Genomic DNA, 57671 nt, shown 5'->3' on the forward strand with positions numbered 1-57671 from the left:
GGCATTATGTTTGGCATTTGATTGTTTTCCATCATCGGCATTATGTTTGGCATTTGATTGTTTTCCATCATTGGCATTATGTTTGGTATTTGATTGTTTTCCATCATTGGCATTATGTTTGGTATTTGGCTGTTTTCCATGATTGGCATCACGTTTGGCATGTGGCTATTTTCCATGATTGGTACCGTAATGTTAGGTGGGAGTACTTGCGGGATTTCTTTTGTGCTTTCGGGCATAACTATATTACTTACGTTTTCTTTCTTCACTTCTGGTGCAACGATATTACTTACGTTCTCTTTCTTCACTTCTGGCGCAACGACATTGCTTACATTTTCTTTCTTCACTTCTGGCGCAACGACATTACTTACATTTTCTTTCTTTACTTCTGGTGCAACGATATTACTTACGTTTTCTTTCTTCACTTCTGGCGCAACGACATTGCTTCCTTTCATCTTATTCACTTGCGGAGCAATTAAATTACTCCCCTTTTTTATGATATCTGCAATTTTATATTCCTTCGCTGGTTTGACTGGTGGTTGCGGCGGCTGTGGTAAAATGTTTACGGAAAATTTCGTACTCTCTTTTTGTTTTTCCACTTTGCTAACAGTCGGTTGCTTTTCGACAATTGGTTTCTTTTCAATAATAGGTTGTTTTTCCACCGGCTTCTCTTTTTGTATCGGTTGCTCCTTTTGCACTTCTTTTTGTATAGGCTGCTCTTTTTGCACTTCCTTTTGCGGTTTTACTTGCATTTCCTTCTGGGGCATTTGCGCTGCTGGCTGTTCTGTAATTGGCCCAGCTTGCTGAGCCATTTCTTCCTCTTCTTCTATACCAAGAGGTTTCGGCGCTACTGGAAATTCCTTTTGCTGCACTTCTTTTACATATTCTTTTGGAGGGACTGAACCAGCACCTGGATTTTTTTTAATTGGAATACTGTTAGTTGGTACTTTAATTTTCATGCCAGGCATAATTAAGTCTGGATTACTGAGCTGTGTATTCACTTTTTTTAACGCTTCAAAATCTACCTCGTACTTTTTTGCAATTTTCCAAAGGGTATCCCCTTTTTGTACGATATGAATTTTCAATTTTTCCCCCTCCTGTATAACTTATCTATAATAAAGTGAAACTTCCATCAGTGGAGGTTTTCTTCCCCCACCTGTCTTATTCGCTTTTCTCGGAATCTTTAGGTGTGGTCTTACTGTCCATGACTAGCGGGATAAAAACGAATATAAACACAATGATTTCTTCACCACAATGTATGCTCATAAAAGTAAAATTATGTACAAAAGAAAAAGCAACGGAAATCCGTTGCTTTTATACGCGCTCTAACATTCTGTTTAATGCAAGTATCGCGAATTCCGTTACCTTTTTATCTACCTCAATTACATTTACACGTTCTCCGTTTAAGATTGTTTCTAGTGCCCATAATAAATGTGGTAAATCGATACGATTCATCGTTAAGCATGGACACATAAATGGATTGAGTGAAATAATTTCTTTATCTGGGTGCTGCTGAATAATCCGATTAACTAAGTTCATTTCTGTACCGATTGCCCACTTGCTTCCAGACGGAGCCTTTTCAATCATATCAATAATATATTTTGTTGAGCCTGCATAGTCAGAAGCAGCAACAACTTCATAGCAACATTCCGGATGAACAATAATATTCATATCCGGATGATTTCTCCTTACACTTTCAATATTTTTCACAGTAAAATTTTGATGGACCGAACAATGTCCTTTCCATAAAATAACTTGCACATCTTCCATATTCCCGTCATATTCTAATGAATCTGTGTGCGGATCCCAAATTGCCATGTTTTCTAATGGTATACCAAGATCATATGCTGTATTACGCCCTAAATGCTGATCTGGTAAAAATAAAATCCGCTCTTTTTGTGTAAATGCCCATTTTACCATCTCTTTCGCATTAGAAGATGTAACTGTCGCGCCGTCATTTCGGCCGCAAAATGCTTTAATTGCAGCTGTTGAATTTACATAAGTTAATGGAAGTATTGTATCTCCAAATAGTTGCTGCAATTCTTTCCAAGCTCGCTCTGTTTGTTCAATATCGGCCATATCAGCCATCGAACAACCAGCTCGCATATCAGGAAGAATAACAATTTGTTCATCTGTTGTTAGCATATCAGCTGTTTCTGCCATAAAATGAACACCGCAAAATACAATATACTTTGCCTCTTTATTACGCGCTGCCACTTGTGCAAGCTGCAAAGAATCTCCTGCCCAGTCTGAAAATTGAACGACCTCATCTTTTTGGTAATGATGCCCTGGAATGAAAAGCTTTCCCCCTAACTTTTTTTTAATTTCACGCACACGCTCTTCCATCTCTTCGATTGACATTGTTCCATAACGCTCTGGTAGCATCGTTTCAATCGGCTTTACTGTTTCTAAAATATTCATCAATGAAGTCCCCCTCTTCTCCCAATCACACTTCAATATTGAAACTAATATCCAACGCTTTTACAGAATGCGTTAACAATCCTAACGAAATGTAATCCACACCCGTTTGGCCATAATCCGCTACATTTTCCATCGTAATTCCGCCCGAAGCCTCTGTAACAATTGCACTTGGAACGAGCTTACAATATTCACGTACTTCTTCTGGTGTACGGTTATCAAACATAATAATGTCTGCTTTGGCAGAAACTGCTTCTAATACTTGTTCTTCCGTCTCTGTTTCTACTTCTACTTTCACCATATGTCCTAGCTGCTCTTTCACCGCTGTTACCGCCTTTGTAATCGACCCAGCAAATGCAATATGATTATCTTTAATCATGACACCGTCGTATAATCCAAAACGATGATTATAACCGTCGCCGCATACAACGGCATATTTATCAAACATACGAAGCCCTGGCATCGTTTTTCTCGTATCACAAATGCGTGTATGACTGCTCCCTAGTGCAGTAACTGCTTTTCTTGTCATCGTCGCTACGCCGCTCATACGCTGAATAACATTTAACACAACACGCTCAGCTGTTAATAAAGAAGCTATCGGCCCTTGTACAGTAGCAAGGATATCTCCGTTTGTTACCATGTCCCCGTCTTTTTTATGAAGTGTTACTTCAATTCGATGATCTAATAACAAAAAACCTTCCTTAATTACATCAGCTCCTGCAAACACACCTGTATCTTTAACAAGCAATGTTCCCTTTGCTTGCAGATCGTTTGGAAAAATAAGCTGCGACGTTACGTCTCGCTCCCCAATATCTTCTAGAAAAAATTGTTTCAATGCCTCTTTTACTTTTAACGCATTCATAGTACCCCTCTTTTCTTATGCGAATTGCAATATATTCTTTCTCATCACAATTTCATGCATCTTATTACTACGATTTGGGAAATCACTGCGATAATGACCGCCGATACTCTCTTTTCTTTGCCGTGCAGCTTTTGTTAGTAACTGACAAACTGTTAACATATTGATAATTGTTATATCTTCATTTGTGAGATTTCCATATGGAAACAGTTTGTTATATGTCCCATACCGCTCTAACCATTGCTTCGCATACAATAAGCCTTCTTCTGTGCGGACAATTCCAACGTATTTCATCATCATCTCTTGTATTTCTTCTTTGTTTGGTAATTGTATTTGTTGTAAATTACCCTTCACTATTTCATTAGTACCCACGATTCGCGGTCTACTATTTTCTAAAATGTGTTCTCCGACACGTTCCCCAAAAACAAGACCTTCTAATAATGAATTACTCGCAAGGCGATTCGCACCATGTACACCATTACATGCAACTTCGCCAACTGCATATAAACGTTTAATTGACGTTTCCCCATCACAATTTGTTTTTACACCGCCCATATGAAAATGAGCGCCTGGTACAACTGGAATATATTGATCCTGAATAGCTACGCCATGTTTTTCACATAAAGAAGCGACCGTTGGAAATCGCTTTTCAAAATTTGCAATAGATGATATATCTAAATGCACCGTTTCACCTGCTAACATTTGTTCATGAATGGCACGCGCCACCACATCACGAGGTGCAAGGTCTTGTTGTTCATGAACATTTGTCATAAAGCGCTCTCCTTTTCCATTCCGAAGAATCGCTCCTTCTCCGCGCACCGCTTCTGAGACAAGGCCGCAGCCAGCACCATTTACGTACAACATTGTTGGATGGAACTGTACAAATTCTAAATCGACAAGCTCTCCCCCGGCTCGGTACACCATCGCTAAACCATCGCCTGTAACAGTACAATCATTAGAAGTAAATGCATACAGTCCTCCAATACCACCTGTTGCCAATACGACACTCTGCGCGTAATACTTTTGTATATTCCCTTCACTATCACGTGCTACAGCGCCGTGACAAGTTTGATTTTCTATTATCAAATCCAGGACCATTTCTTGTTCAACAACCGTCACGTATGGAAGTACTTGCTCTGCAAGATGCGCTAATAAGTTTTTTCCAGTTGCATCCCCGCCCGTATGTAAAATACGTCTTTTTCGATGCGCCCCTTCTTTTCCAAGGTGAAGCCCTCGTTCATCGCCGTCAAAGTACATCCCATTATCTAATAATGTTTGCATTTCTCGCGGTCCATGCTCTACTAAATAGCGAACCGCTTCCGTATTGTTATAATGGCAGCCCGCTGCAAGTGTATCTTCATAGTGGTTATCTGGATGATCAGATGAAGATACTGCTGCTGCAATCCCGCCTTGTGCTAAATTTGTATTGTTGTTTCGCCTTGTTTTCTTTGTGATAATTATCACATTCTTTTCGTGGCAAATGGTTTGTGCAACGCGCAGCGCCGCAACCCCGCTCCCGATAATTAAGACATCTGCATTTGGCATTTTCATTGCCCCCTACTTTACACTTTTCAACTGTCTTGACACCTATATTTACATATAATTAAAATAATAACAAGAACTTTTTAGAAAACGATATGAAAATCTTATACAGAAAGGGCTATGCTCTATGATATACATGGACTATGCTGCAACAACACCTATGAGTAAAGAAGCGCTAGAGACATACACAAAAGCCGCTGAACGTTATTTTGGAAATGAGCAAAGCTTACATGATATTGGCGGGTCCTCCGCCTCTTTGTTACAATCTTGCCGCCAAACATTGGCTGCGATGATCGGCGGGAAAGAACGAGGCATTTTTTTTACAAGCGGCGGATCTGAATCGAACTATCTTGCCATTCAATCATTATTAAATACCCAGAGCGGCAAGCATATTATTACAACACCTATGGAACATGCATCAATCCGAAATTATTTTCGTCTACTTCAAAAGCAAGGCTATGAAATTACTGAAATTCCAGTGGATTGCTTTGGCATGATTCAACTTGACGAACTCGAGCGTGCGATTACGGAGCAAACCGTTCTTGCAAGCATTCAACACGGAAACTCTGAAGTCGGCACACTGCAACCAATTGCTGAAATTGGAGCCATTCTCAAAAAACATAACGTCTTATTTCATACCGATTGCGTACAAACATTTGGAAAAATACCGATTCATGTAGAAGAAATGAATATTGATAGCCTCTCTGTTTCAGCGCATAAAATTTACGGGCCAAAAGGAGTCGGCGCATGCTATATTAACCCGCAAGTACGCTTTGGAGAAGTATTTCCAGGAACCACTCATGAAAGAGGATTTCGCCCTGGCACCGTAAATGTCCCAGGCATTGCTTCGTTTATTACGGCAGCGCAGCACATGCTACAGAACCAACAAGAGGAAATAGGACGTTTACAAAAATTACGAACATACTTCATGAAGCAATTGCAAGCTCTTTCACCTGAAATACAAATTGAAGGTCATTCTACTTCTTGTTTACCGCACATCATTGGGGTTACAATAAAAGGAATAGAAGGTCAGTATACGATGCTAGAATGCAATCGCCATGGCATTGCGATTTCAACAGGAAGTGCTTGTCAAATCGGAAAACAAGAGCCTTCTAAAACAATGCTTGCGATTGGCAAAGAACATGATGAAGCGAAACAATATGTCCGTTTTTCATTCGGACAGCAAACAAAAGCAGAACACATCGATGCAGCTGTTCATGCAATTGCAGAAGTTAGAAATCAATTCAATAGAGGTGTTAATAGAAAATGAATCAAAATGACCAAAAAAAAATTTTAGGTGAGGAAAGAAGACAGCTCATTTTAGAATGGCTCCTCGCTGCAAATAAACCATTATCCGGCAGTGAATTAGCAAAGAAAACAAACGTAAGTCGTCAAGTTATCGTACAAGATATTTCTTTATTAAAAGCACGAAACGAACCGATTATTGCAACGGCACAAGGATATTTATATTTAAAAAGGGCAGAAAAACAACATACTACATTCGAGCGTATTATCGTTTCCAATCATCAGCCATCACAAGTACGCCAAGAACTTACAATACTTGTTGACCATGGAGTTACCATTAAAGATGTAAAAGTAGAACATCCAGTGTACGGAGATTTAACTGCTTTAATTCTAGTAAGTAACCGATTTGAACTTGAACAGTATTTAAAAAAGATTGAAGAAACAAAAGCGGCTTATTTATCTCAGCTTACAGATGGGATTCATTTACATACAATCGAAGCAGATTCGCTTGAAAAGTTAAATGCTGCCTGCGCGGCATTGGACCGAGCTGGGTTTCTTGTTCATTAAAAAACGCACAGAGAATTTTACTTTCTCTGTGCGTTTTTTATTTTTATCATGCTACAATGGAGAAAATGATGGGAAAGGAGATAATATATGGGGATTGAACTCATTCACTTTAGCATTGGGAAACCAAAAACAATGCAATATGCAGAGAATAAAGAAATGACAAGCGGCATATGTAAACAGCTTGTGGAAGATGCTTTTTTATCAACAGATGGATTTCGAGGAGACGGTGTTGCTGACTTACGCTTTCACGGCGGGCCTGATCGTGCCGTTTGTGTTTATCCTTATGAACATTATGATTTGTGGGAAAACGAGTTTCATATATCACTTCCTTCATCTGCATTCGGAGAGAATGTAACAGTTACACATATGCTAGAACAAGATGTTTGTATTGGCGACATTTATCAGCTCGGCGATGCAATTGTTCAAGTGACGCAAGGAAGAATACCGTGCAGTACAATTTCGAAACGACTCGGTATTTCTGGCATTTTACCTCGTATTGTTGAAACTGGCTTTACAGGATATTTATGCCGCGTTCTACAAGAAGGGATGGTTCGTAAAGACTCACAAATTACGTTACTCGAACGTCATCCGCACCAAGTTTCCATTCTATTTGCGAACGAGATCTATTTCCGAGGTCAAAAAGATGTAGAGGGCATGGAAAAGATTATTGCCGTTCCTGAACTCGCCGAAGAGTGGCGAAAATCATTAATGACACGAATTGAAAAATTAACATAAAGAATCCCAATGCATACGCTACTTGGGATTCTTTTTTATACCCAATAAGAAGAATAACTCCCGAGTAATGTAACCGAAAAACCAAGTGCTTCTAATTCCATTTTCACTCCCGGAAGCAGAACATCATCATACTCTTTTTCGACATCAATTAAGAAAAAATAATTACCAAGCCCTGTTTTCATTGGACGAGACTCAATTTTAGAAAGGTTTAATTTCCTCCATGCAAATGCGGATAACACTTGATATAATGCCCCTGCATAGTCTGAAGGTAACGTTATCATAAGCGTTGTTTTCGCCTTGTGCTTCTCTCCATTTTTCGGTAATTCCACACGATCGCTCTTATGTAACACGAGAAAACGTGTATGATTATTTTTATGCGTATGAATATCACGCTGAACAATCGATAATCCATACTTTTCTGCCGCAGCCTCATTAGCAATTGCCGCAATTTTTTCTTTTGGGTGTTCCATCACAAACTGTGCAGCGGCACTCGTTGATGTCATATCCCGAACGGTCACACCTTTTAATTCCTGGTTTAAAAATTTATGGCACTGCGCAATCGCATGTGGATGAGAATGCACCGCATATACATCTTGCCAATTTTGTGCGTGCTGCGGATGAACGAGCAAATGTTGCTGGACAGGTACTGTAATTTCACCAACAATCGGCAGCATTTGCTCATGTACAAGATAATCAATCGTAATATTTACCGAGCCTTCAATCGCATTTTCAAGCGGGACAACTGCAAAATCGACAACACCATTTGCTGCTGCATCTATACAATCTGGAATGGTTCGGTACGGTACATGTTCAGCCTCAGGAAAGAAGCGACTCACCGCCATATTTGTAAATGTTGCTTCTGGTCCTAAATAGCCAACTCGAATCGTCATATCGTCCCCTCTTTTTCGTTTTCTTACTGTTATATCATAAACACTTCTATTCTTCTACTTGTTTTTCGAAAATTACAACAAAAAAGACTAGCAAAAGCTAGCCGATCTGTTTCATGTATTCTTTTTGTGCAAAGAAGAAATAGAGCGCACATGCGATAAGATAAATAGCAATTACTTCTAAAACGCCCCAAGGTGCTTTCATAGAAAAGGCCTTTTGGCACGTATGTAAAGCAACTGCACTATGTACACTTCCTAATAGAACCGGAAAAAAGAATAGAATCCCTAATTGCCAACGTGAAATCTTATTTATTTCTTGCTTTGTCATTCCGAGTTTCAAAAGAGTTTGATATTGCAAGCGGTCATATTCAATATTATGAAACCACTTAAAATAAACTGTACTACAAGACGCTAGAAAAAAGAGGACACTAATGAACGAACCGACAAATAATACTAGATTCCCTCCGTCTTTCATCATCTTATAATTGTACACATTATTACGAGTTACTGACTCTTTCCCTTTTAAAATGCGAGATTGTAATTCCTCACCTAATCTTCCTGTATTGTCCCAATCTCTTACTTCATACCCATTGTATACATATTTTTCATGATTCGGAACTTGACGAGAAAGCTTCTGAAAATCTTGATTGTGCATAACGAAGAATCTTCCGCTCCGCTGACTTGTATCGCTATTAAATGCATTCCCTTCATATGCTCCGTTATATGTAAAGCGATATGTTTCTTCGAGTACTTTAAAATTTATATACTTCTTAGGATCTTTAGGGAGAAGATCATACTCACTATAATAAATAAATGTCACTGTCCCCTCTTTCGGATGAATCTGCTGCTTCGACTGTCTTTTCGCTTCTCTATTATATTCATCTTCTCCAATCACAGTTGCATAAGATTCTTTACCAGAATCTAATTGAAATATTGCTGGGAGACCGACAAATGTTGCATAACGAAAATCATTGACACCGTGCTTACGCAATATCTTTTCAACCGTTTCTTTCTCCATTATTTCCCTAGAGTCAATCCCTTTTTCAACATAGGAAAAAGCATGCGGCTGTTCATACCGAAATAGTTCTCTCATGTTTGAAAAAAACAAATAAACAGAGCCTGTCGCCGTTACTACTATCGTTGTTAGCATAGATAAAATAAAGAAAAAGCGCCGATTATCTTTCACTGTATGTAACAACTGATTAATAACGAATAAATGCGGATAACGATACATGAAACCCTTTCTATTTTTAATTCCTTGTAATACTTGAATTAGGCCATGTGTACATACAAAATACGTACCAACTGTCGTTAAAATAGAAACAGGTATAAAATAAAGAGCAATGTTCATCATCGTCACTTTTGTTGTTAACCCATAACCGATACTTATACAGATGAAACCGAGCCAACAAAGCCACTTCTTACTTCTTGTTTCTTTTTTTCCTTCTTGCATTTCTTTTAATAGATGAATAACTTCTATTTTCCATATGCGCAGCGCACTAAAAATGGCTAAAAGAATAAATACAGCACCATATGTCATAATCGTTATCACAATAACCTTCGAGCTGAGCACAAACGGCAATGCAGTCTGCATATTAAGCAATAAACTAAAAATCATAAAAAATAGCTTTAAAAATAACGTCCCAATCCCAATTCCGAAAAAGCTCGCAAGGAGCCCCACTACCATTTGCTCCATGATCATCATCCAAATGAGATTTACTTTCGTAGCTCCCATTAATATGAATAGCCCCAATTCTTTTTTTCGAGACTGTATAAAGATCGAACTAGAATACAGAATAAATAAAATCGAAAACGCAATTACAATTACATCACACGTAATTAGGCCCCCTTGTAAACCTTTATACAGCTCACTCACTTTCAACTGAGGATGCAAAATAATAGATGTATACATAAAAAAAGCAAAAACTGAGAAACAGCTACTTAAGAAAAATATTTTGTAGTTGTGCCAATTCCCTCTAACATTTTGAAAAGTAAGTTGATAAAACTTCACCTTTCTCCCCCCTAAAACCCGTTACATATGTAAAAAGCTAGGAAGTCCTAGCTTTTTACGTGCTTTAAATATCCTCTTTGTGCAATCGCAAAATATAATGCGGATGCTAATACGTATGCTGTAATAATAACCGCTCCTGATTTCCATAAGTCTAGATACAACATGTTTCCTAGTGTATATAATGCAAATCCACTATGCAAAACACCTATCAAAATCGGAATAAAGAAAATAGCTCCCATTTGCCGAACTGCAATTTTACGAATCTCTTGATCGGTCATACCAATTCGTTTTAAAGAATGAAATTGAATACGGTCTTGTTCTTTATCATTAAACCACTTAAAGTATGTCATGCTGCAAGCGAAGAAGAAGAACAATATTGTTATGAAGAAACCAATAAACATCGTAATCGCACCATTTTCTTTCACATTTTGATAAACAAGAATTGCATTATCAAAATTTTCTTTTTTATCATCGGCGATGTGACCTTTTAATTCCTTCACGAGAGCCTCCGTATCTTTCCAGTTCTGAATATAATAGCCGTAATACATCATCTTTTCTGCATCTGGGACGGCAGCTGCATACTTGGCGTAGTCTTGTTCATTTACAACAAATAAATTACCAGTATTAAATAACGCTTTTGTATACGGCTTATTTAACTTCAGCTCATACGATTGATTTTGTACTTTAAATGTAAAAGGCTTCGCTGCATCAAATTTCATGAGTTCATTCATCATATCCAACACAACCATTGTGCCAGTTCCCGGTTTATTATGAATCTCCTGTTCCTGTTGCTTTCGTGCTTCTGCATTAAATTCTTGCTCAGAGATAATTCTTATATCAAACTCTCGGTCTTCATTCATCCATTTTATATGAAACGTTCCTGGTATTTCTTTTAAGGTTACTTTTCGTGCCTGTTCAAAATTATGTTTTTTAAGTAGTGATTGCAATGTTTCTTCTTTCACCACTTCATGAGAGTTTACCCCTTTTTCTTGAATGGAAATAGCATGCGGAGTATGATCCACTACTTTCCCACTCATATCCTCAAAGAAGACGTATAACGTCCCCATTGCCGATGCAACAATTGCTGTGATGATCGAAACAACAAATAGAAAACGTGCGTTATCTTTCATCTTATAAACGAGATTACTAATAACGAACAAATTCGGTTGCTTATAAAAAAGCGACTTTCTCTTTTGTAATGCTTTTAATAAGACAACACTTCCTTGCGTGAATAAAAAATAGGTTCCGATAATCGTTAAACCAACGATTGGAAGGAAGTACACCGTAAGGTTCATAAACGTTACTCGGAAGCAAAGAACGTAAGCAACGATAATACTTAGTAATCCGACTAAAAATAACCATGTAAACGAAAACGGCTCGACTCTTTGTTTTCTTGCATCGCGAAGTAAATCAATAATTTGCAGCCGCCATATCGTCCATAATCCAAATAATGATAAGACGAAAAAGAGAATCAAATATACACCGGCAGTAATTGCGATTGCTTTTCCATTCCATACAAATGGCAATGCTTTTTCAATTCCTAATACAGCACTGACTGCTTTAAAAAAGAGTGGTAAACCAAGCATACCGAAAGCAATTCCAATGACAATTGAAATACAGCCAAGAATCATTTGCTCTAGCATGATCATTCTTCCTAACTGTCCTTTTGTCGCACCAATTAAAGTGAATAGTCCTAGTTCTTTTTTACGAGCCCGTAAAAAGATGGAGTTCGAATATAAAATAAATAACGCAGAAAATAAAACGACAATATAATTACATGTCTCTAACCCTTTTTCAACGCGCATTTTCTGACTAATGTTACCACCAACGACATCTGGATGATAAATAAACGAAGCATACATAAAGAACACAAAAATCGATAAACAGCTACTAATTAAAAACGCTTTATAATTACGCCAATTTCCTTTGACATTATTAAACGCGAGCTGGCGAAAGTTCATGGTACTCTCCCCCTAACATCGCAAGTACGTCTAATATTTCTTGGAAGAAGGCTTGCTTTGTTTCTCCTTTATGAATCTCTGAAAAAATTTCCCCATCACGAATAAATAAAATACGTTCACAATAGCTTGCCGCAACAGGATCATGCGTTACCATAGCAATCGTCACTTTCTTCTTTTCATGAAGTTCCTGCAGAGCACCCATTAATGATTTTGCTGATTTAGAGTCTAAGTTTCCTGTCGGTTCATCAGCTAAAATTAAAGTCGGCTGATGAATAATCGCCCGCGCTGCTGCTGCACGCTGCTGCTGACCACCCGATACTTCGTACACTTTTTTATGTAAAATTTCTTCTATGTTTAGAAACTTTGCAATTTCTAATACTTTCGCATCAATTTCTTTCACAGGACGATTTGCCATTACTAGTGGCAATATGATATTTTCCTTAATGGATAACGTATCAAGCAAGTTGAAATCTTGGAAAATAAATCCTAAATGTGTACGACGAAACGCCGCAAGTTTAGCAGCACGCATTTGACTAATCTCTTCACCGTTCATATAAACGTGACCTGATGTCGGCTTATCAATGGTTGCTAATAAATTGAGAAGCGTTGTTTTTCCGCTTCCTGATGGCCCCATAATGCCGACAAATTCACCCTCTTCAATTTTAAAGTTAATATTATTCAACGCTGTCGTTGTTACCGATCCTTTTGATTGATACACCTTTGTCAAACCTTTTACTTCAAGAACGCTCATTTCGAATCCCCCTATATGTTTTCTTCTTACTCTTACTATAGAAAAAACGAGGGAAAGTAACGAGTGATTTCCCTTACAAAACGGTTTGTTATCTTACAATTTTGTCATTTTCCGCATCATTTGATGATATCCTTTATCTTTTGAAAATTGGAACGTAAATGTTGTTCCTTCCGTCTCTATTGATTGTACAGAAATCCCATGGCTAAGATGATCACAAATTTGCTTTGTAATGTATAACCCCATCCCTGTTGCTTCTCTCGTTTTCCGTCCATTGACACCTGTAAAAAACGGTTCAAAAATTCGCTTTATATCTTGCTTCGGAATCCCTATTCCATTATCACGAATATGTAATGTAATAACATTCTCTGTTTCTTCTATTTGAAATATAATTTCTTTTTTCTCTTTCTCTGTAATCCTTGTATACTTCAAGGCATTCATCACAATTTGATTCATTGCAATACTAAGCCATTTTTGATCCGAAGCTACCATGTACTGTTCTTTCTCAAATAGAACCTTCGGATATACAGCATACTGAATGAATGTTTTTTTATGTTGATTAATACTGTCACGAACAATATCTACCACATTGACTTCTTCTATTTTATAATCTTTTCCGAACTGTTCGAGTCGTGCCATATGAAGCGCTAAATCTAATCCCTGTAATATACGATTATTTTCTTCACGAATACTTTCAATCGTATCTCTTGCTTCGCGGTGCGTTTGTCCAAGTTTTTGCAGCAATAGTTCAATGACAGATACAGGCGTTTTCATTTGGTGAATCCATTGGTTCATAAAGATCGTTTGTTGTTCTCCTTTCGCCTGTTGTTCATGCATTTCATTCATATATTGTTGCCTTAAGAGCGAAAAAGCTTCCACAATTACTTCTTGTTCGTATGAATAGGACGAACTGACAGATAAAGAATGATGTAACTCCTGTCCCTCTGCAATATAATGTTCTACCTTTTGTAAAAAAGCTCGTCGTTTCTGGTAATCATGCATCAGAAAAATAGCAAACACGACGACTGATAATAAAAATCCATATAGCCATGTACTCCAATTTATAGATTGTTTCTGTAAAAAAGCTTGCAGCTGTAAGACAAGACCGAATAGGATCATACTCATTATGTAAGAAATAAGTAAGGCGATGCGGTCCATCACATATTTTTTAAGATTCATGTTCGTTCACCCAATTCGTTAAGAGCGCATATCCATAGCTCCGCTTCGTAACAATGGCATCTTTAATTCCTATATCTTCTAACTTTTTACGGACACGCTTTACATTTACAGTTAATGTATTATCATCAACAAAAGCAATCTCATCCCATAATGCTTCTAACAACTCTTCTCTCGTTACATATTGATCCGCTTGCTTCATTAAGCATTCTAATAAATAGTATTCATTTTTTGTAAGCTCCACCTGCTTCCCTCGCCATTCTGCCATATGCTGCGCTGGAAATAAAAGCAACCCATTCACACCAAAGTAGTCACTTTCTGCCGCTGATGCATATTCACCATACACGCGGCGCAATGCACTTTTCACTTTTGCCATAACAATATCTAAATGAAACGGCTTTGTAATGTAATCATCACCACCATTTTCAATCGCCATTACTTGATCCATCTCTCCTGTACGTGCAGATACAAAAATAATCGGCGCATTGGAAACAGTACGAATTTGACGGCACCAATAGAACCCATCAAAATATGGTAGATTAATATCAAGTAAAACTAAATGCGGGCTCACTTTTGCAAATTCATCTTTTATATGCTGAAAATCTTGTACACGAAATGATTGATAACCGTATTTGTCAAGGTGCCCTTCTAAAATATCACCAATTTTCAAGTCGTCTTCTACAATCATTATTTTATACATATCATTCTCACTCCCTTTTAAAAAGTGCATGTAAATGCCGTTTCTATCTGTCCTACATCTACCCTTTTCCATTATAATGGCAAATTCCAATTTGAGGAGATTTTTTTATTTACGTACAAAAAAAGACTGCCGAAATTCGGCAGTCCTTAATCGATAAATTCAAATTCATATTCAAGAATTTTTACAATATCGCCGTCTTTTGCACCGCGCGCACGTAGTGCTTCATCAATGCCCATACCGCGCATTTGACGAGCGAATCTGCGAACAGACTCATCACGACTGAAGTCCGTCATCTTGAATGTTTTCTCAATATCATAACCAGTAATGGCAAATGTACCATCGCTTTCACGTGTAATTTCAAATTTAGAGCCTTCACCCTCAAATTTGTACATTACACTTGCTTCAGATTCATCTACAACTTCGTGTATTGGGAATTCTGGTGTTGTTTCGATAAGATTTGCTACTTCAAATAGTAAATCACGAACACCTTGACGCGTTACTGCAGAAATTGGGAAGATTTTCACTTCATCGCCCACTTTTTCTTTGAACGCTTGTAAATTTTCTTCTGCGTCTGGCATATCCATTTTGTTTGCAACAACAACTTGTGGACGCTCTGTTAAACGCAGATTATATTCTGTTAATTCATTATTGATTGTTACATAATCCTCATATGGATCGCGTCCTTCTAAACCAGACATATCAATCACATGAATGATAACGCGTGTACGCTCAATATGGCGTAAAAATTGATGTCCAAGCCCAACACCTGCATGTGCCCCTTCAATCAATCCTGGAAGGTCTGCCATAACAAAGCTGCGACCATCACCTGTTTCAACTACTCCAAGGTTTGGAACAATTGTTGTGAAGTGATATTCAGCAATTTTTGGACGTGCTGATGATACAACAGATAATAATGTTGATTTACCGACACTTGGGAATCCAACAAGACCTACATCAGCTAACACTTTCAATTCTAGTACAACTTCACGTTCTTGACCTGGTTCACCGTTCTCAGCAATTTCTGGAGCTGGATTCGTTGGCGTCGCAAAACGTGAGTTACCACGACCACCACGGCCACCTTTTGCGATAACTGCTGATTGCTCATGCGTTACTAAATCCGCAAGAATTTGACCAGTAGCTACATCTTTTACAACTGTTCCCGGTGGAACCTTTACAATTAAATCATCCGCTTTACGGCCATGTTGGTTTTTACTCATTCCATGTTGACCGCGATCCGCTTTAAAATGACGCTGATAGCGGAAATCCATTAATGTACGTAATCCTTCGTCTACTACGAAAACAACATCGGCACCTTTACCACCGTCACCGCCTGCTGGGCCACCTTTTGGAACATATTTCTCACGACGATACGCAACCATTCCGTTACCGCCATCGCCGCCTTTTACATATATCTTGACCTGATCTACAAACATTATCTCACCACACTTTTTTCTAGTAGTTGTAATATAACCGAGATTTCTTCATCTCGCACTGTATAAGAAATGGAAAACCATTTATTGTGTTGATAAGCAAGCCACTCTTGTATCTCTTGTACATTTGTTAGCTTGCCACGAAAATCAAAAAAGAAACGAGCATCTTCACATTCAACTGTGATACAAACATAATTTTCAACATAAACGTCTAAACTATGCTCAAGCATTTGGAAAAATTGAGCCGTCCATACAGATACTCTTTCATCTAGATGCGATAAGTTATGTACTTCTCCTAATACTTCATACTCCAATAAGCACGGATGCTGTTTCCAATTATATGTTAAAATCCATTCTGAAAACTTAGGCATAGAAAGCCCAATCAGATTTGATTCTTGTCTCGCTTCTTGGACAAAACGATCGATGAGTCCATGAATCTCTTCCACTCTTCCAAGTGAAAGATTTCCTTTAATCATTTGCATACGATTAAGCCAATCATGTCTTGAATGACGCAACGCATCTATAATTGTCCATTTTTCTTCCATCCATATACCCCTTTAATATAGAAAAACCCTAACCTGCACTCAGGTTAGAGTTTTCCGTGAGTTTCTTATGCTTCTTGAGCAACAGGATATACGCTCACTTGTTTGCGGTCACGGCCAAGACGCTCGAAGCGTACTACGCCGTCAACTTTCGCGTATAATGTGTCATCGCCACCACGACCAACGTTAACACCTGGATAAATTTTTGTACCGCGTTGACGGTAAAGAATTGAACCACCTGAAACCATTTGACCATCTGCGCGTTTAGCACCAAGACGTTTTGACTGAGAGTCACGACCGTTCTTTGTACTACCCACACCTTTCTTAGATGCGAAAAACTGAAGATCTAATCTTAACATACGTTACACCTCCTGCACTTTTTCTATTAAACGGATATACTTTCCGTAATCAAGTTCGATCGTTTTAAGCGAAACAACCATGCCCTCTAATAGGAAACATGCTTTTTCCTTTGTAGAATTATCTAGATCACTAGGCAATTCATACATTAAGAATCCACCATCTGTTCCAAGTTCAATGGTTGCTTGCACATTACAAAGTGATTCCACTGCATTTATAGCACCAAACACAACCGCTGTCGTTCCAGCGCAGACAAGATCTTGTCCATGCGGAGCGAAGTTCGCATGCCCGGTCATTTTAAATGATTGGATACTTCCTAATTTCGTGCGGTTAATCGTAATTTTAATCATGACAACCCAAATTAAGCGTTGATTGCTTCAATCACTAATTTTGTGTATGGTTGACGGTGACCTTGTTTTTTACGATTGTTCTTTTTCGCTTTGTATTTGAAAACGATGATTTTCTTAGCGCGACCTTGTTTTTCAACTTTCGCAGTAACTGTTGCACCTTCTACAACTGGGCTACCAACTTTCACGTTTTCGCCACCAACGAAAAGAACTTTGTCAAAAGTAACAGTTTCACCAGCTTCTACATCTAATTTTTCAACGTAGATCTCTTGACCAGCTTCAACTTTAATTTGTTTTCCACCTGTTTCGATAATTGCGTACATAATTGCACCTCCTCATAATTACTAAGACTCGCCAAAACGAGGTAGACATACAATGTCTTTTAGGAACCTGTCCTGCGCGGTTGTAGCATATAGCCATTTAGGTGCTATAAACTATAACATAGAGATGTTATCATGAAACATAGCCTATTGTCAATGAATCTTCTACTAACTATTTTTTTCGCGCGCCTATCTCTTCATTCGTTCCAAAGCGTTGAATCGTATAACGTGCTGCTTCATCATCAATAAAATAAACTTGAAAAGATATATTACGCTGCAGTTCTTTCTCAAAAAAGATTTGCTGCACATTCGGATGAGCAGCGATTAAAACAGCTTCGTCATCTGTTCCATTATAAGCAATTAATTCTCTCTCTAGCTCATATGCTGCCGTTTCATGCGATAATACATAACCCGTGCCAAGGCAAATTTTGCAATCCGTTAACAACATATCACGGAGCGATTGTTTTTTTCGCTTTCTTGTTATTTCTAAAATACCAAGCTCTGTAAATCCTAATACTCTCGTATAAGTATGGTCTTTTTCTAAGTGTAGCTTTACAATTTCTCTTATTTTTTCTTTTTCCTCGCGGCGCTTCATATTTATAAAATCAATTAAAATCATCCCGCCAATGTCACGAAGTCGCAACTGCCGTGCAATTTCTTTTGCCGCCATTTCATTTGTGCGCAGTACTGTATCTTGTAAATTTTGTTTCCCGGTAAATTTACCAGTGTTTACATCAATTACCGTCATCGTTTCCATTTGTTCAATGAGTAAATACGCTCCGTTTGGAAGCCACACTACTTTTTTCAGTGCTTTTTCAATTTCACGATCAATTCCATAGCGAGCAAATAACGGCGTCTTTTCATGAAAGAACGTAACTTTTTCTGCACCTATTTTTTCTTCTAATTCTTGTATCATACTGCGCTGATCTACAATTACTTGTGAAATCGTCTCTACTGGTATTTCTTGAAGAATTCGATCTAAAAAGCTAGAAGGAGAATAAACGAGAAGCGGAACCTTTCCTCGTTGTTCTTGTTTTTTTACAAGTTCAAATTGAGATTGGAGACGGTGCATCTCCGCTTGTACTTCTTGTGTTTGTACTTTTTCACACGCAGAACGGAAAATAAATCCTCCTGTTTTTTCTAGTGCCAAAAGCTGTTCTCTTTTTTTCTCATCTTTTATTTTCCGGGAAACGGCAAAAACCGTGTCATAAGGCATATATACAACATATTTCCCGGTGAATTCTATATTTGCTGTTATTTTTGGCCCTTTCGTATCAATCGCCTCTTTCACAACTTGTACGAGAAGCGCTTGCCCTTCGTGTAATCGCATAGATGATGGCACGTTTTCATAGGACAAATAAGCATGCTTTTCCAAACCAATATTGACAAAAGCAGCGTTCATCCCTGCGATTGTTCGCATGACGCGACCAATATATATATTTCCAACAATTTGTGCTTGTTCATTTCGTTGCCATAACAGTTCTACAATTTCTTTCTCTTCTTCAACAGCAACTCGTTTTTCCGAACCGGTGTAATTTATGTATAACGTCTTCAAAGTCTTTTTCCTCTCTTTTATCCTTTTTTTATACAATATAAAAGGTTAGTGTTACCGTCAACACTAACCAATTAACTCTTCTACAGATGATGTTGTTCTTTTTTCTGTAAAATATGCGTAAAGCAATTCATTTTCATCTAGCGTGTATTGATTTTTATGATCTCCATATATGATAATTGAATGCTTATATCCCCTTCGAAATTGTGTGAAAATGTGATACAAACTCGTTTCCTTTTGAACTGTAATTGCTTTAACCTTGGCAATTTCTCGTTTTTTTCCGTAATATCGCTCGAGCAAAAAACGCATAAATGCATAGCGACGTTGTTTCCACTCTTGAAATAAAGAAAATGCTAAAAAAAGAAGTAACGCCCACATCATTGCATTCTTTCCATTCCAAAAGAATTGTAGCCCTAATACAACGCTAAGACAAACAATTGAAATTCTCATCATCATATTGTGCGCTTGTAGAAATGGAAAACGATGCGATAATATGTTTAGTACAAGTTTCCCTCCATCGAGAGGCCAAATTGGTAATAAGTTAAAAAATAGAATCATCATATTGTTCCACAGAAAAAAATTGTAAAAGTTTTCTCCCATCCAGCCTGCCATGTACAATACATAAGCGACTGCTATCATCCATATATGTTGAGCAGGGCCTGCTATAATGACAATCGTTTCTTCTTTTAACGGCTTATTCCCGTGCTCATCAAGCTCAGCTACCCCGCCAAATGGCAAGAGCTGAATTCGTTTAATTCGCCATTTAAAATGAGCGGCTGCTATCGCATGACCTAATTCATGAATAAAGACAATGAAAAATAAAATAAAAACCTCTGTAAAACGAGCTGTAAAGACCGCAATTGCTATAACTCCCCAAAATAACGGATGAATCGTAATCTTTGAAAAAACCTCACTATATTTAGTCAAATGAAATCACCTGAATTGGATCAATAAATTTTTCATTCTTTTTAAACGCAAAATAAAATTTTCCATTTGCGACAGTTCCAACTTTTTGCTTTTTCGCTACATAATCATATAACTTAACTGATGTTTCTCCTAAATTTCCATACCAAGATTCCGTACCATCTGCATGCTGGATTTCAACTATATTTCCAAACTCCTCTTTTTGACCAATCGAGACAACAATGCCCTCATTAACTGATTCCACAACGGCATTTGCGGCTGTTTGTACAAATACACCTTGTCCGTTTGCTTGAAAATTTTGCATTATTTTTCCCGAGGCAGGAACAGCGTAATCCTTTTCTTTCTGCGCAATTTTCTTTTCACTAGAAGGTAAAAAAGATAATGGTTTTCCAAACTTTGATTCATACCATTTCGAAACAGTTGCAAATTGAAATTCTTCTTTCATCACTTGTTTCACAACTGTACGTGGTTCCTCAAAAGAATTTGTTGAGTTTTTAAATAGGATAGCCACAACAAGAACAAGAATAGCGGATAGTAACAACTTAAAAAGAAATATTTCCTTTCGGAAGAGAGGATGTATTTCTTCTCCTTCTTCAACAAGAAGCTGTGTATATTCTTGTTCTTCAAACGAAAACAATTCATCTTCTCTATCTTGCTGCGTTTTTCTCTTAGCAATCCTTTTTTTAATTTCTTCTACTCGTTTATTTCTCATCCTGACCCCTTCCTCTTTCCATCAGTTTGTACATATGTATGAGTTGTCCTAGAAAGATATTCATGGGAATACTTTTCTTCTAGAAGGTCATGGAGCATACTAGTAGCTATCGCCTAAACAAAAAAGCACTCCGCATATTTGCGAAGCGCTCTTAACGTATTCCGAAGAATTTTTTCATTTTCGTTAATACTGATTCTTTTCCGTTCTCAAACTGTTGCAATGGCACATTTTCACCAAGCAAACGTCTTGCAATATTTCGATAAGCAATCGATGCTTTTCCACTCGGTTGCAACGCTACAGGCTCTCCTGTATTTGTTGCTCGAATCACCGCATCATCATCTTCTACGACCCCAAGCAGTTCAATTGACAAGGTACGTACAATTTCATCTACATCCAACATATCCTGTTCATGTAGCATATGACTACGCACGCGATTGATAATTAACTTCGGTGGCTCGATATCTTCTTTTTCCAATAATCCGATAATCCGATCAGCGTCACGCATTGAAGATACTTCTGGTGTTGTCACAACGATCGCTTTATCAGCACCTGCCACAGCGTTTTTAAAACCCTGTTCAATACCAGCTGGGCAATCAATTAATATGTAATCATAGTCTTGACGTAGTTGCTGTATCAATTCTTCCATTTGTTCAGGTGTTACTGCTGATTTATCACTCGTTTGTGCTGCAGGTAATAAATAGAGTTCATCAAAGCGCTTATCTCTAATAAGAGCTTGAGGTAAACGACAACGCCCTTCAACAACATCAACGAGATCATATACAATACGGTTTTCCAGCCCCATTACTACGTCTAAATTTCTCAAACCGATATCTGTATCAATCAAACATATTTTTTTCCCGGATAACGCCAAGGATGTACCAATATTTGCAGACGTTGTAGTCTTACCTACTCCGCCTTTTCCAGATGTAATAACTATTGCCTCTCCCACAGCTATACAATTCCCCTTTCTAACCTTGTTAAATTAGGTCTAAGATGAGTGAGAAGTTGAATGCGATCGACAACAATGTGATTGTTCTCATTAATGTAGGCACATTCTGCCCCTTCCGCCCCGTCTTCTTTCTCCTCAGGAGCGCGCGTTGCCACGTCGCTAATCCGAAGCTGCATTGGATTCATTACAGAGGCTGCAACAACAGCTTCTGTATCCCCATAATATCCAGCATGTGCAATTCCTCGTAATGTTCCAATAATAAAAATATTTCCTCCGGCGATAACTGTACCGCCTGGATTCACATCTCCAATCAATAATAAATCGCCTTTTACATGCAATATTTGACCTGAGCGAACAATTTTTGAAACAGAAACAATTTCTGTTTCTTCTTTCCATGTTAACGCTTGCTCTTTCGTTACAACATCACTTTCAATAGAATCTACAACTAAATTCTTTTTATTACGAATTAGCGTGCGCAACTCTTCTTGTTGCACTTCTGTTACATAACGATTCCCAACTTTGACCTGTACTTCAATTACAGAGCGTCCATCACCCTCGTAGTAATGGGTTGAAAGCTTTTCGTCAAGTTCTTGCAGCAATTCACGAAATGAACAGGAATCATCCAGATGTAACGCTAAGCCATCCTTCGTTCCTTTTATAGTCACATTTTGTTGCTTTTTTTCTGTCACCAATGCTCACCCCACCGAATTTAATTCGACATAAAATCAGAAAATCCTTTTTTCCTTTTCTTCCATAGCGTCTGAAAGACGTAAAAGATATCGTTGCAGTGGGAAGCAAAACAGTAGTAAAAAAATTCCGTTCAACAACAGCGTTGGAAGAAGACGATCCGTGAAAAAGATATGCGGTGGCATATGAACACGACCAATTAACGTCAAAAATCCATACACATAATACTCTAGCGCAGCAATGCTCGCCAATACAATAAAGAACACGATAAAAAGGTTCACTTGTAAAATGCGCATTGCCTGATAGACAAGATACACTAAAATTGGATAAGCAAATATATACACACCAACTAATTCTGTATGTACAATATCAAACAAAAATCCAAATAATAGCCCATAGTATATACCATGTACAGAATTAAAGTAAATTGCAATAAAGCATAAAACAATCATTAAAAAATGCGGTGCTACAATTGTATTCTTCCAGAAAAGACTCGTTGGAACAATAGTAGAAAACATATTCTCGAGTACAAATACGAAAAGAAGTAGAAGAGGAAGAATTGCTTTTTTTAAAATCTCCATCTCTTCCCCCTCCTATTTCCCTAAATCTACTGTCGACATATTCCGTTTAGCAACCATAACATTGCTAACATCACTTAAATCTGCCGCTGGCTTAATATAAGCTGTTTGTGTTAATCCATACTCATCCGCTGTTACCTCTACGATTTGTCCAATAACCAATCCATCTGGGAACACACCGCCAAGACCAGAAGTTACAACTGTTTGATCCTTCTCTACTTTCACACCAGATGGGATTTTTGTGAAAACAAGTTGCTGCTTCTCTTTATCGTACCCTTCGATTAATCCGAAAACATTACTATCTCCTCGGACAACAGCTGAAATACGATTTGTTCGGTTTAATGAGCTGATTAGCTCAACCGTTGAAGTAAATTGTGAAACGCTTTTTACTTTTCCAATTAAACCTTTTGATGTAATAACGGCCGCATCCTTTTGAATACCTTGTTGTGCACCTTTATCAATACCGATTAGGTCATTCCATTTATCTGGATTGCGCGCAATAACAGTTGCTTGAATCGGTTTAAAATCACTAAGTGTATCTTTTTTCCCAAGAATATCACGAAGTTCTTCATTTGTTTTTTCTAATTCTTTTACTTTTACAGACAGCTCTGCATACTTGTCCAATTTGGACTTTAATTCTTTATTTTCTTCATACGTGCGCTTTACATCTTCTACGTTCTCAAAGAATCCGGCAACATAATTCGCTGGCTTTTGAAATACACGTTCTACAACTCCTACGGTATCCTTTACAAACTGCTCTGGCCACGTTAGATTTTTCCGTTCTTTCAATGAGATTCCGATCAATGCTACGAGAAGAATAATACTAACTAATAAAACAATTAATCTTTTGTTTAAGAAAAACTGTGGCACGTTCACACCCTCTTAAATTCACTAAATTTTTATGCTGAAATAATGGATTTTATCGAGCATTTTTGAAAAGGTCGATATTGTCTAATGCTTTACCTGTTCCAATCGCTACGCAATCTAATGGATTTTCTGCAACAAGCACTGGCATATTTGTTTCTGCACTAATTACTTTATCTAAATTACGAAGCAACGCACCGCCGCCTGTTAAAACAATTCCGCGATCCATAATATCCGCTGCTAATTCTGGCGGAGTTTTTTCTAATGTATTTTTTACAGACTCAACAATTGCATCTACAGTATCTTTTAACGCTGATGCAATTTCCTCTGGACGAATCGATACCGTTTTTGGCAATCCAGTCACTAAATCACGACCACGAATATCCATTGGCTCGACACCTTCTGATTCGCCAGCAGAGCCGATTTCTAATTTTAATGCTTCTGCAGTTCGTTCCCCGATCATTAAATTGTAGTTCTTCTTAATGTATTGAATAATTGCATCATCCATTTCATCACCAGCAACACGAACAGATTGACTTGTTACAATACCACCAAGAGAGATAATAGCAACTTCTGTTGTACCACCACCGATATCTACAACCATACTTCCTGTTGGTTCCCAAACAGGTAAGTCCGCACCAATTGCAGCTGCAAATGGTTCTTCAATTGGGTACGCATCGCGTGCACCTGCTTGACGAGTTGCATCGATTACTGCACGTTTTTCAACTGCTGTAATACCAGATGGCACACATACCATTACGTAAGGCTTACGAGAGAAGAAGCCATTTGATTTCTGCGCTTGTTGAATATAATATTTCATCATCGTTGCTGTTGTTTCATAATCTGCGATAACACCGTCTTTCATCGGACGAAGTGCCACAACATTTCCAGGTGTACGACCAATCATTTGTTTTGCATCGTTACCAACTGCAACAATTTGCTTTGTGTCTGTTTGCAATGCCACAACAGATGGCTCGCGTACAACAACACCTTTCCCTTTCACGTATACAAGCGTATTCGCTGTTCCTAAGTCTATTCCAAGGTCACGAGTAAAACCACCAAATCCAAACATATTCTATATCTTCCTTTCTAATTTTAACAAAATTGCTCTTTTTTCTGTCAACATTATTATATTTATATAAAACATAACGTTTTTACATGTTATTTGTTATAGTGTAGACGAAAGCCTACAAAAAACTCATAACTCACATTATAAAACAAAACAAAGAAAAAAAATAGTCTTAAATATGACCTTTATCTTTTAAACTAATGAATTTATGGTCACCTATAATAAATAGTGATAGGTAAGAAACAACCTCAACATTACTCGTTAGGAGTTCTTTTCCCCCACTTCACACCGTACGTGAGATTTTCACCTCATACGGCGTTCCATCAATTCAATTATTTAAGTTAAGCTCAATTTTTCTCTAAAACCTAGAACTTTTTCCCAAGTAGCTTTTCCGACCATGGAATAATCTTTTGGACTGTGAATCATTGGATGGCAATGTTCGTGCATGGATGCAAGGTTAGGGACTCGATTTACTTCTTCTATAGGAAGTTTGGAGTTGATATGGTGTATGTGTATATCGTCCCCTTGAAGTATCTCTTTACATACTCGACATCTTCCTTTATCACGGTTAAAAGCATAGGCTCGATTCATAAAATATTCAAAGTTGTACAGTTTTTCCTTATGTCCAATTTTGATAATCTTAGACCAATTCAAGCTGAGAAGTTCATCCGCTCTTACTTTAACAGGCTTTTTGCTGGTTCGATTCATATAAATTTGTCTACCCAGTCCGGTGTATGGTGTTTCGGTAGGACTTTTATTTTTAGGTTTTTTCCACCTACAAAAATCTAGCCTTGTAACACCTATTTTCAATTCGTTATATTCAATCATTGGTATTTTGGTTTCGTACGTTTCATGGACTGACCGTAAATTGTTTACTTGTTTTGCGGATACTTTATAACCGCCATGCCTTCGATAGTTTTATTATATAACTCGTCCTGTTTATCTCTTAACTCTTGTTCTGATTTTAGATAGTTAGATTCTTGTTCCATTGCGATTCCTCCTTATTGGGAGAATGCAAGGTTTTAATCAGGTATGCTCAAACGGCTTCCCTAACAAATTGATTTAACTTATTAATTGAACTGACTATGCCCCTTCGCTCCATTCCCATTACAGAAACTTCGACACTACTACGGGCTGCTGTCCCATAGATTCAATTGTCATTTCCTCCAATTTAGATGCATTGAATTTAACTCCTCTTGTCATCATCTTCTATGGTTCCGCTGTTCCTTACGCTTTAGCTTTCCATTACCGTTTTAGCTGTCCTCTTTGACCCGTTAACCATCTTTTTGTCCGCTGTTGGTAGGACGCAAGACACTATTCCATTATTGGAGTAGTATAGATTTTGCAACCACAAATACAAAACCCACGATTAAACTTCTTTGACAGAAGCGAGAAACTTCATTTCGTTTCCCTTTACCTTTACGAGCCGTACATACGAGGATTCCTGGTGAGTCAGCATGACGGTCTTATAGCCTCCCGCTTACTTCACTAACCTCTTCTCAGGTCTGTTTTTCAACGCCTTTACCGAGCTTCGTACACAAATGTAGTTAACCATTTATGCACGTCGGAGTTTCAGAGCATCGTTACCAACATTTAACGATGAGTTGGGATTTCACCAACCTATTCAAGCGTAAAGTTCAAAGGTAAGTACCTTTGCCTAGTTTTATTGCCTATTTCTACGCAGATTGTCTAGGAACAACGCACACTATGATCGAGAATTTCAATGCCAATAATCTTCCCGCATTCTACAAGCCTTTTCGTGACTTCAATATCTTCTCGGCTTGGCGCGGGGTCGTAGGGTAGGGAGCGTGCGCCTTATTTAGTTACCCAAATAGGTCTCACAGTCCCCCCCTCAGAACCGTACGTACAGCTTTCACTGTATACGGCTCGCCAGTTGACTAATCGGAATTTGCTTCTCATGATGGTCATGATGGCATTTAAAGCATAGGACGATTGTTCTCCTTTGTCGTTCAATCATAACCTTATCCAAATACTTTAAATTTCGTTTCTTTTTCAAGTCCTTTAATTTTCGAACGTGATGAACTTCCATCTGACCTTCTGTTGCACCGCACGCTTCACATTTATTAGCTAACAAACGCTTTTCAAATTCTGTTCGCCCAGAATATTTCATTGTATTCACGTATGAGTCTATTTCTGGTGTATCAGCTTTAATCGCACCTTTATGTTTAGGCAGGTCTTTTAATTTCACAAACTGATGAAGTTTTTCATTGCCATGTTTATCTTTTCTTGCTAGGCAAAGTACTCCTTGTTTGTGTGTTCTCATGCTTGTAGCCACTTTCATCGAGGTGCTTCTACGTTTATTAGCTATGGTTTTAATAAAACTACTCTCTGCTAAATAAAACAACCTATCTAAATGATGGTAATTATTTGCTAGCTTGTAGTAGTTTGCAATTCCTCGTAGTTCAGCGTTATACGTGTGCAAAATTTCTAATTCCGAATTGTTTATTAATTTTGTCCGATGTACAATTTTGAAGTTATCTAGGTTTCCATATCCGTTTTTGACTGCAAATTCATTGATTTTCTTCTCTGGGATCTCTAACTTTATTGCACCTGAGAGTGTTCTTTTCTTCAATGGGTGTTTTTGATTCTTATACGCAATCCTTTTGACCTTTACTTCACTCCACCTGCGAAATTCGTAACCTAAGAAAGATATCGAATTTTCAAGATGTGTTATGAGCGTTTTTTCTTCACTAAGGTCAAGACGGAGTTCCTCTTTAAGAAAATGTTTAATCCTTTCCCTAACATTCCATGCACTTTGTTTAGTACCAGCTATCCCAATTACGAAGTCATCAGCGTAACGAACATATTTCATTCTTTGATAATCCTTGTCCATAGGGTCTATTGATGAAATTTTTATTTGCTTCGATTTAAGTTCTTGAATGTTGTTTACAAGGTCTACTCGCCCTGCCCACAATTCATGTCCGTTTCTTTCATCAAGTTTCTTAACCTTTCGTGAAAGGGTTCTGATATCCGAACGAATCGCAACGTATTCTTTATTTCTCGCCCTAATATTTCCTTTTTCAAAATTCTTCATTTGTTTTTCCATGAACAAATCAAACTCATGAAGATAAATGTTAGCTAATAAGGGAGAAATAATACCGCCTTGTGGTGTACCGCTGTATGTCTTATGGTAAATCCAATTTTCCATTACACCACAAGTAATTGCATTATGAACAAGGAGAAGGAAACGTCGGTCATTTATTTTCTTTGAGATAAGCTTTACTAGTACAGTATGGTCAATATGGTCAAAAAAACCTTTAATATCTCCTTCAATGCACCACGTTAACCCTTTCCACGTATTCTTGATTTGAGATAATGCTGTGTGACAGCTTCTCCCTTCTCTAAATCCGTGAGAGTTATCTGAGAATGTTGGTTCATAAACATTTTCTAAAATCATTCTCATTACTTCCTGTACCAACTTATCTTTAAAGTTAGGAACTCCTAAAGGTCTCTTTTTACCATTTGCTTTTGGAATATAAACTCTTCTTACAGGTGCAAAACGAAACATCCCATTCTTGAGTTGGCCAATGATTTCATCAATCTTTTGTAAGCTAAAACCATCGATTGTTTCTTCAGACGTTCCTTTTGTTAAATTCCCAGCATTCGGATATAGCTTTGCGTATGCTTTAATCCATAGTTCTCTTTTATACATGAGACGGTAACAATCCGTTATTGTTTTACCATTTTGAGAAGCTTTCCTTATAACGTCCAACTGATGAAATGGATTTGTTGCCATATTCATGACTCCTTTCTCATTGACGTTAACATCAACCTGTCCCCCTTCCCCCTGCTAAACTCATTACAAGCAAACGTTGGGTACTACGAGGACTCCGTTACCGTATGCAATTTTCATAGACCTATGTCTAATAGCCAACTGGCGCTCGCACTTAGGTAATCCCTGCATTATGACATAATTTTAGTTACGTGATGGTTAGGCATCCCTTTCGACGGTTTCCTCTAGTGGAGGATTGAAGGACAAACCTTACTATGGACAGGGCTCTGGCGATACCCAGCAGACATAGTGAAAATACATCCCCCATTTTGTCCTCATTGCCTGTTAACTATCGTAGACAACGGCGCACCCATCGCTCATTCGTCTAGGATTCAAGCAGTGTAGCTTTTACCATACATCACTTGGTCTGAAGAACTGACTCGACGTTAGATAGCTTTGTCGTATTTTCTCCTTTTCACATCATGCTCTGTTCCCTCTATGGGTTTCCCCTTAAGGTAAGATGCTGACCATAGAACGTTGTAAGGAGTTCTAGGTTACTAAGTAACCGCTAAAATTACACACCTTGCAGGCGCACGCCGGAAGGATGATTATGAAGGCAGATAATAGAAGCAGCAGCGCGGCGAAAAGCTTCCTTGAAGATCTCGCGCGGATGCACAATCGAGGCATTCAAACTTCCAATAAACACCGTCTGGCGATGTATCACTTGATTTTTCGTATTTAAATATAAGCATACAAAATGTTCCTGTTGTAAAAAGCGCATCTCTTCCATCATGTAACGTGCGCAATCTTCTGGATTACGAATGCTGTATCGATTTTGATACTCTAAACGCACCATTCTTCGTCCAAGTTCAAAAGCAGCAATAAGTTGGGATGCTTTTGCCACCCCAACGCCATGAATACTTGTCATCTCTTCAATTGTTGCATCTTTTAACATTCGTAATCCGTCAAAGTAATGCAAAATTCGATTTGCTAATGTTAAGACCGACTCCTCTTTTGAACCTGTTCGAAGTAATATAGCGAGAAGTTCTGTATTCGATAAGCTGCTTGCTCCTTCTAGCAATAAACGTTCCCGTGGTTGATCTTCTTTCACAACATCACGAATGCAGCTCATATTCGAGCCTCCTTTACATATTAAATTGTTTCAACTCGCGCACAACGCGTGCAATCGGCAAGCCAACAATCGCATAATAATCACCTTGTATATGCTGAACAAAAATTGCACCTTTTCCCTGTATTCCATAACTACCTGCTTTATCAAGCGGTTCTTTCGTTTGCACATATGCATGAATTTCTTCTTCGGTTAATTCCCAAAACGTTACTTCTGCACGCTCATAGAATGTCACTGTTTTCTCTTTTGAAATAAGAGCAACTCCTGTAAACACCTCATGAGTTTTTCCTGATAAGAACTTCAGCATTTCTTTCGCTTCTCTTTCGTCCTCTGGTTTTCCTAGAATACGCGACTCAAAAGTAACAATTGTGTCAGCACCAAGTACAACGCAATCTTCGTAATCCTTTGCTACAGCAGATGCTTTTTGCAACGCAAGTGACATTACGATATCATGCGGTGATGAATATGCTCCAATCGTTTCTTCTACATCGCTAACTACAACCTCAAATGGTATATCCACAAGCTCAAGTAATTCTTTACGTCTTGGTGAACCAGACGCTAATATAAGTTTTTTCATACGTTCTCCTTTCATTATTAAAATTAGCAGGAAGATACAGCATAACCATACTAAATGTATAGATTCTCCTCAAATTTTAAAAATATCATTTTTCCTTTAAAAAAATACAAAAGAAAGGAAAACCTTACTTTCCCTTTCTTCAGTACGAATAACAAATCGAAAAAAGCACCCACATGTTGATAGTGAAGTAAATCTCATCTATCATTTATTCATTTTAATTTTTCGACATATAAATCACTACTATGTCAAATACACCATGTGATCGCTACTTGCTTTTTCCTTTTGTTTTAAACCTTGCATGTAGCAAAAAAAGGCTCTGACCGCTTCTCTGCACGGCCAGATGCTCCGCCGAAAAAGAAAGAGGGCATTTGCATTTATATAATTATTATACGTTTTTGTTTTTTTGTGAAACTATTTTTTCATAAGAAAGAAGGCTATCTACTAACACTTGCTGTAATTTCATCATCGTTTCCATATCCTGTTTTCCCTCTTGTATTGTTTGCACAGCTACTGATGCATATGTAAACAACTTTTTTAGGTCATCCTGCTTTAGTGCTGCCTCTTCCTTTTTTATTACTTTCCATTCATTTTCAATCTGTTCTATATCTGTTTTACTTATTTTGTTCCCAGATTGCATCACAGCTGCTTGGTTCAATAACTTTCCATATAATGATTGTAACTTTTCCAAAAACGCCCCATATTCTTGATTCTGCTTTAAAAGTGCTTGATCTGTAATCTCCCATTTCTTTTTCACAACTGATATATCTTTTTGTTTATATTGCGTAATTAGCTGCATAACAGATTGTTCATCATGCGCCATTCCAAGAACGAGTAAATGTTTATCACCTGACTGCATAACTGCGCCAGGTACTCCATTTTCTTGTAACTCCTTTAATGATGCCTGTCCCTTTTCTTTCGAAGAAAAGACTCCGCCCTGTACAAAATAAATCGTCAGCGGTGCTAAAGCAGTTGGTGCTGTTTTCTCATTTGTCGCTTTTTTTGTTTCATTTTTCTCTGTAACAGTTGCTGCTGGGGCTGTCGTTTCATGAACAGTTTCTTTCCCTGTTAGTAAGTGCAACATTCCCATTCCAAACCCTGTCCCAATTACAATCGCTGTAGATACCGTGAGAATAAACTTATTACTCCATCCTTTTTTTCCTTTACGTATTGATGCTGCATGTTTTTGAAACGACACAACATTATTTGTCACCGTATTCTCTGGGAGCACCCAATCAAATTCTTCTTTTTTTGTTTCCTCTTCTTTCTTCTCTATATAATTTGCTTCCGTTCCATTCACTTTAACTGAAATTGGTCGCGACTGTTTGTCCATACCCCCACTCCTTACTTCTTATCATTGCCAGCATCGTATCATACTCGCTTCAAAAAAAAACGAGATACTTGTCAAAGCGGTTCGCCAAATTATCCTATATTGTTATCTTATATGTATGCTTACGTCTTTATTTGTAGAACAAAAAAACTAGACAGCTTATTTCTGTCTAGTTTTTTGAACCACATATTTACGAGCTTCTGATATAAAATAAAGAGAACCTGTTAATAGGAAAATATCATCTTCTTGTAAAGAATCCATTGCCCTACTAATCGCTTCCTGCCAATTTTCAAAAATATGTTTCGATTCTCGCTTTGAATGAGCAGCAAGAGCTTCAGCAGAGATAGCACGATCAAACTTAAACGTTGTAAAAATCATTTCATCCGCAATTGTTTCTAATTGTTCAACCATTTCATCCAGTTGCTTGTCCCCAAGTGCTGTAAATAAAATAATAATTCGTTTTTCACTGTAATGTGCACGAACAGTTTCTACAAGGCTATGTATACCTTCTGGATTGTGTGCCCCATCAATAATGACATGGGGGTGAGTAGAAAGTTGTTCAAAACGTCCAATCCAATATGCTTCCGCTAATCCTTTTCGAACATGCTCTTCATCAATTAAAAATGCTTGATATACGTTTAAGTATGACATTGCCATAAGTGCCAGCGCAGCATTTTGCACTTGATGCTGACCTTTCATGGAAATGAAAAGATCTTCATACGTACGGAATGGAGACGAGAATGTAAACCTTTCCCCTTCTTTCTCTGAAGAAAGATGTTCTACTTGAATTTGATTTCCTAGTTCATATAAGTTAGAACGTTTTTCGTTAGCAGTCGTACGGATGACTTCTAACGCTCCGTTTTGCTGTACCCCAGTTATAACAGGAACACCTGATTTTATAATTCCCGCCTTTTCAAATGCAATTGCTTCTAGCGTATCTCCTAAAATATGCATGTGATCACGGCCGATATTTGTAATAATTGTCAGTACAGGATGAATGACATTTGTTGAATCAAAGCGCCCTCCAAGACCTGTTTCAAATAACACGACATCACACGGATTTGTCTTTCCAAAATAATAAAGAGCCATAACGGTAATGATTTCAAATTCTGTCGTTTCGCCTAAATCTGTTTTATCTAACTTCTCCACAATAGGTTTAACTCTATTTACGAGATCGGTAATTTCTTGATCTGTAATTGGTGCACCATCAATACTAATCCGTTCATTAAACGTTTCAATATAAGGTGAAGTAAACGTTCCTACTTTATACTCTGCCGCCTGTAACATATAACGCATATATGTAAGAGTTGAACCTTTTCCATTTGTTCCTGCTAGATGAACACATTTTATGTGACGCTCGGGATTTCCGAGTTCCCCTAGCATCCATTTCATACGTTCTAACCCTGGTTTTATACCGAATTTTAAACGGCTATGAATCCAGCCGATTGCTTCTTCATATGTATGTATCACGTGTACCGTTCCCCTTTCCAATCAGCAAAAAAGATCTTGTCTCAGCTCTATTATACGCAAACAAAAGAGACCCACCAATACGGCGAGCCTCTTTCGAACAACTTTATTTTTGAAGATCAGCTAAACGCTGGCGAACTGCTTCGCGTTTTTCTAAATAATCTTGCTCTTTCGCGCGTTCTCCGTCAATAACTGCTGCTGGAGCTTTTGCTACAAAGCCTTGGTTTGCAAGCTTTTTCTGTACACGTTCTACTTCTTTATCGAACTTTTCAAGTTCTTTTTCAAGACGTGCTCTTTCTTCATCAAGGTTGATCAGATCAGCTAGTGGTAAGAATAGCTCTGCACCTGATACAATTGCCGTCATCGCTTTTTCTGGCGCTTGTAGATCCGTTTGAATTGTTAATTCACTTGGATTACAGAATCGCTCAATGTAAGAGCTATTTTTCGTAAGCTGCGCTAGTACTGCTTCGTCTTTTGCTTTAATTTGTAGTTGAACTTTTTTGCTCATTGGCGTATTTACTTCCGCACGAATGTTACGAACAGAGCGGATAATATCAACTAGAAGATGCATTTCTGCTGCTGCTTCTTTATCTTGTAAATCTTCGCGAACTGTTGGCCAAGCCGCTACTGTGATAGATTCACCTTCATGAGGTAAATGTTGCCAAATTTTCTCTGTTACAAATGGCATGAATGGGTGTAACAGGCGCATTGTTTGATCTAGTACGTATGCTAAAACAGAACGAGTTGTTTTCTTCGCTGCTTCATCTTCTCCGTATAATGGAATTTTCGCCATCTCAATGTACCAGTCACAGAAATCATCCCAAATGAAGTTATATAATGCACGGCCAACTTCACCTAGTTCATATTTATCCATGTTACGTGTTACACTTTCAATCGTTTCGTTTAAACGAGTTAAAATCCATTTATCTGCAACTGATTTTTCACCAGTTAAGTCGATATCTTCATATTTCATGTCATCCATGTTCATTAATACGAAACGAGATGCGTTCCAAATTTTATTGATGAAGTTCCAAGTAGATTCTACTTTCTCCATGCTAAAACGTAAATCTTGACCAGGCGCACTTCCTGTTGATAAGAAGAAGCGCATTGCGTCTGCACCGTACTTCTCAATAACTTCCATTGGGTCGATACCATTACCAAGAGATTTACTCATTTTACGTCCTTGCTCATCGCGAACAAGGCCGTGAATTAATACGTCTTTAAATGGACGCTCTCCTGTAAACTCTAAACCTTGGAAAATCATACGAGATACCCAGAAGAAGATGATGTCATAACCAGTTACAAGAGCGTCTGTTGAATAATAACGCTTGAAGTCCGCTGCATCTTCGTTTGGCCAGCCTAGTGTAGAGAATGGCCATAATGCTGAACTAAACCATGTATCAAGTACGTCATTATCTTGGTTCCAGTTTTCAATATCCGCTGGCGCTTCTTCACCTACGTATACTTCACCAGTTTCTTTATGATACCAAGCCGGGATGCGATGTCCCCACCATAATTGACGAGAAATACACCAGTCATGAATATTTTCCATCCAGCGTAAATATGTGTTCTCGAAACGATCAGGTACGAACGTTACTTTTTCTTCTTCTTTTTGTTGAAGTTCAATTGCCTTTTCTGCAAGTGGTGCCATTTTTACGAACCATTGCGTTGATAAATATGGCTCAACAACTGCTCCGCTGCGCTCACTATGACCAACAGAATGCATATGCGGTTCGATTTCTACTAATACACCTGCTTCTTGCAAGTCTTTTACTAATTGCTTACGGCATTCAAAGCGATCCATACCGTTATACTTACCAGCTTTTTCATTCATTGTTCCATTTTCGTTCATTACTAGAACGCGTGGTAAGTCGTGGCGGTTACCTACTTCAAAGTCGTTTGGATCATGAGCTGGTGTAATTTTTACAACCCCTGTTCCAAACTCTGGATCTACATAGTCGTCTGCGATAATTGGAATTTCACGGCCAACGATTGGAAGTGTAACTGTTTTTCCGATTAAATGTTTGTAACGATCATCTTCTGGATGAACTGCTACTGCTGTATCACCAAGCATTGTTTCCGGGCGAGTCGTTGCAAGGCGAATGTGACCAGAACCGTCTGTTAATGGATAGTTCATATGGTAGAATGCCCCTTGAACATCTTTATGAATTACTTCAATATCAGAAAGGGCAGTGCGCGCTGCTGGATCCCAGTTAATAATGTATTCTCCGCGATAAATTAAACCTTTTTCATATAATTGAACGAATACTTTATTAACTGCATCAGATAAACCTTCATCTAATGTAAAGCGCTCACGAGAGTAATCTAGTCCTAAACCAACTTTCCCCCATTGCTGACGAATGTGATTCGCGTATTCTTCTTTCCATTCCCACGCTTTTTCAAGGAATTTTTCACGACCAAGGTCATAACGAGAAATACCTTCTTCACGAAGTTTCCCTTCTACTTTCGCTTGCGTTGCAATACCTGCATGGTCCATACCAGGAAGCCATAATACATCATAGCCTTGCATACGCTTTGTACGCGTTAAAATATCTTGAAGCGTCGTATCCCAAGCATGACCTAAGTGCAGCTTACCAGTTACGTTCGGAGGCGGAATTACAATCGTGTATGGTTGTTTCTCTGCGTCTCCTTTTGCTTCGAAATATTTGCCTTCAAGCCACCATTTATAACGGCCTTCTTCTACGGATATATGATCGTATTTTGTTGGTAAATTCTTTTCCGTGTTTGACATATTTTTCCCTCCTTAAAATTAAAAAATGTCCCTCATCCAAAAAGGACGAGGGACATCGTGGTACCACCTTTATTTACAAACAAATTCAAAATTTGCTTATACTCTTGATTTGATAACGGACAGACCCGTCTTTTCCTAATGAGAATGACTCCGTTCAGAAAAGATGCTCCAGGGCTACCTTCTAACATGACTATCTAGAGAATCTCACAGCTAATAATTCTCCTCTCTGCAGACGTTTAATGTTATACTCTTCCCCTTCAATGCATTTATATAATTGTTATTTATTATATACAATAGTGTAAAAAACGAAACTACATTCGTCAAGATAAAAATATTTTTCGACTTACATCTATCATCATTACATTTTATTTTCAATCAGCTTAACCAAGTTTTTTATAACATATGCAAATAAAATGAAAAAAGTGCAGCACAAGCACATTAGATGCCTATCCTGCATATTGTAATATCATATTTTCACTTCTCTTATAATTCCATTCTAGAGAAGGTTGTAATACGGAGGACAATTATGCGACGCTATCGACGCACGTACAACTTTTCATCCCCCTCATGGTTAAGAAATTTACAAACGATATTTTCTGATTTTGCAATTCCACTTACAATTTTCCAAGGCATTCGTACTTTGCTACTTCCTACGTTTTTAGATTTTGTTATTCTTGCCATTTTTATTGCAGCAACGATTCGCTTACATTATAAGCCGTAACCTCTTTATTTAGGCTACGGCTATTTTTTACTGTGATTGATGCTCAGCAGCTTGAAGCTGTGCCACGAAATATTCAATATTACTTATAAGCCAATGTGCTTGCTGGAGCATTTTTACATCATGTAACTCCTTTGTTTTATTACGAGTATTTCGAGCATTTGCATAGGCATTCACTTGTTTAATAAATGGTTTTGGATACGCTAAATATGCAAGCATAAGCAGCTTTTCCTCTTTCGTAAACGCAAAATTCTTTTGATATATTTGGTACCATTCATACCGATCATTTCTTACAATTGGATACGTGTTAAAGGAGCGCGAATAAAATTGAACAATATCTTGAACTGGGGTAGCAAACCCTGCATCTTCTAAACTAATAAAATAACCATTTCGCTGATAATCGAACAAAAAGTGATTCATGGAAACATTACCGTGAATAAATGAAATACGTGTTTTTTCTTTGTCTTTCATCGCTTCATGCCATTCTGTAAATTGTTTCTTCGCAAATTCATGAGCACGCATCACTTGATGAAAGTACGTACAATATTGCAATTCAAACGGAGACATATACCATTTCGCTTCCGATTCAACTAAGAACTCCTCTAATAACGTGCCATCTTGTTCCCAGCGATTTGAAATCGTATCAAAATGTCCTTGAATCGCCTCTTCTGTCACGTCTTCTTCTCGCACCGTTTTTTTATGCATCATAGCAAGTGTTTGAAACATTTTATGATACTGATCGTTCTCTTCTCCTTGACTCTCTGCGTTTCCTAACCAAGGCATTAAATAATAACTATGCTCACCATCACTTAAAATGTGCGTTCCATCTCTCGCATGATAAATAGGGGCAAAATTTGTAAATCCTTTTTCTCGTAAAAATTGAACATAATACATAAGATTACTTCGTTCTAATTTTTGTGGTGGCAATTTTTTTAACGCATATGGACCTTGGCTCGTATAAATTTTTATTACATTCCCATATTCCTCAATATGCTCAGGAGCTAATTGATATAGCTGTAAAACAGAAGCATAACGCTCTCGTAATTCCATGTCCATATGAACAACGACCCTTTCTACAGGAGCGTGAAACAGAAAAGAGGTGAGGAAGATTTCTCTTCACTCACTTTACTTTCACCTTTGGCACTGGTATATATATAATTTGTCCTGCTGTTAAATACAAATCATCGTTTTGATTTACACGATGTAAATGTTGTACGGAAGTATCATAACGCTCAGCAACAGATTCAATCGTGTCACCTTCTTGCACAAAATATAGTCTCAGCTTTGTAAATTCATCTTCCGGCTGTTTTGAAAATAATTTTGTTAAATATAGTGCGTTTTCGTCCCGCTGTGAATATAAAACTTCTTCTTGCTCTTCCTCATCAATAATTTGTTTCTTCGCTTCTTTATGTCCGAAGACCAGCTGCGGCGTGACAACTTCTTCACGTACTTGTTCTTCTTGCCTTTGTTCCTCTTCTTCGTTTTCTTCTTCCTCATCTAGTTCGGGCTCTGGTTCTTGACGAGCTTCTAACTGAAATGGCTCAAAAGCATAATCTTCCCATTCGTCAGTCTCTACCACTTCTTCATCTAGTACCTCTTCTTTTACTGTTTCTTCGACTTCACGCTCTTCATCAACTAGTTCTTCTACTTCACGTTCTTCGTCACACAATCCATGAATTGAAACATCCGCCAAAAGCTGCAAACAACCATTTTCTAATAATTCATAATCAAACTCTTCAATATCCACATACAAATCTTCGACTCGCTTCACGCGGCCACGTGGAATCGAAATTTCCAGCGGAAACGAATGCACCAATTCATTTATCCCATCATCGCGCGTCTCCACATAATCTATCGTACGTACCGGAGATAACTCTCGTAATGAGAACGTCTCCGTTTCTTCCTTCGGGATATATTCCCCTGTTAAATCAAGTTGCCCGTATACAACAATTTCATATTCACGTTCTTCTATAGCAACATCAGGATCTAATGAAATCGAAAGTAGTTCATTGACTTCCTGTCCTTTTTGAAACCATACAGATTCTTTTAAAGAAAACCGCAATGCAGTTTGTTGCTCTGCTGCCACTTCGTGTTCCCCCTCTCAAACTCTATGTCATTACAGGTTTATGTGAGGAACAGAGACTTTATGAATAAAAAAATTGCTGTGGACAAAAAAGAACCTGACCGCGTCTATGTACGGCCAGGTCCTCTCGCCTCCCCTAAAGAAAAGGGGATAAGCTAGAATTTCAACTGCTATTTATATACAAATTTTGTTTGTTCAGCATACAAACCACTGCCACCCAAAATAAAACGTAACCCACACCGGACGTAGCAAAAAAAGGACCTGACCGCTTCTACGCACGGTCAGGCCCTCTCGCCCCCCTAAAGAAAAGGCTTTTTTACCCTTTTAATTTAGACATCGCAATCTCTGCAGCAGCAATCGTTGCTTCAATATCAGCATCACTATGCGCCGTTGATAAGAACAAGCCTTCAAATTGAGAAGGTGGTAAGAATACACCTTGTTCTACCATTTCACGGTAATACGCTGCAAAATATTCTAAATTGGACGTTTTTGCTGTTTCATAATTGATAACTTTTTCATCTGTAAAGAAAATACCGACCATAGAACCAGCACGATTAATACAATGCGGAATACCATATTTTACAGCTACTTCATGTAAGCCTTTTTCAAGCATCTCCGCTTTACGTTCAAATTCTTTGTAGCTTTCTGGTGTTAACTGGACAAGAGTCTCATATCCTGCTGTCATTGCTAATGGATTACCAGATAATGTACCAGCTTGATAAATTGGGCCACTTGGTGCTACTTGCTTCATAATTTCAGCTTTACCACCATATGCTCCGACTGGAAGTCCGCCACCAATTACTTTCCCTAAACATGTTAAATCAGGTGTTACCCCAAAATATCCTTGTCCGCAATTATAAGCTACGCGGAAGCCCGTCATTACTTCATCAAAAATAAGAAGTGCCCCGTATTCTGTTGTCACATCACGAAGACCTTGTAAAAATTCTGGAAGCGGTGGTACAACACCCATATTTCCAGCTACTGGTTCTACAATGATACATGCAATATCATCACCGAACTGTTCAAATGCATATTTCACGCTTTCTAAATCGTTATACGCAACCGTAATCGTATTTTTCGCAACGCCTTCTGGTACGCCAGGGCTATCTGGTAACCCAAGCGTAGCAACACCAGAACCAGCTTTAATTAAAAGAGAATCACCATGTCCGTGATAGCAGCCCTCAAATTTTAAAATTTTATTACGGCCTGTATAACCACGTGCTAAGCGAAGTGCACTCATTGTCGCCTCTGTTCCAGAGTTCACCATGCGTACAATTTCAATGGACGGAACGCGGTCGATAACAAGCTGTGCTAATTTATTTTCAATTTCTGTCGGCGCTCCGAAGCTTGTTCCTTTTTCAACTACCGCTTTTAACGCTTCCACAACTTGGTCGTTGGAATGACCATGAATAAGCGGACCCCATGACAATACATAATCAATGTATTCATTTCCATCAATATCATAAACTTTAGAGCCTTTTCCGCGCTCCATAAATAATGGATTCATACCGACAGATTTAAAAGCACGCACTGGGCTATTTACACCGCCTGGCATTAAATCCTTTGCTGTTTCAAACGCTTCAATCGATTTCTCAAAACTTTTCATTATCGTGCGCTCCCTTCTTGTAACCATCTCGCTGCATCTTTCGCATGATATGTAAGTATTAAATCTGCTCCTGCACGCTTCATGCTTAATAATTTTTCAAGAACAATATCTTTTTCATTAATCCAGCCATTTTGTGCTGCCGCTTTAATCATTGAGTATTCACCACTCACATTATACGCAACAACCGGAAGATTGAAGTTATTTTTCACATCACGAATAATATCTAAATAAGAAAGTGCTGGCTTCACAATTAAGAAGTCCGCTCCTTCCATCACATCTGACTCAGCTTCGCGGAATGCTTCTTGACGATTTGCTGGATCCATTTGATATGTTTTACGATCACCAAATTGAGGTGCACCATGCGCAGCATCACGGAACGGTCCGTAAAAAGCCGACGCATATTTCACTGCATATGACATAACTGGGACATGCATAAAGCCATTTTCATCTAACGCATGACGAATATACGCTACAAATCCATCCATCATATTAGATGGCGCAATAATATCCGCACCTGCTTTTGCTTGACTTACTGCTGTTTTTGCAAGAACCTCTAATGATTCATCATTTAAAATAATTCCATCTTCAATTACACCGCAATGACCATGACTCGTATACTGACATAAACATGTATCTGCGATTACAACTAATTCTGGAAAACTCTCTTTAATTTGCGAAATTGCTCGCTGCACAATACCGTGCTCACAATACGCAGAAGAGCCTACTTCATCTTTTTCAGCAGGTAAACCAAATACGATAACGGAACGAATACCTAAATCAACAACTTCTTGCATTTCTGCTTGCAGATGGTCTAAAGAAATTTGATATACACCTGGCATAGAAGGAACTTCATTACGCTTATTTTCTCCTTCTAAAACAAAAATCGGATAAATGAAATCTTCTGTATGTAAATGTGTTTCACGCACAAGAGCACGCATATTTGCACTTTGTCGTAAACGACGATGACGATTAAATTGTAAAGGATTCATAACTTTTCCATCTCCAATTCTTAAAGTTTCACTTTATTATATATTCTGAAATGCATTGTAACATAGATTCAATTGTGTATTCTTTTGGAACAAGTAGGGTTTGAAAATATTGACGTGCTTCTCGTTCTGTAATAGGACCTATACAAGCAATTGTACATCCTTTTACCCATTCTCTCCAGTTTTCACCTTCAAGCAATGTAAGGAAACTTTGGACAGTAGACGGGCTTGTAAACGTAATCACATCAATTTCTCTTGATTGCAGTGCATCAATAAGTTGTTCACGCATTTGCAAATGGACTGCCGTTTCATATACAACGAGTTCACGGACAATCGCCCCATGATTTCTTAGCGCCTCTCGTATGACATCTCTCGCAAGATTTCCTTTTGGCAATAATATACGTATCCCACTTTCAATATGGTTCACAAATTCCTTCGCAAATACTTCTGCCACAAATGCAGTTGGTACAAAATGAACATTGTAGCCGCGATATTCTAATTCTTGCTTTGTCTTCACGCCGACTGCGGCAATTTTCATCGTCTTTGGCAAGGGCTGCTGTAAACCATCTAAAAAGAAATTCACACCATTTTTACTTGTGAAAATAATCCAATTATACGTATCCAGTTCCTCACGTACTTGTTGAAATTGATTATGCGGGGCTGCTGTTATATGTAAAAGCGGAATTTCCACTGGAATTCCGCCCTGTTTTTGCACTGCTGCACTCATTTGCTTCGCTTGTTGCTGGGCCCTTGTAATTAGCACTGTTTTTCCGCAAAGAGAAGTCATATCGCTAGTTTTGCTCCTGATTCGCAGCGGCAATCAATTCTTTCGCTCCTTGCTCGATTAACAAGTCTGCCGCTCGTTCTCCAACTTCTCCTGCATCTTCACCAACAACAACTTCTTTTAATAAAACTGTGCCATCTTTCGACCCAACAAGAGCTGTTAATTCAATTTGGTCATCTTCTTTGAGCGTTGCATATCCAGCAATCGGAACTTGGCAACCGCCTTCTAATTTATGAAGAAATACACGTTCTGCTTCTACAGTTCTCGCTGTTACATGATCATTTAAATGACTTAATAATTGTAATAAATCCGCGTCATCCTCGCGGCATTCAATAGACAGCGCACCTTGACCGACAGCTGGTACACACACTTCTTCTGCTAAATACCCTGTAATCACATCACCGGCCCAGCCCATTCGTTTTAGTCCTGCAGCCGCTAAAATGATTGCATCGTAATCTTCTTCTTTTAACTTACGGAGTCTCGTATCAATATTTCCGCGGATCCATTTCACTTGTAAATCGGGACGTGTAGCTAACAACTGTGCACTACGGCGTAAACTGCTTGTACCAATCACCGCTCCTTCTGGTAACTCCTCAAACGATTCTCCATTTTTAGAAATAAACGCATCACGCGGATCAACACGTTTTGGAATACATCCAATTGTTAACCCTTCAGGAAGTACTGCCGGCATATCCTTCATGCTATGAACAGCCATATCAATTTCCTTTGTTAATAGCGCATGTTCAATCTCTTTTACGAACAAGCCTTTTCCGCCTACTTTCGAAAGTGTCACGTCTAAAATAACGTCACCTTTCGTTACAATTTCTTTCACTTCAAATTCATATGGCAATCCAAGTGCTTTTAATTGATCGATAAACCAATTTGTTTGCGTTAATGCCAATTTACTTTTTCTCGATCCTACAATAATTTTGCGCATATTTTTCTCTCCTCTTATAAGTACCAAAAATGGAAGTTCGATAAACTACTAAATAAGAAAATATTAATTAACATAATAAGAAATGCTCCAATATTCCAGCTCGCAATTCTCTTTCCCTGTAATGTATCTGATCCGCGTAAATAAATACCTGAACAGTATACAAATAAGACGATGAAAGATCCGATTACCTTCGCGTCATACCAATGGAAATTATCTAACTTTGTATATCCCCATAGACACCCAAGCAAAATGGCTAATAAAAAGAAAGGTACAGAAAATAAATTTAAACCATATGACATAGAGTCCAGCTTCGGTAAATTTCCTAAACGCCTTAACCTTGCATTCCATTTTTTTTGCTTTAATAAACGATATTGAATTAAATACATAATGGAAAAAATAAAAGAAACTGTAAATGTTGCATAGGAAATAATCGCCATACCAATATGTACATAAACAAGCTCCGATACTAATTGATTTGCTAATACCGGCGACATTTTTCCAAGCGGCGTAAAAATAGAAAAAGCGCTTACACCAAACGCAATCATATTTGTGAAAAAGACTAAAAAGTCAATGCGCATGAATCGGTTAATCATTAATGATAATGTAATTAATAGCCATACATAAAAATAAATACCCGATAATAACGTTAAAATTGGATTAATTTCCGCTTCTGTTGCCCGAAGTAACATAAATATTGAATAGAGTACCCATACAACAGAAAGTAACCAAAAGGCAATCTTGTTCGCCCTTCGGTTACTTTGAAAATAATCTATGAAATACAAACTAACGCTACAAGCATATAAAATAATGGCAATATGATAAATAATGCTATTGTTTAAAACACCCATCCATTTATCCTTTCCATTACAAAGATGGAGCGGATACTGTCCACTTCTCTGTTTGTTTCCATTCTACTTCGCTCTCTTCCACTACTTCTTTCGTATTTAAATCGAAAATTTTCGCAAATAGAGCAAGTTTTTCCTTCGCATTTTCTTCAGCCGCTAACTCTTTCGCAATTAAAATCGGATCTTTTAATAATTGATTAATAATACTTTTCGTATGCTTACTAATCACTTTCCGTTCACGCTCTGTTAACGTTGGAATTTTCCGTTCAATACTCTGCATTGTTTCACTTTGAATCGCTAACGCTTTATCACGAAGCTCCGAAATTAACGGGACAACACCAAGCGTATTCAACCATGATTTAAATAGACTCATTTCTTCTTCAATCATAATTTGAATTTTCTCAGCTTCTTTTAATCGCTCAGCACGATTCGCTTCCACAACACCTTGTAAATCATCAATATCATATAAGAAAACACTTTCTAACCTATCAATTGCTGGATCAATATCACGAGGCACTGCAATATCTACCATAAAGAGCGGACGACCAGAACGCATGCGTTCTACTTTGGACATCATTTCTTTCGTAATCACATATTCAGTCGACCCCGTTGAGCTAATGACAATATCAGCTTCTAACAGTGCGCATTGCAACTGATTCACCGGCATTGCAAGCCCCATATATTTTTCTGCCATCGTTTCTGCTTTTGCAAACGTACGATTCATAACAGTTACTTTATGAGCACCGCTCCCGTACAAATTCTGTAGTGCTAATTCGCCCATTTTTCCCGCACCAAGAATAAGAACATGGCAATCTTTCAAATCACCAAAAATCTTCTTTCCAAGTTCAACAGCTGCATAACTTACCGACATTGCATTGCCACCAATTGTCGTTTCTGAATGCGCACGTTTCGCTAATGTAACGACTTGTTTAAACAATTCATTAAAGATCGTTCCTGTCGTTTTTATTTCTTGTGCAAGTAAGAAGCTATTCCGAATTTGACCTAAAATTTGCGTTTCTCCAACTACCATTGAATCTAATCCACATGTTACGCGGAATAAATGATCTGTAGCACCATCCTGTTCATATAGAGATAGATACGGTGCAATTTCGTCTATTTCAAGCTGAAACCAATCAGCCATAAATTTCTTAATATAATAGCGTCCTGTGTGTAACTGGTCTACTACAGCATAGATTTCCGTTCGATTGCACGTTGATACAATGACATTTTCTAATACACTTTTTTGCTTTTGCAACGTTGTCATTGCTTCCTCTAATTCTGCTGCCTGGAACGTTAGTTTCTCACGAATTTCTACAGGGGCTGTTCGATAGTTAACACCAACAACAAGAATATGCACGCAGCATGTCCCCCTTCAACCGTTTTTTCATCTTATCTACTATCATAATACAACTTTCTTCTTATAAATCTGACAATCATGTGAACACCGTTGCTTTTTTTCCTTACTTATCTGACAATAAGCCATCTCCCGCGATAAGTAAAGAATGAAAAGTGAGGAAAAGTTTTCATAAAGGAAACTGATTTTCGTTTCCACGCTTAACTAACCTCTTCCAAAAAAAACCACTTTATAATAATTATAATATAACAACTCTATCTGTACGTTACCAAAAAAAATTATCGGAATCAAGTGATGGAAACTATTCCATCTATGCTAAAAACAATCTTTCATTAGCTTCTTTCAATCGGAGAAAAATATGTATGATTATACCAAATGATCATAAAAAAACGTGTGACAATCGTCACACGTTTTTTGTCTTTGTAAACTTATGAATCGCTTTCCACGCTTCTTCTTTCCCAAGACCTGTTTCTGAAGAGAATAGTACAACTTCATCTCCTGGTTCTACATCAAGCGTTTCTTTCACAACTTTTAAATGCTTTTGCCATTTTCCTTTTGGAATTTTATCAGCTTTTGTTGCAATAATGATTGTTGGAATTTCATAATGTTTTAAGAAATCATACATCATCACATCGTCGTTCGTCGGCTTATGACGTAAATCAATAACAAGCACAGCTGCGTTTAGCTGCTCTCTCGTTGTGAAATACGTTTCAATCATTTTGCCCCATGCTGCTCGTTCTGATTTTGATACTTTCGCGTAACCATAACCTGGTACATCCACAAAATGCATCATATCATTAATGATGAAGAAGTTTAGCGTTTGCGTTTTTCCTGGTTTAGAAGAAATACGCACTAATTTTTTTCGATTTAAAATTTTATTAATAAAGGATGATTTTCCTACATTTGAACGACCCGCTAATGCGATTTCTGGTAAATCGCTCTCAGGATATTGTTCTGGTTTGACTGCGCTAATGACAATGTCAGCTTTTGTTACTTTCATTTTTTCACTCCTACTAATGCATGCTCTAGTACCTCATCTAAATGAGAGACTGGCACAAACGTAAGGTTTTCCTTTACGCTTTCTGGAATATCTTCTAAATCTCTTTCATTTTCTGCCGGTAAAATAATTTTCTTTAAACCTGCACGATGTGCACTCAACGTTTTTTCTTTCAATCCACCAATCGGTAACACGCGGCCACGAAGTGTAATTTCACCTGTCATTCCCACTTCTTTACTAACAGGAATACCTGTTAATGCTGAAATAAGAGCCGTTGCCATCGTAATCCCAGCTGAAGGTCCGTCTTTTGGCACAGCCCCTTCAGGAACATGAATATGAATATCATGTTTTTCATGGAAGTCAGGATCAATATGTAATTCTTCCGCACGAGAACGAATGTAACTAAATGCCGCTTGTGCAGATTCTTTCATTACATCACCAAGTTTTCCCGTTAAAATCAATTTCCCTTTACCCGGGGATACAGATACTTCAATCGCCAGCGTATCTCCACCAGCTGCTGTATACGCTAAACCTGTTGCCATCCCTACTTGATCTTTCGTTTCTGCTTGACCATAACGGAATATACGTTTTCCAAGTAATTCAGTAATATTCTTCTCCGTTACAACGACGCGCTTACGTTCTTCTGTTACAATAATTTTCGCCGCTTTTCGGCAAAGCTTCGCAAGCTGACGTTCTAACGTACGAACACCCGCTTCACGCGTATAGTAACGGATGATTTCAAGAAGCGCTTCATCGCGCACTTGTAAATTCCCTTTTTTCAACCCATGTTCCTTCAGTTGCTTCGACAATAAATGTTCACGGGCAATATGTACTTTTTCAAGTTCTGTATAACCAGCAATAGAAATAACTTCCATGCGGTCAAGAAGCGGACCTGGAATGCTTGCAAGCGTATTAGCAGTTGCAACAAACATCACTTTTGATAAATCATACGGCTCTTCAATGTAATGATCACTAAAATTATGATTTTGTTCTGGATCTAATACCTCTAACAATGCCGCTGAAGGATCACCGCGGAAATCATTGGACATTTTATCAATCTCATCTAATAAAAAGACAGGATTAATTGTTTTTGCCTTTTTCATCCCTTGAATAATACGACCTGGCATCGCACCGACATACGTACGACGATGACCACGAATTTCCGATTCATCACGTACACCGCCAAGCGATACACGAACAAAATTACGATTCACTGATGTCGCAATTGAACGAGCTAACGATGTTTTCCCAACCCCAGGAGGACCAACTAAACAAAGAATAGGTCCTTTTAACGAATTAGTAAGCTTTTGCACTGCTAAATATTCAAGCACACGTTCTTTCACTTTTTCAAGCCCATAATGATCTTCATTTAAAATATGTTCAGCACGCGCAAGATCGATACGATCTTCCGTTGCCTCCGTCCAAGGAAGAGATAATAACCAATCAATATAATTGCGAATAACACCGCTCTCCGCTGAACTTGCCGGCAATTTCTCATAACGATCCAGCTCTTTTAATGCCGCCTTCATCGTTTCTTCTGGCATTCCTGATTCTTCAATCTTTTCGCGAAGCTCTTCTACTTCGCCGCCTTTTCCTTCTTTATCACCAAGCTCTTTTTGAATAGCTTTCATTTGTTCACGTAAGAAGTACTCTTTTTGTGTACGCTCCATAGAACGTTTCACTTGTTGACCAATTTTCTTTTCTAAGTTTAACAACTCTTTTTCATCTTGAATAAAAGAAATAAGTGTATGTAATCGTTCTTTCGCTGCAGTGATTTCTAAAATTTGTTGCTTTTGCTTCGTTTTGAGCGGCAAATGAGATGATACGAGATCAGCTAATCGACCTGGTTCCTCAATATCAACAACTGTCGCAAATGTTTCACCTGAAATTTTTTTGGACAGCTTAATATATTGCTCAAAATACTCAATTAATGTACGCATAAGTGCTTTTTCTTCTAAATCGCCGTCTTCTTCTTCAATTAACATGTGGACATTAGCTGTAATTACATCATTTTCTTCAATGAACTCTGTCATCTCTACTCTATGTAAACCTTCAACAAGGATACGCATCGTCCCATTTGGCAATTTAAGCATTTGCTTCACTTTTGCTAACGTACCTACTTTATAAACATCATCTTCTTTCGGATCATCGATATTCACGTCTTTTTGCATCGCTAAAAAAATCATATTTTCATCCATAGCCGCCTGCTCAAGCGCTTTGATCGATTTATCACGTCCTACATCAAGATGCAGAACCATCGTCGGATATACGAGAACGCCTCTTAATGGTAGGAGGGGCACAATTCTTTCGTTCGCATTCATATTAGACATAGCACCTCCATAAATATCTTTGTTTCCCTATTTTATATTACAATAAAGCCTTATGCAATCGCTGAGACTCAATACGCTACTTCTGTTCAAGAAAAAGGACTTCGCTTAAGCATATAATGACTTTAGCGAAGTCTAACATATTCAAGTAATTTAACTTTCTTTTTAACGAGAACTGCCCCGGTTGATTTGCTAACACTTTTCTTCAAATCGATTGTGCATCGTCTTCCTCGAAAGAGAGTAACGTATCGCCTGTTCGCTCTATTTTCTCTTGTATACATGCTAATGCAAATACTTCTTTTAATTTTCGTACAGGTACAATTTCAATACCTTTAATTGTATAAAGAATAGGCTGCATATTTTCTGCGGGAATGAGCACTTTCTTTGCCCCAGCCTTTTTTGCTGCTTTTATTTTCGCATAAACGCCGCCGACTGGTTTTACTTCCCCGTGAATACTAATTTCACCGGTCATCGCTACTTCATTATTGACATACATGCGATGAACTGCAGAATACACACCTGTTGCAATCGCAATGCCGGCAGATGGACCGTCAATTGGAACACCACCAGGAAAGTTAATATGTATATCATATCCTTCTGGTAATAAATCAAGGGAACGAAGGACAGTTACAACATTATCAACAGAACCTTTCGCCATACTTTTACGACGAATCGATTTTGATTGATTACCGATACTTTCCTCTTCAACAATCCCTGTTACCACTACAGACCCTTTTTCTTTTGCTGGAATTGCTGTTACTTCAATTTCGAGCAACGCTCCTGTATTCGGCCCATATACAGCCAAACCATTTACAAGACCAATTCTCGGAATTGGATATATATGTTTTTCGTATTTAGGCGTCAATTGACTTGAATGAATCACCCATTCAATATCTTCATCCTTTATGGAAGAGCGTCCTTCGTTAATTGCCATTCCAGCAGAGATTTGTACAAGGTTAATGGATTCTCTTCCATTTCGTGCGTACATGCCAATCATTTCTACGCCCTGTTTCCCTATCTCCATGCCTACTTTTTCAGCAGCATTTCTAGCTACCTCTTCAATCTCTTCTGTATCTAATTCACGAAAGAAGACTTCTAAACAACGTGAGCGAATCGCTGGAGGAATTTCCTCCGGTGAACGTGTTGTTGCGCCAACAAGACGAAAATCAGCCGGTAATCCCTTTTGGAAAATATCGTGTATATACGTTGGAATAAAAGAATTTTCCTCACTATAATAGGCACTTTCCAAAAACACTTTGCGATCCTCCAGCACTTTTAACATTTTATTCATTTGAATTGGATGAAGTTCTCCAATCTCATCAATAAATAAAATACCTCCATGCGCATCTGTGACCGCTCCTTTTTTCGGTTGAGGAATACCCGCTTGTCCCATCGCACCGGCCCCTTGATAAATTGGGTCATGAACAGAACCAATTAACGGATCAGCAATCCCCCGTTCATCAAACCGAGCTGTTGTAGCATCAAGTTCAATAAATGTTGCATTCAGGCGAAACGGAGATTTCGTATTTCTCTTTGCTTCTTCTAGTACGAGACGAGCCGCTGCTGTTTTCCCAACTCCTGGCGGTCCATATATGATGACATGCTGTGGATTTGGTCCGCATAAAGCTGCCTTTAATGATTTAATACCATCTTCTTGTCCAACAATATCGGCAAATGACGCCGGACGAACCTTTTCAGCAAGCGGTTCTGTTAAAGAAATTTCCCGCATTTTCCGAAGTTGCTCCAGCTCTTTCTTTGATTCTCTATCGATTGAAACTTTTTGCGTACGCTGGTTTCGAAGTAAATGCCAAAAATATAATCCGACAATTACACCAAAGACTAGTTGAACGATTAAAAAAATATTTGTCCAGCTCATATTCATTTCCTCCCGCTATGTTTTACTCTTCAGTATCCCCTGGGAGGAAACACGCTAAACATAAGAAGAAACAGCAATTATATAATTGCTGTTTCTATCGTTTATATTCCACTTCATAAATAATGGGGGCCAAAGCCCCCCATTATTCAAAACACTTTATGCAGATGTTTTTGTATCTTGCTCAAGCACAGTACCATCTTGCAACACTAATTTTGGCGTTGCATTTTCTGTTACTGTTTCTTTTGAAATTACACATTTTTCAATGTCTTTACGAGATGGAAGTTCGAACATCACATCTAGCATTAAACCTTCAATGATAGAACGAAGTCCACGTGCACCTGTTTTACGTTCAATTGCTTTTTTAGCAATTTCAACAAGAGCATCTTCTTCAAACTCTAATTCAACATCATCAAGCTCCAATAATTTTTGGAACTGCTTCACAAGTGCATTTTTCGGCTTTGTTAAGATGTCAACAAGAGCACCTTCATCAAGCGGTTCTAAGTTCGCAATAACTGGAAGACGACCAATAAATTCTGGAATTAATCCAAATTTTAATAAATCTTCTGGCAATACATGCGATAAAACATGCTTTTCTGTTACATCAGCATTTTTCTTCTCAGAACCGAAGCCAATCACTTTTTCACCAAGACGGCGTTTAATGATTGGTTCAATACCATCAAATGCACCGCCGCAAATGAATAAAATGTTTGTTGTATCAATTTGAATAAACTCTTGATGTGGATGCTTACGACCACCTTGAGGCGGAACGCTCGCTACAGTTCCTTCTAAAATTTTAAGAAGCGCCTGTTGCACACCCTCACCAGATACGTCACGCGTAATTGACGGATTTTCTGACTTACGAGCCACTTTATCAATCTCGTCAATATAAATGATTCCTTTTTCTGCTTTCTCTACATCATAATCAGCCGCTTGAATAAGTTTTAATAAGATGTTTTCTACATCTTCCCCTACATATCCAGCTTCCGTTAAAGATGTTGCATCAGCAATTGCAAATGGAACATTTAAAATACGTGCTAACGTTTGAGCCAATAATGTTTTACCGCTACCAGTTGGCCCAATTAAAGAAATATTACTTTTCGCTAATTCTACATCATCAATTTTGCTGCTAGAATTAATGCGCTTGTAATGATTATATACCGCTACCGCTAATGCTTTCTTCGCTTGATCTTGTCCGATTACATATTCATCCAAAATTTCACGAATTTCTACCGGCTTCGGTACATCTTTGAATTCTACTTCTTCGTCTTTTGCAAGCTCCTCTTGCACGATTTCTGTGCAAAGCTCAATACATTCATCACAAATGTAAACCCCAGGACCTGCCACAAGTTTTCGAACTTGCGTTTGTGTTTTACCACAGAAGGAACATTTTAATTGTCCTTTTTCATCATTAAATTTAAACATATTTTCACACCCCTTACAAAGTGCTAAAACCTTGCCTTCGTATGTACACGATAAATGTATCGTATGTAAATACATATTATGTCACTACGTGGCGAGAAATACAAATAATATGGTTAGTTATGTACAAATAATTTTTAAAACTTTTGAAATATGTATATTCGACTCTTAAAGAATCATTTCCTTCTTCATAACAAAATGTTTTACAAATATATTTATATTTATAAAACAAGGCACGAGCAATGTCGCGCCTTGTTATTTTATTATGCAGTCTTGCTGTTTTCTACTAAGAAATCTACTGCTTTACGAACTTGAAGTTCTTCTTTTACACCTTCAACGTTACCAAGAGCTTGTTTCACAGCGTCTACTGGCATGCTGTACATTTCAGCCATCTTTTCAACTTCTGCATTTACTTCTTCTTCTGTTGCTTCGATGTTTTCAGCTTTGATGATTTCTTCAAGAACAAGGTTAGTTGTTACGCGTTTTGCAGCGTCTTCCTTCATTTGTCCTTTTAATTTCTCTTCATCAGTACCTGTGAATTGGTAGTAAAGCTCTAAGTTCATACCTTGGTAGCTTAAGCGTTGCTCGAATTCACGAACCATACGATCTAACTCAGTTTCGATCATAGCTTCTGGAATATCGATTTCTGCATTTGCAGAAGCTTTTTCTACTACTTCGTCACGAACTTTGTGCTCAGCTTCTTGCTTTTTGCTCGCTTCTAAGTTTTCACGAATTTTTGCTTTTAACTCATCAAGAGTTGCAACTTCTTCGTTTGCATCTTTTGCGAACTCATCATCTAAAGCAGGAAGTTCTTTCACTTTAATTTCATGAACTGTTACTTTAAATGTTGCTGGCTTACCAGCTAGTTCAGCTGCATGGTATTCTTCTGGGAATGATACTTCTACTTCTTTTTGTTCGCCAGCTTTTAGACCAACTAATTGCTCTTCAAAGCCTGGGATGAATGTGCCAGAACCGATTGCTAAAGAGTAGTTTTCGCCTTTTCCACCTTCGAATGCTTCGCCATCAACGAAACCTTCGAAGTCGATTACAGCTGTATCACCGTCTTCTACAGTGCCATCTTCTTTTACTACAAGCTCAGCTTGACGCTCTTGTAAAGATTTTAATTCGTTCTCAACATCTTCGTCAGTTACAGTAGCATCTGTTTTCTCTACTGTTAAGCCTTTGTATTCGCCTAATTTCACTTCAGGTTTTACAGTAACTTTTGCAGTGAAAATTAAGTTTTGGCTTTTTTCGAATTTCTCGATGTCGATTTCAGGATGAGCAACTGGGAAGATACCAGTTTCATCGATTGCTTCTCCGTATGCTTTTGGTAAGATGATATCTAAAGCATCTTGGTATAAAGACTCTACACCGAAACGTTGTTCGAATAGAGGACGAGGCATTTTTCCTTTACGGAAGCCCGGTACGTTAATTGTTTTTACTACTTTCTTGAACGCAGCGTCTAAAGAGTTGTTTACTTCTTTCGCATCAACTTCGATTGTTAAAACGCCAACGTTTCCTTCTAATTTTTCCCATTTTGCAGCCATTTATTCTTTCCCTCCAACTATAATAATGTATGCACATACCTCTAGAGATCGAGGCCTTTATCATTCCTTATAAAGAAACAACAAACGCAAACTGATAAATTCAGCCTTCTATCCATCACGAAAAGCTTTGGACATATACTTCTCAATCTACTATTTGTCGAAAAGACAAATACGGTATATTTTGTTCGAGAATAGTATGAAACATATAAGTAAGAGAATATGTGTTTCGGTTCTCTTATAAAAAGGCAGACTTAAGCCTTTTGCAACCCTTACATTATAACATAGAATACTCTCGTTTCAATAACTGAAACATTCTTTTTCATTATACTGGCATAAACCCTTCTTTCTCAATACGTAAAAACCACTGATATGCAATATGATATTCTTCCAGTGTAATACCATACTCCTGAAGAAGCTTCTCTTCATCGATTGGCATTCCAAAACGTTTCCTTCCAACTCTCTCTAAAACAGCTGCCCATAATTCATCTTTATCTGTTAATAGAGGAAACGGGAAGAGACTTGTCTGCATTTCTTTCCAATATGTAATAATTGCCCCATACATCGACGGATTATCATGCTCTAATCGTTCAGACAATATATGTAACACTTTTTCTGTATCGTATTGATTATAAGCCAAATTAGCCGGTATAACCGTTATTGTCTCACCAAACTTTTCTATATCTACCTTTTCTTGTATTCCGAAATCCATTAATACATATAAGATAGAAGTTTTAATATACGGGTGTTTCGTTTCATCTAATAAAAATGTACGTAACGTCGGCAGCGCCTTTTCGACATGTTTAGTCGCAAGACGATTCACCGCGCGCAGTTGCTCCCCGTAGTCACCCGTCAGTAAAGCATCCGCAAACGCAGGTTCATCAAAAGATAAACCGCCATCTATTTCTACTACTGCTTCTTCACTCTCAAGCATACTCTTTGCAAACAAGGCAAGTTGTGCTAACTTTTCCTTTTGCTCTACTGTTACTTCTTTCGTTTGTAAAACAGACTGCACCGTTTCAATAATACCTTCGTAATCATTTGTCTGCACTAAAATCGTAATGTACGTTTCGAGAATATCTTGAAATAAGAACTCCCCTGTTTCAAGTAATTTCTCACATCGTTCTTTCGCTTCTTCCATTTCCTTTAATTCTAGCAAGCAAATAACTGAAGCTAATTCTGATTGTTCTGTCTGTGCTCCGTATTGGCGCAACATTTCGAAGTTTTTTAACGCATCTTCAAACCGACGCTCACGCAATGCAATAAATCCTTCATCGGTATATCGCGCTGACAATTGCGGAAACAATACGACCGTACTTTCTTTTTTATCCATACGCTCGCCTCTTTTTTTAGATTTTCAATACACTTTAAAGTTAATATAACAAATGACAGTTCCGAACACAATAATTGGAATCTGTTCGTTTTTATTGAGAAAACATCAATTTCTTCTATATAAAAATCGAATATATCAGGGGGAAAATACGAAAGTAGAAATTTTATATATAAAACAAAAACCCTCTGCTACCGATGCGGAGAGTCTACTGGAAAGCTTCTATAATAGTAGGATATATAAAGAGGGTTATAATTTGAATAACAATAAACGTCATCACAATGACTCCAAAAAAGAGCATAACCTTACTGCGCTTTATCAACAACATAATAATGATAATTGTGCAGATTATTGAACAGACGAAAAGTATAGTTACACTTGAACTTAACAATCCGCCTGGAAGCATGAATAATAAGATTACACTACAAACTCCAATCATTCCTAATAGCCATTCCATTCTCTTTCCCCTTAAATCTTTATTTATGCCATTAACTGTTTTACAACTTCGATCATGTCAGCTAGTTTGTCATATGCAACAACCCCAAAAGCAATTGTTAAAGCTGTTACCGCTAATCCTTTCATTATTTTTCCTCCTCGCTTCGTCTTTGTTACCTTTATTATAAAATGTTTAAAAATAGTTACCATCGAACTACCTTACATGTACCTTACAGAATTGTAAGATTTCTCAAAATAAAAACTACCTCCTTGTGCATACACTGGGGTAGTTTTATGGAATTTCTCTATATTCATCTGCAAAATTTATATTCTTTTCTTGATAATTTTTCGGATCTTTAACTCTTAAGCTAATCGATTTACGAAAGACTTTAGGATCAAAGTAATAACATAAAATTTCATTCCTCTGTTCGTTTCTTCCTGCTTATACTTAACATTTCTTTCTGCACAAGTGATATAATATTATTGCGATGATTCTGAAAACAATAACGAAAGGATGATTCACTATGTTCAAAAAAGTCGCAGCTGATATGCTTGGCTTAAGTGATATTGGATCCGTTATTACCCCTGCTGATTACGATAAAGTAGATGCTGATGATTATGTCATGCATGAAGAAAATGAAAAAATTTATTTTTTAATCAAATCGAAAACAGACGAGTATTGCTTTACAAATACTGCTCTTATTCACGTTGACGGCACGAGTGCGGTAAGCAAGAAACGTACACTTCGCCGCTACAATTACAACACTCATAAAATCTCTAACGTCCTGCTTGAAACGGCTGGAACTGTCGATTTAGATATTGAAATTAAATTTACTATGGGCGGAGAACATTACTCCATTGATATACATAAAAAACATATTGAAGAAGTGAAAGATTTATATAAAGCCCTTCTAAAAATTGCTGAAATTACTCATGAAAACGACATCGCAACGCAATACGCACATAAAAGCCTAGAAATGGCATCTTCTACATTAGGTAATGTAAGAAATGCCGAAGTAGATCTTGCAGCACAGTTTAAAGAAATTAATCAAATTGCATTCAACTGGCTTGTTGATACGAAGAAACAATACAATGTAAAAGATTTTGGATTTGCGTTTGAGAAGTTTATTAACAATTAATGTAGAACTACAAAAAAGGAAAGCAGTCTTTTCGACGCTTTCCTTTTTTCATTCTGAACCTAGAAAGTTTTATAACTCGTGTCTTTTTCATACCCCCAAGCTCCGAGTTGTATAACAAGATCTTTAAACCTCTCCTCACAATCCAAATTAAATCGTACACTTCAACTTTTCTATTGTCTTAAGAATTTCATTTCTATTCTTTGAAAGTTTTATCCATTTTGGAAGTCTACTTTCGATACTTAAATAATATGGTCTAAATGGCCTTAAGCGTCGCTGAACATAATCTTCTACACGATGAAGATGTTCAAGATTAAAGAACCAAAGCTTATGACCACAACATTCCTTTTGCAAATATAAAGGTAAACCAAAGTACCAATCAACACCATGTTTGGCATTAAATAATTCATGATTAAATGCCCATGAATTATCCCATCTTCTTTTAGGATGAATGTCTTTTGTTAATCCACATTTACTACATAAAAACCGTTTCAATTCATGACCTATATATCTAGGCTCACCTTTTCCCTTTGCGTTATCAGGAGTAAAAACCCTCGCACAACCATTACATCTAGGACAATATACTAAGAATAAATCTGTATGCTCTATTAACATTCCACCGTAGTTGCCTAGCATATTTTTATTCCACCGCTCTCTTTGACTATTTAGATTTTCTAACAAAAAATGATTACCTTGTAAACCACAAAATTTTTCATTTAACACACAAGAATTGAATATGCAATGGGCGACATCTATTCAAGAGATTGTAGATAATAGCGCTCGTCAAACTAATACCCTTGACGGTCACAATTTAGCAGAAAGTGATACAATAAATAATATAGCGTCACCTGACGACGATTTAAAGAAAGCCGCTAGAGACTTAACAGGTGAGCTGACAGGCGAATACGATATGCGGCGTGCTTTCGAAGGTATTGATCCCGAAACTGGCGAAAAACTTTCGTGGTTAGATCGTACGGGGGCAGGTGTTATGATTTTCGCAGGGATTACACCAGTTGGAAAAGGGATTAAATTACTTAAAAGCGGAAAAAAGGGTGTTGCCGCTTTAAAAAACTTACTTCGGTCAGATGATTATTTACGTTCTGCTAAGAATGCAAAGGGAATAAAAAAATCC

The 57671-nt window shown here is 37.8% G+C and carries 51 protein-coding genes, 2 pseudogenes and 2 other annotated features (1 of these 55 running past the window's edge); of the genes and pseudogenes, 6 read left to right on the top strand and 47 right to left on the bottom strand.

All coding sequences use genetic code 11. The annotated features are described in order from the left end of the window. From safA to nadB, 4 genes are all read right to left on the bottom strand, one after another. Positions 1-1082, bottom strand: a 1082-nt coding sequence (gene safA / locus BR72_RS07240; RefSeq protein WP_035431491.1) for a SafA/ExsA family spore coat assembly protein, incomplete at its 3' end; no start/stop codon positions are given. Between the two features lie 229 nt (positions 1083-1311). Beyond that, complete coding sequence (nadA, locus tag BR72_RS07245; RefSeq protein WP_035431494.1) at positions 1312-2418, bottom strand: quinolinate synthase NadA; 1107 nt, start codon at positions 2416-2418, stop codon at positions 1312-1314. Positions 2419-2443: 25 nt separating this feature from the next. After that, positions 2444-3277, bottom strand: coding sequence for a carboxylating nicotinate-nucleotide diphosphorylase (gene nadC, locus BR72_RS07250; protein ID WP_035431496.1), 834 nt, complete (start codon positions 3275-3277; stop codon positions 2444-2446). 15 nt (positions 3278-3292) lie between these two features. After that, positions 3293-4819 carry an L-aspartate oxidase gene (gene nadB, locus BR72_RS07255; protein WP_035431500.1) on the bottom strand — a complete coding sequence of 509 codons (1527 nt, stop codon included), beginning with the start codon at positions 4817-4819 and terminating at the stop codon, positions 3293-3295. 124 nt (positions 4820-4943) lie between these two features. On the opposite strand from nadB, the gene BR72_RS07260 reads away from it, so the two are divergent. The 3 genes from BR72_RS07260 (at position 4944) to BR72_RS07270 (ending at position 7363) form a co-directional block, all read left to right on the top strand. After that, positions 4944-6086, top strand: coding sequence for an IscS subfamily cysteine desulfurase (locus tag BR72_RS07260; RefSeq protein ID WP_035431502.1), 1143 nt, complete (start codon positions 4944-4946; stop codon positions 6084-6086). Beyond that, positions 6083-6628: a transcription repressor NadR gene (locus BR72_RS07265; protein WP_035431504.1), complete on the top strand. Its 546-nt coding sequence runs from the start codon at positions 6083-6085 to the stop codon at positions 6626-6628. The genes BR72_RS07260 and BR72_RS07265 overlap by 4 nt, the downstream gene beginning before the upstream one ends. An 87-nt stretch (positions 6629-6715) precedes the next feature. Then, positions 6716-7363 (top strand): MOSC domain-containing protein, encoded by a 648-nt coding sequence (locus tag BR72_RS07270; protein ID WP_035431506.1) that lies wholly within the window; start codon positions 6716-6718, stop codon positions 7361-7363. 35 nt (positions 7364-7398) lie between these two features. On the opposite strand, the gene pheA is transcribed toward BR72_RS07270, so the two are convergent. The 27 genes and pseudogenes from pheA to BR72_RS07400 all read right to left on the bottom strand — a co-directional run bounded on the left by pheA (position 7399) and on the right by BR72_RS07400 (position 36162). After that, complete coding sequence (gene pheA, locus BR72_RS07275) at positions 7399-8253, bottom strand: prephenate dehydratase (RefSeq protein WP_035431507.1); 855 nt, start codon at positions 8251-8253, stop codon at positions 7399-7401. Between the two features lie 97 nt (positions 8254-8350). Next, positions 8351-10261, bottom strand: coding sequence for an ABC transporter permease (locus BR72_RS07280; protein ID WP_035431508.1), 1911 nt, complete (start codon positions 10259-10261; stop codon positions 8351-8353). Positions 10262-10308: 47 nt separating this feature from the next. Further along, on the bottom strand, positions 10309-12222 hold the full coding sequence (locus tag BR72_RS07285) for an ABC transporter permease (RefSeq protein WP_035431509.1): 1914 nt from the start codon (positions 12220-12222) through the stop codon (positions 10309-10311). Then, positions 12197-12973 (bottom strand): ABC transporter ATP-binding protein, encoded by a 777-nt coding sequence (locus tag BR72_RS07290; protein WP_035431510.1) that lies wholly within the window; start codon positions 12971-12973, stop codon positions 12197-12199. Before BR72_RS07290 ends, BR72_RS07285 begins: the two co-directional genes overlap by 26 nt. A gap of 93 nt (positions 12974-13066) precedes the next feature. Then, positions 13067-14149: a sensor histidine kinase gene (locus BR72_RS07295; RefSeq protein WP_035431512.1), complete on the bottom strand. Its 1083-nt coding sequence runs from the start codon at positions 14147-14149 to the stop codon at positions 13067-13069. After that, positions 14139-14846, bottom strand: coding sequence for a response regulator transcription factor (locus tag BR72_RS07300; RefSeq protein WP_035431513.1), 708 nt, complete (start codon positions 14844-14846; stop codon positions 14139-14141). The genes BR72_RS07295 and BR72_RS07300 overlap by 11 nt, the downstream gene beginning before the upstream one ends. A gap of 146 nt (positions 14847-14992) precedes the next feature. Next, a complete protein-coding gene (obgE, locus tag BR72_RS07305; protein WP_035431515.1) occupies positions 14993-16279 on the bottom strand; it encodes a GTPase ObgE in 1287 nt (428 codons plus the stop codon). After that, positions 16279-16821: a sporulation initiation phosphotransferase B gene (locus tag BR72_RS07310; RefSeq protein ID WP_035431517.1), complete on the bottom strand. Its 543-nt coding sequence runs from the start codon at positions 16819-16821 to the stop codon at positions 16279-16281. The genes obgE and BR72_RS07310 overlap by 1 nt, the downstream gene beginning before the upstream one ends. Before the next feature lie 65 nt (positions 16822-16886). After that, positions 16887-17177, bottom strand: a complete 291-nt coding sequence (gene rpmA, locus BR72_RS07315) for a 50S ribosomal protein L27 (RefSeq protein WP_017150650.1) — start codon at positions 17175-17177, stop codon at positions 16887-16889. A 3-nt stretch (positions 17178-17180) separates the two neighbouring features. Continuing rightward, complete coding sequence (locus tag BR72_RS07320) at positions 17181-17525, bottom strand: ribosomal-processing cysteine protease Prp (protein ID WP_035431519.1); 345 nt, start codon at positions 17523-17525, stop codon at positions 17181-17183. An 11-nt stretch (positions 17526-17536) separates the two neighbouring features. Further along, positions 17537-17845, bottom strand: coding sequence for a 50S ribosomal protein L21 (gene rplU, locus BR72_RS07325; protein WP_035431521.1), 309 nt, complete (start codon positions 17843-17845; stop codon positions 17537-17539). Positions 17846-17859: 14 nt separating this feature from the next. Beyond that, positions 17860-17937, bottom strand: a sequence feature (ribosomal protein L21 leader region). A gap of 77 nt (positions 17938-18014) precedes the next feature. Next, complete coding sequence (locus BR72_RS07330; protein ID WP_035431522.1) at positions 18015-19397, bottom strand: Rne/Rng family ribonuclease; 1383 nt, start codon at positions 19395-19397, stop codon at positions 18015-18017. A 63-nt stretch (positions 19398-19460) separates the two neighbouring features. After that, positions 19461-20321, bottom strand: coding sequence for a M50 family metallopeptidase (locus BR72_RS07335; protein WP_035431524.1), 861 nt, complete (start codon positions 20319-20321; stop codon positions 19461-19463). After that, positions 20314-21030 (bottom strand): M23 family metallopeptidase, encoded by a 717-nt coding sequence (locus BR72_RS07340; protein WP_035431526.1) that lies wholly within the window; start codon positions 21028-21030, stop codon positions 20314-20316. The genes BR72_RS07335 and BR72_RS07340 overlap by 8 nt, the downstream gene beginning before the upstream one ends. Before the next feature lie 151 nt (positions 21031-21181). After that, positions 21182-21979 (bottom strand): septum site-determining protein MinD, encoded by a 798-nt coding sequence (gene minD / locus BR72_RS07345; protein WP_035431528.1) that lies wholly within the window; start codon positions 21977-21979, stop codon positions 21182-21184. A gap of 2 nt (positions 21980-21981) precedes the next feature. Beyond that, positions 21982-22668, bottom strand: a complete 687-nt coding sequence (minC, locus tag BR72_RS07350) for a septum site-determining protein MinC (protein WP_035431530.1) — start codon at positions 22666-22668, stop codon at positions 21982-21984. A 36-nt stretch (positions 22669-22704) separates the two neighbouring features. Next, positions 22705-23247 (bottom strand): rod shape-determining protein MreD, encoded by a 543-nt coding sequence (mreD, locus tag BR72_RS07355; protein WP_035431532.1) that lies wholly within the window; start codon positions 23245-23247, stop codon positions 22705-22707. 12 nt (positions 23248-23259) lie between these two features. Then, entirely contained in the window at positions 23260-24114 is an 855-nt protein-coding gene (gene mreC / locus BR72_RS07360; protein WP_035431534.1) for a rod shape-determining protein MreC, read from the bottom strand. A gap of 49 nt (positions 24115-24163) precedes the next feature. Next, a complete protein-coding gene (gene mreB / locus BR72_RS07365) occupies positions 24164-25180 on the bottom strand; it encodes a cell shape-determining protein MreB (protein WP_035431536.1) in 1017 nt (338 codons plus the stop codon). Between the two features lie 333 nt (positions 25181-25513). Next, positions 25514-26005: an HNH endonuclease gene (locus BR72_RS07370; protein ID WP_035431538.1), complete on the bottom strand. Its 492-nt coding sequence runs from the start codon at positions 26003-26005 to the stop codon at positions 25514-25516. A gap of 861 nt (positions 26006-26866) precedes the next feature. After that, a pseudogene (locus BR72_RS25400) lies at positions 26867-26971 on the bottom strand (JAB domain-containing protein); the annotation flags it as partial. Positions 26972-27050: 79 nt separating this feature from the next. Beyond that, positions 27051-28934: a reverse transcriptase/maturase family protein gene (locus BR72_RS07375; RefSeq protein WP_035431541.1), complete on the bottom strand. Its 1884-nt coding sequence runs from the start codon at positions 28932-28934 to the stop codon at positions 27051-27053. A 571-nt stretch (positions 28935-29505) separates the two neighbouring features. After that, positions 29506-30042, bottom strand: a pseudogene (gene radC / locus BR72_RS07380) (RadC family protein); the annotation flags it as partial. 13 nt (positions 30043-30055) lie between these two features. After that, positions 30056-30616, bottom strand: coding sequence for a Maf family protein (locus BR72_RS07385; RefSeq protein WP_035431545.1), 561 nt, complete (start codon positions 30614-30616; stop codon positions 30056-30058). 385 nt (positions 30617-31001) lie between these two features. Next, positions 31002-31946 carry a hypothetical protein gene (locus tag BR72_RS07390; RefSeq protein WP_035431548.1) on the bottom strand — a complete coding sequence of 315 codons (945 nt, stop codon included), beginning with the start codon at positions 31944-31946 and terminating at the stop codon, positions 31002-31004. Between the two features lie 156 nt (positions 31947-32102). Then, a complete protein-coding gene (locus BR72_RS07395; RefSeq protein WP_035431551.1) occupies positions 32103-33413 on the bottom strand; it encodes a bifunctional folylpolyglutamate synthase/dihydrofolate synthase in 1311 nt (436 codons plus the stop codon). Positions 33414-33516: 103 nt separating this feature from the next. Then, positions 33517-36162 carry a valine--tRNA ligase gene (locus tag BR72_RS07400; RefSeq protein WP_035431553.1) on the bottom strand — a complete coding sequence of 882 codons (2646 nt, stop codon included), beginning with the start codon at positions 36160-36162 and terminating at the stop codon, positions 33517-33519. 38 nt (positions 36163-36200) lie between these two features. Further along, positions 36201-36432: a binding site (T-box leader), on the bottom strand. Between the two features lie 256 nt (positions 36433-36688). On the opposite strand from BR72_RS07400, the gene BR72_RS07405 reads away from it, so the two are divergent. Next, positions 36689-36883, top strand: a complete 195-nt coding sequence (locus tag BR72_RS07405) for a hypothetical protein (RefSeq protein WP_035431555.1) — start codon at positions 36689-36691, stop codon at positions 36881-36883. A gap of 27 nt (positions 36884-36910) precedes the next feature. Here the strand turns inward: BR72_RS07405 and ysxE are convergent, their stop codons facing one another. The 15 genes from ysxE to BR72_RS07480 form a co-directional block, all read right to left on the bottom strand. Further along, positions 36911-37936 carry a spore coat protein YsxE gene (ysxE, locus tag BR72_RS07410; RefSeq protein ID WP_035431557.1) on the bottom strand — a complete coding sequence of 342 codons (1026 nt, stop codon included), beginning with the start codon at positions 37934-37936 and terminating at the stop codon, positions 36911-36913. Positions 37937-38000: 64 nt separating this feature from the next. After that, positions 38001-38966 (bottom strand): stage VI sporulation protein D, encoded by a 966-nt coding sequence (gene spoVID, locus BR72_RS07415; protein ID WP_035431560.1) that lies wholly within the window; start codon positions 38964-38966, stop codon positions 38001-38003. A 313-nt stretch (positions 38967-39279) separates the two neighbouring features. Further along, positions 39280-40569, bottom strand: a complete 1290-nt coding sequence (hemL, locus tag BR72_RS07420; protein WP_035431562.1) for a glutamate-1-semialdehyde 2,1-aminomutase — start codon at positions 40567-40569, stop codon at positions 39280-39282. Further along, a complete protein-coding gene (gene hemB / locus BR72_RS07425; RefSeq protein ID WP_035431564.1) occupies positions 40569-41558 on the bottom strand; it encodes a porphobilinogen synthase in 990 nt (329 codons plus the stop codon). Before hemB ends, hemL begins: the two co-directional genes overlap by 1 nt. A gap of 28 nt (positions 41559-41586) precedes the next feature. Then, entirely contained in the window at positions 41587-42342 is a 756-nt protein-coding gene (locus tag BR72_RS07430) for a uroporphyrinogen-III synthase (protein ID WP_035431566.1), read from the bottom strand. Positions 42343-42346: 4 nt separating this feature from the next. Beyond that, positions 42347-43276 (bottom strand): hydroxymethylbilane synthase, encoded by a 930-nt coding sequence (gene hemC, locus BR72_RS07435; RefSeq protein WP_035431568.1) that lies wholly within the window; start codon positions 43274-43276, stop codon positions 42347-42349. A 14-nt stretch (positions 43277-43290) separates the two neighbouring features. After that, the gene (locus BR72_RS07440; RefSeq protein WP_035431570.1) at positions 43291-44124 is read right to left on the bottom strand and encodes a cytochrome c biogenesis protein; all 834 of its coding nucleotides are present in this window, start codon (positions 44122-44124) and stop codon (positions 43291-43293) included. Between the two features lie 16 nt (positions 44125-44140). Further along, entirely contained in the window at positions 44141-45478 is a 1338-nt protein-coding gene (gene hemA, locus BR72_RS07445; RefSeq protein ID WP_035431571.1) for a glutamyl-tRNA reductase, read from the bottom strand. Between the two features lie 400 nt (positions 45479-45878). Next, positions 45879-46475 (bottom strand): ribosome biogenesis GTP-binding protein YsxC, encoded by a 597-nt coding sequence (gene ysxC / locus BR72_RS07450; protein ID WP_035431572.1) that lies wholly within the window; start codon positions 46473-46475, stop codon positions 45879-45881. Then, positions 46472-48802 carry an endopeptidase La gene (gene lon, locus BR72_RS07455; RefSeq protein ID WP_035431574.1) on the bottom strand — a complete coding sequence of 777 codons (2331 nt, stop codon included), beginning with the start codon at positions 48800-48802 and terminating at the stop codon, positions 46472-46474. Before lon ends, ysxC begins: the two co-directional genes overlap by 4 nt. A 202-nt stretch (positions 48803-49004) precedes the next feature. After that, positions 49005-50675, bottom strand: coding sequence for an ATP-dependent protease LonB (gene lonB / locus BR72_RS07460; RefSeq protein WP_035431576.1), 1671 nt, complete (start codon positions 50673-50675; stop codon positions 49005-49007). Positions 50676-50831: 156 nt separating this feature from the next. Next, entirely contained in the window at positions 50832-52097 is a 1266-nt protein-coding gene (clpX, locus tag BR72_RS07465) for an ATP-dependent protease ATP-binding subunit ClpX (protein ID WP_035431578.1), read from the bottom strand. A 260-nt stretch (positions 52098-52357) separates the two neighbouring features. Continuing rightward, positions 52358-53641 carry a trigger factor gene (gene tig / locus BR72_RS07470; protein WP_035431580.1) on the bottom strand — a complete coding sequence of 428 codons (1284 nt, stop codon included), beginning with the start codon at positions 53639-53641 and terminating at the stop codon, positions 52358-52360. Positions 53642-53963: 322 nt separating this feature from the next. Next, the gene (locus BR72_RS07475; protein ID WP_035431582.1) at positions 53964-54971 is read right to left on the bottom strand and encodes a hypothetical protein; all 1008 of its coding nucleotides are present in this window, start codon (positions 54969-54971) and stop codon (positions 53964-53966) included. A gap of 205 nt (positions 54972-55176) precedes the next feature. Further along, positions 55177-55425 (bottom strand): hypothetical protein, encoded by a 249-nt coding sequence (locus BR72_RS07480; RefSeq protein ID WP_035431584.1) that lies wholly within the window; start codon positions 55423-55425, stop codon positions 55177-55179. A 502-nt stretch (positions 55426-55927) separates the two neighbouring features. On the opposite strand from BR72_RS07480, the gene BR72_RS07485 reads away from it, so the two are divergent. After that, positions 55928-56542 carry a PH domain-containing protein gene (locus BR72_RS07485; protein WP_035431587.1) on the top strand — a complete coding sequence of 205 codons (615 nt, stop codon included), beginning with the start codon at positions 55928-55930 and terminating at the stop codon, positions 56540-56542. A 147-nt stretch (positions 56543-56689) separates the two neighbouring features. Here the strand turns inward: BR72_RS07485 and BR72_RS07490 are convergent, their stop codons facing one another. Then, positions 56690-57220, bottom strand: coding sequence for a hypothetical protein (locus BR72_RS07490; protein WP_231559682.1), 531 nt, complete (start codon positions 57218-57220; stop codon positions 56690-56692). 55 nt (positions 57221-57275) lie between these two features. Here BR72_RS07490 and BR72_RS07495 point away from each other — a divergent pair, with 55 nt between their 5' ends. Next, on the top strand, positions 57276-57671 hold the 5' portion of the coding sequence (locus BR72_RS07495) for a pre-toxin TG domain-containing protein (RefSeq protein WP_231559683.1). The gene runs 393 nt beyond the window's last position; the window shows 396 of its 789 coding nt (coding positions 1-396); the start codon lies at positions 57276-57278; its stop codon lies beyond the right edge, outside the window.

Source organism: Bacillus sp. UNC322MFChir4.1 (assembly GCF_000746135.1).
Taxonomy (GTDB): domain Bacteria; phylum Bacillota; class Bacilli; order Bacillales; family Bacillaceae_G; genus Bacillus_A.

Coding starts and splice junctions, on each gene's coding strand:
- BR72_RS07400 (WP_035431553.1), bottom strand. CDS start 36,162: ATGTCAAACACGGAAAAGAATTTACCAACAAAATACGATCATATATCC.
- BR72_RS07270 (WP_035431506.1), top strand. CDS start 6,716: ATGGGGATTGAACTCATTCACTTTAGCATTGGGAAACCAAAAACAATG.
- BR72_RS07260 (WP_035431502.1), top strand. CDS start 4,944: ATGATATACATGGACTATGCTGCAACAACACCTATGAGTAAAGAAGCG.
- lonB (WP_035431576.1), bottom strand. CDS start 50,675: ATGAGCTGGACAAATATTTTTTTAATCGTTCAACTAGTCTTTGGTGTA.
- BR72_RS07290 (WP_035431510.1), bottom strand. CDS start 12,973: ATGAGCGTTCTTGAAGTAAAAGGTTTGACAAAGGTGTATCAATCAAAA.
- hemB (WP_035431564.1), bottom strand. CDS start 41,558: ATGAATCCTTTACAATTTAATCGTCATCGTCGTTTACGACAAAGTGCA.
- BR72_RS07485 (WP_035431587.1), top strand. CDS start 55,928: ATGTTCAAAAAAGTCGCAGCTGATATGCTTGGCTTAAGTGATATTGGA.
- BR72_RS07430 (WP_035431566.1), bottom strand. CDS start 42,342: ATGACTTCTCTTTGCGGAAAAACAGTGCTAATTACAAGGGCCCAGCAA.
- BR72_RS07295 (WP_035431512.1), bottom strand. CDS start 14,149: ATGAATCTTAAAAAATATGTGATGGACCGCATCGCCTTACTTATTTCT.
- nadC (WP_035431496.1), bottom strand. CDS start 3,277: ATGAATGCGTTAAAAGTAAAAGAGGCATTGAAACAATTTTTTCTAGAA.
- tig (WP_035431580.1), bottom strand. CDS start 53,641: ATGGCTGCAAAATGGGAAAAATTAGAAGGAAACGTTGGCGTTTTAACA.
- BR72_RS07480 (WP_035431584.1), bottom strand. CDS start 55,425: ATGGAATGGCTATTAGGAATGATTGGAGTTTGTAGTGTAATCTTATTA.
- mreB (WP_035431536.1), bottom strand. CDS start 25,180: ATGTTTGGATTTGGTGGTTTTACTCGTGACCTTGGAATAGACTTAGGA.
- ysxC (WP_035431572.1), bottom strand. CDS start 46,475: ATGAAAGTAACAAAAGCTGACATTGTCATTAGCGCAGTCAAACCAGAA.
- lon (WP_035431574.1), bottom strand. CDS start 48,802: ATGTCTAATATGAATGCGAACGAAAGAATTGTGCCCCTCCTACCATTA.
- BR72_RS07405 (WP_035431555.1), top strand. CDS start 36,689: ATGCGACGCTATCGACGCACGTACAACTTTTCATCCCCCTCATGGTTA.
- BR72_RS07440 (WP_035431570.1), bottom strand. CDS start 44,124: ATGGGTGTTTTAAACAATAGCATTATTTATCATATTGCCATTATTTTA.
- nadB (WP_035431500.1), bottom strand. CDS start 4,819: ATGCCAAATGCAGATGTCTTAATTATCGGGAGCGGGGTTGCGGCGCTG.
- BR72_RS07370 (WP_035431538.1), bottom strand. CDS start 26,005: ATGATTGAATATAACGAATTGAAAATAGGTGTTACAAGGCTAGATTTT.
- BR72_RS07385 (WP_035431545.1), bottom strand. CDS start 30,616: ATGAAAAAACTTATATTAGCGTCTGGTTCACCAAGACGTAAAGAATTA.
- BR72_RS07390 (WP_035431548.1), bottom strand. CDS start 31,946: ATGGACAAACAGTCGCGACCAATTTCAGTTAAAGTGAATGGAACGGAA.
- BR72_RS07320 (WP_035431519.1), bottom strand. CDS start 17,525: ATGATTAAAATTACGATTAACCGCACGAAATTAGGAAGTATCCAATCA.
- mreD (WP_035431532.1), bottom strand. CDS start 23,247: ATGGAGATTTTAAAAAAAGCAATTCTTCCTCTTCTACTTCTTTTCGTA.
- BR72_RS07310 (WP_035431517.1), bottom strand. CDS start 16,821: ATGGAAGAAAAATGGACAATTATAGATGCGTTGCGTCATTCAAGACAT.
- hemC (WP_035431568.1), bottom strand. CDS start 43,276: ATGCGCAAAATTATTGTAGGATCGAGAAAAAGTAAATTGGCATTAACG.
- nadA (WP_035431494.1), bottom strand. CDS start 2,418: ATGAATATTTTAGAAACAGTAAAGCCGATTGAAACGATGCTACCAGAG.
- pheA (WP_035431507.1), bottom strand. CDS start 8,253: ATGACGATTCGAGTTGGCTATTTAGGACCAGAAGCAACATTTACAAAT.
- hemL (WP_035431562.1), bottom strand. CDS start 40,569: ATGAAAAGTTTTGAGAAATCGATTGAAGCGTTTGAAACAGCAAAGGAT.
- BR72_RS07340 (WP_035431526.1), bottom strand. CDS start 21,030: ATGAGAAATAAACGAGTAGAAGAAATTAAAAAAAGGATTGCTAAGAGA.
- rplU (WP_035431521.1), bottom strand. CDS start 17,845: ATGTACGCAATTATCGAAACAGGTGGAAAACAAATTAAAGTTGAAGCT.
- obgE (WP_035431515.1), bottom strand. CDS start 16,279: ATGTTTGTAGATCAGGTCAAGATATATGTAAAAGGCGGCGATGGCGGT.
- BR72_RS07475 (WP_035431582.1), bottom strand. CDS start 54,971: ATGGATAAAAAAGAAAGTACGGTCGTATTGTTTCCGCAATTGTCAGCG.
- ysxE (WP_035431557.1), bottom strand. CDS start 37,936: ATGGACATGGAATTACGAGAGCGTTATGCTTCTGTTTTACAGCTATAT.
- BR72_RS07265 (WP_035431504.1), top strand. CDS start 6,083: ATGAATCAAAATGACCAAAAAAAAATTTTAGGTGAGGAAAGAAGACAG.
- BR72_RS07300 (WP_035431513.1), bottom strand. CDS start 14,846: ATGTATAAAATAATGATTGTAGAAGACGACTTGAAAATTGGTGATATT.
- BR72_RS07375 (WP_035431541.1), bottom strand. CDS start 28,934: ATGGCAACAAATCCATTTCATCAGTTGGACGTTATAAGGAAAGCTTCT.
- BR72_RS07285 (WP_035431509.1), bottom strand. CDS start 12,222: ATGAACTTTCGCCAGCTCGCGTTTAATAATGTCAAAGGAAATTGGCGT.
- rpmA (WP_017150650.1), bottom strand. CDS start 17,177: ATGTTAAGATTAGATCTTCAGTTTTTCGCATCTAAGAAAGGTGTGGGT.
- clpX (WP_035431578.1), bottom strand. CDS start 52,097: ATGTTTAAATTTAATGATGAAAAAGGACAATTAAAATGTTCCTTCTGT.